Raw genomic sequence first — 56,941 nt, 5'->3', positions numbered from 1 at the left:
AAGCTGAACTGGCTTGACGCCGAGACGGTAACGGCCATGGAGCGTGATGAGACAGAGGCGTGGATCATGGAGCGCAGCGACAGGCGCGTGCAGCTGGAGGATGACCCGTTGTTCGGCGCTTACGAGGGAAGCAACCTGCTCATGGTGCAAGTGGAGGCGCTGCAGAGCTTCATGCTAGGCAAGACGATCGGCGGTCAGGAAATAACACCTGTGCTGAACGACCTGCTTAAGAATAGCGCTGATTTCAGTTCCTTCTATCATCAGACTGCCCAAGGTCGCACGTCGGACGCGGATTTCGCTGCGAACTGCTCGCTCCAGCCCGTTATGAGCGGCTCCGTCTTCATTCAATACGCCTCCAACGACTTTCATTGCCTGCCGGGCATGCTGAAGGATAACGGTTATTCCGCCGCCGTCTTCCACCCTTACCAGGGAGGCTTCTGGAATCGAAATGTCATGTACAACAGAATGAATTACGATCAATTCTACAGCTTGAAGCATTTCCGGATGGATGAGCCTGTAGGATGGGCGCTGGGAGACAAATCGTTCTATCGTCAATCCATGGACGTTATCGAAGATATGCCTCAGCCGTTCTACGGCTTCCTGATCACGCTGACCAGCCACCATCCTTATCGGATGCCTGCCGCGGAGAAGCGTCTGGATGTGGAGGAACTGGAAGGGACGATCATGGGAGATTACCTTCACTCCATCCATTATGCGGATGCTGCGCTTGGCGGGTTGATCCAGCGGCTGAAGGCGGATGGATTATGGGATCGTACCATTCTCGCGATATACGGGGATCATGACAATTCCATTACAGACTGGAAGCTGTATGACCGATTCATGAACGATACGGAAAGCGAGCTGGAGCAGGAGCAGATGCTGAAGCGCATTCCGCTGATCATACGGCTTCCAGGTGATGCGGAAGCCGGTACGTATACGGCCGTAGGCGGACAGCTGGATATTGCGCCCACACTGCTGCATCTGCTCGGTATATCCTCGAGAGACACAGGCATGATCGGCATGCCGCTGCTGACGAAGCAGCCGCCAGGAGAGCGCTTCGTGGCGCAGCGCTACGGTTCGTGGACGGACGGCAAGCGCTACTATCTGCCTTCGGCAGACGGATTGGCGGCAGGAAGCAGATGCTATGCCGTCCATAGCGGCGACCTGCTGGAGCCGCAGGCTTGCGAGCCCGGAACTGCGGTTGCGGAGCAGCAATTGATGATGTCGGACAGGATCGTCATGAACAATTTGATTGCCAAGCTGTTCGCAGACACCGTTCTCGAAGCGAAGGGACAATGAATAGCAATCAAGCGCAACAAGGACCGCCGCCATATAGAAAGACGCTTACGCAACCTCATAGCAAGCAGGTTCGCAAGCGTCTTTCTTGTCATGAGCATTCTTCCCCGGCTTCAGCAACCACACCGCAGCTTATTGTTCCGAAGGATGGTTAATCCGTTAATTCTCCGCATGTCCGCCATGCAGCACAAGCGCAGCCATGGCAGCCGCTCCCGGCACCAGACAATCCTCGTTCAGATTGAACTTCGGATGATGCAAGCCGTACGCTTGCTCCGCTCCCTCCTGCGGTCCGGAGCCCAGCCAGAAGAAGCAACCCGGAATCTTCTCTACGAATCTTGCGAAGTCTTCTCCGGCGAGCGTAGGAGCTGCCGCTGTCCGCTTGTCTGCGCCAAGCAGCCAGTCCAGCGTATCCTCCGCATAGCGGTTGCAGCCGGAATCGTTCACCAGCACAGGATTCTGCTCGATGAAGCGCAGCTCCGCGAGGCAGCGATGCGCCTCCGCTACGCTTTCCACGATGCGCGTGAGCCGCTCCTTCATCGTCGCCCGCACTTCCGGGTCGAACGTACGGACCGTTCCTGTCAGTTCCGCCAGCGGCGGTATGACATTATTGGCTTCCCCGGCATGTATGCTGCCGAAGGTGACGATGACGGGCGAGAACGGCGACAGCTCTCTGCTGGATATCGTCTGCAGGCTGCCAATGATCGCGGCGGATGCGACGATGGGGTCTGCTCCTTGCTCCGGCATGGCCCCGTGCGCTCCCTTCCCGTGCACCGTCAGCTCGATCCGGTCTACCGATCCCATCAGCGGGCCGGCAGCCGTAGCCACCTTCCCGGCGGGCAAGGTCGGCAGATTGTGCAAGCCGTAGATTTGATCTACGCCGTTCAGCACCCCTTCCTCCAGCATCGCCTGCGCGCCTGTGACAATTTCCTCGGCCGGCTGGAACAATAGACGCACTCTTCCCGCTATATGTTCCTTATGCTGAACCAGCAGCTTGGCCGCTCCCAGCAATATCGCGGTATGCGCGTCATGCCCGCAGGCGTGCATCTTCCCGGGCTGCCTCGAAGAGAACGCAAGCCCCGTCTCTTCATGGATCGGAAGCGCATCCATATCCGCGCGCAGCGCAATTGCGCTGCCCGGACGACCGCCCTCGATATCGGCCACGACGCCATGCCCGCCAATGCCCGTTCTCGTCTCCAGACCCAGCTGCCGCAAGCAGGACGCCACATACTCCGCCGTCTCCCCTTCTTCCAGACTGAGCTCGGGATGGGCATGCAGATGTCTTCTATGCTCAGTCAGCTCCGCTTCCAGCGCATTGGCGGAATGCCATAGCAGCTCCTTCAAGGAGACGCTATTCTCCTTTACGATCAAGGCGCTTCCCCCTCCCTTTTCCATATAAGCTTTCCATCAACCGTTTACCTGTCGGCGTCATCGCCAACCCGCCTTTCGCAGTCTCCCTGTGTCCCTCCGGCATAGCCGTTCCAATATCCAGCATGACCTGGACGACCTCGTCGGAAGGAATCGGACTCTTCACGCCGGCCAGCGCCATATCGGCTGCGGCAAGCGCATTGACGGCACCGAGACCGTTGCGGATGATGCATGGAATTTCTACCAGACCGGCTACCGGATCGCAGATGAGTCCAAGCGTATTCTTCAGGGCGAGACCCGCGGCATGCACGGATTGCTCCGGCGTTCCGCCGCGCAGCTCCACCATGGCGCCTGCAGCCATCGCAATGGCGGAGCCCACTTCCGCCTGACATCCGCCCTCCGCGCCGGAGATGAATGAATTGTTGGCGATGACATAACCGATTGCACCTGCGCAGAACAAGCCCTCCACCATCTTCTCGTCGCTCCAGCCGAATCGCTCCTGAGCGCTGACGAATACGCCCGGAATGATGCCGCACGAGCCTGCAGTCGGTGTCGCTACGATGCGGCCCATTGAAGCGTTCACTTCCGATACCGCAAGCGCATAAGCCATCGCCCTTGCGGCAGGTTCTCCCGAAGAAGCCTCATGCGCTTTGAAGTGCTCCGACACACGCTTGGCATCCCCGCCCGTCAAGCCGCTGCGGGAACGTACATCCTCGTTGACCCCTTTGCGCACCGCCTCCTTCATGACGCCGTAGTACTCCGCCATCTGCATGAATTCAACATCCGCGCCGCGGCCGGATTCTTCCGACTGCCACGCCAGCATCACTTCGGATATCCGCTGGCCGGACGATTCGCATCGCTCGATCAGCTCCTGAAGAGTTGAAAATCCCATCACACGTTCCTCCCTCTGCTCAATCCACCACATGCACTAGCCTTACACTTCTTACACTTGCCATGCTTAGCAATTCCTGCAGCGTTTCACCGCTAGGCGGTTCATCCGTCTCGATGACGGAAAGCGCATCCCCGTTCCTCCCTTTGCGGTCTACGGACATGCGGCTTATATTAAGACCGTCCTTCTCCAGTGTCCTGGATATCGAAGCGACCATTCCCTTCACATCGGCATGCTGAATGACGATGGTCGGGAAGGAAGCGCTGAAGTTGACGGAGAATCCGTTCACTTCCGTTACCCTGATCGTTCCCCCGCCGATGGAACAGCCCGTTGCCGTTACGACTTCCCCCGCTTCCGTGGACAGCGCAAAGCGCACCGTATTGGGGTGCGCATTGGGTGCCTGCCCTGTGCGGATCGCAACGCCGATACCGGCATCCTCCGCATAGTCCAGAGCATCGGGCAATCTTTCATCATCGGTACGATAACCCAGCAGTCCTCCTACCAGCGCCGCATCCGTGCCATGTCCCTGACCGGTCGCCGCGAAGGAGCCGTATAGCGTAACAACGGCTTCCTTCGGCTGTTGCTCCAGCAACGCTCTGGCTACACGTCCCAGCCGAACAGCTCCCGCCGTATGCGAGCTCGAAGGCCCCACCATAACGGGGCCTATAATCGAGAAGACATCCTTGAATCTCATGGCTTCAACCATTCCTCCACATGCTGCGCAACGAACGCATCGTCGATAAGATGCGGGTAGCTTCGGCATACCCGTTCGATTTCCTCCGCTTGGCCTGGGGACAGCTTCTCCTCAGGATTGAGGCACCATGTCCCTTCCAGCAGTCCTTGGCGGCGAAGCGCCTCGTGAATGCCGGGTATACAGCCATGGAAGTTGTGAGCCGGATCGAACAGTACCGCATTGCTGTCCGTCACCTCGGCTGCGAGCGTCATCCACTCCGCAGCCAACTGCGGTTCGGTGCGCGCTTTCTTAATATCTTCCAGCAGCTCGACCGCCTTGCTCGTCCAAGCTGCCCAGTGGCCCAGCAAGCCTCCGACGATCCGCTTCTCCACTTTCTCGCCGTTCACATCGAAGCGGAAAGTCGTCAGCAGATCGCTTACAATATTGTCGTCGTTGCCCGTATACAGAGCGATCTCGTCGCAGCGTGACGATTCCATCACCGCCCGGATCACCTCCAGCGTCTGATAACGATTGAACGGAGCCATCTTGATCGCGATGACGCCGTCTATGTCCGCGAACTTTCTCCAGAAATCGAAACTCATAATACGTCCGCCGACCGAAGGCTGCAGGTAAAAGCCGAATACGGGAATAATCTCGGCCACGCGGCGCGTTCGCTCCAATAGCTCCTCATCGCTATAATGGGAAAGTCCGCCCATGCTTAGCAGACCCGCTTCATATCCCAGATCCGCTGCAAGCCGCGCTTCGCGCAGCGCTTGCTCCGTCTCGCCGCATATGCCGGCCACCTTCATGAAGGGACGATCCAGCGCAGCGCGCTCCACTTCCTCGGCGGCCATGCGCAGTACCGTTTCCAGCAGATTATGCTCGGGATCTCTAATCTCGAATTGCGTGGAATGGACCGCAACAGCGATACCGCCCGCGCCTGACGCCATATAATAACGGGTGAGCGCTCTCTGGCGCCGCTCATCCAGCTTGCGCTCCGCCGTAAGCGCCAGCGGATGCGCAGGAATGGCCAGACCGTCATGCAGCGCTTCGTACAGTTGTTCCGACAGCTCTATTCTTCCCTTTGCGGCAGTCATTAATATTTCCCCTCCCGCTCCTGGAAGTGTGTCGGCTTATTCCACGTTTCACCATCAGCCATTACCCACTCGGCGATCCAGTCGATCATCTGGATCAGCGTCACTTTCGGATAGCCGAACGTTGCATTCGCCTTCGAAGCATTGCTGAGAAGGGCTGTCGGCGCTTCCTCGCCGGTAAAGACGACCTCCATGCCGAAGCGCTTCGCGAATTGCTCCGCGGCCCAGCGCAGCGATACGGTCTCCGGACCGGTTACATTCATAATATTGGCAGGACTTTCGCACCTCGTCAATGCCCTGAGAGCGATTTCATTGGCATCGCCTTGCCAGATCACATTGACATGCCCCATCGCGACATCGACAGGAATGCCTGCCTTCACCGTTCTGGCAATTTCCAGCAGCACGCCGTAGCGAAGATCTACCGCATAGTTCAATCGATATATGAACATTGGAATTTCATATTTGTGGGAGAAGTGCTCGAATACCCGCTCGCGTCCGAGACAAGATTGCCCGTACTCGCCGTTGGCGTTGGGAGGCGTGCTCTCCGTCGCTCCACCTTGCGAGATCGGTGTCAGCGGATACACATTGCCTGTGGAGAAGACGACGATGCGGGAATTGCGGAACTTCTCCGCGACGCGGCCAGGCAGATAGCTGTTCATCGCCCATGTGAAATGCTCGTTGCCTGTCGTTCCAAACTTGTTGCCCGCCATATAGATGACGTTCTTTACCTCCGGCAATGCTTGCAGTTCAGCATCGTTGCTCAGGTCGGCGGCGATAATTTCTAGACCGGCCTCCTCCAGCTCCGTCTTCAGAGCTGCATTGGAGAAGCGGGATACGCCGTATACACGTTTATTCAGTCCCGCCGCCTTAATGGCATTCATCGTCAACCTCGCCATGCTCGGCCCCATTTTGCCGCCTACTCCGAGCAGCATTATATCGCCATCTACCTCACTAAGCTCCTTGATCAACGCTTCTGAAGGCGTCGCCAATATCTCTTCCAGCTCTTGTACCGTTTTCATTTCCCCTCATCCTCTCTGCTATTCTATGTTCTCAGGCTTCTTCTTGCTCTATTGGCCACAACATCATTGCGGAAATTGAACGACGATGCCCAGCATATCCTGGGGCGTCTTGCTGTAGCGTTCATAGAGCTCAGGCAGCCGCTGAAATTCCACTTGCTCCGTAATAAGCGAAGCGACATCAATTCTCTTCTCGGCAACCATCCGGAGGAAGTCTTCGATATTGCGCCCTTCCGTCCAGCGGACATACCCGATGGGATAGTCGAACCCGAGCTGCTCGTAGTCTGGCTCATAGCGTCCCGGTCCTCCGGCTCTCGAGATCGTCACGTTAGCCTCCTTCGAGAAGAACAGATTGCGATCGAACGAACAGCCCGTCGCGCCAACGACCACGATATTGCCGCGATCCCGCAGCCATGGCAGCGCCATATCGATCAGGCTCTCATTCATATTGCTGGCGCATATAAGCGCGGCATCCGCACCTTTGCCGCCCGTTGTGACGGCTTGCAGCGCTTCCTTCATTTCTTCCCCGCTCTGGCAAGCATATCGCAGACCCATATGAAGCAGCCGTTCCCTGCGGGACTCCATGAGCTCGTAGCCGATGACCCGATAGTTGGACGCATGAGCAATTGCCGCAATCATCTGCCCCAATATGCCCGCTCCAACGACAATGACGGATTCCCCGAATGTAAGCTGCGCCTGTCGTACCGCATGAATAGCAATTGTGCCGATGCCGCAGAAAGCCGCCTCCTCCATCGTCACCTCATCCGGCATCTTCACGGTCAGATGCTTCGGAGAAAGCATGATCTCCCGATGCGCAGGCGTACCGTAGCACGCTACGCGGTCACCCGGCTTCACATGCGTAACTCCTTCGCCTACCTCGACGACTATGCCTGCCGCGCTATATCCTAGAGCCCCCTTGCGGCCACTCTTGATTAGCATTAATTCCGTTCCTATACTTACCGATGAGTATTGCACCTTCACTAATACGTAATGAGGCTTCACCTCCGGCTGCGGCAATTCAACGATATGCGCCTTGCCCTCATTGCTTTCTACTGCTTTCATCGTATCCTCCTCCCACCATTTGGAGCACATCTGATTGATATTTTTTGTAATTAATATTTAATATACATCAACTGATGTACGTTTCTTCTTTCATTAAATCATGCTTCCTCCACATCGTCAACCATTATTTAGAAGGCCGTGACGCAAGCTAAGCCCAGGACTTGAACAGCGAATCAAAAAATACAAGTTCAGGCACCAAGCAAAAATCGGGCCCGAGGCCCGATCAATAAGTTGAGTTTCAATTTTTTCGGTTGCGTCAATTGCTCACGGTCAGGCACTACCCGGCGCTGGCTGAAGGCTGAAGACAGCTGGCTTAAGCGATCGTATGCAGCTGCGCTTCCGTGACTTCCCCCCGCATCGGCTCGCCATTCAGCAAGCGCTGCAAGTCACCAATCGTGAACGCGCCGAGACGGTACAGGCCATTGTTGACAGAGCCTGCAATGTGCGGCAGCAGTACAACGTTCGGCAATGCACGGAACGGGTGATCGACCGCCGGCGGCTCCGGATCAGTCACATCCAGGCAAGCGAACAGCCTGCCTCTGCGCAAGTGTTGTACGAGCGCAGCTTCATCAATAATCGCTCCTCTTGCCGTATTGATCAGAATGCAATCATCCTTCATCAGCCCGAATGCATCGTCATTGAACATTCTGTACGTCTCCGGCAATGCCGGCGCATGAATGGATATGACATTGGATTGGGTGAGCAATTGTTGAAAGCTTACCTTTGTCGCCCCCATAGCGGCAGCCTGCTCTTCCGTCACCAGTGGATCGTACAGCAATAGCTCCACTTCAAAATTACGCATCAGCTTCACGTAATGCCTGCCCGCGTTCCCTGCTCCAACTACGCCTACCTTAATGCCGTAAAGCTCCGTCACGCGATCCGTTCCACCCCAGCCGCCTTCACGCATATATTGCGAAAGCCGCCACATATCCTTCAAAGATGCGATCGTCAGGCCAAGCGCCGTCTCCGCCACACCGATGCCTAATGCTTCCGCACCGCTCGACACTCTTATTCCCTTTCCCCACACCTCGGGAGTCACAATTCCTTTCACTGTGCCTGCCGCGTGCAATACTGCCTTCAAGTTCGGGGCATGTGCCAACAAATCTTCCGTCAATTCCCGGCTCCCCCACGATGTGATGGCAATATCGGCGTCAGTCAATTGCTCCGCCAGTTGACTCGTTGTTAGAGCCTGATCGTAGTTATGCAATCTCACATTGCCCAACTGCCTCAATTGCTCCAAATGCCGGTCATGAAAAATCCGATTCAATGTCACGTTTCCCGCCAAAAAAGAAATATTCAGCATTTTCCCATCTCCTCTACTTTTGGTTTCGTCATCCGCCATCATATTGCAGGCAACAACTAGTATACTTTGGTCTGAAATGAACGATGTATTACACACTTACCATCATACCCCTCCTTCTTCTTTCGTTCATTTCCCATAACCACTTTTAAAATGTAGTATACTTTGGTATAATTATAAGTAGCTAAAACCATGCAGTCAATTCATATTTTTGATAAATTTTCTATCTCAGGCAGGAGGACTTCCATGAAAGCAAGTCGATCGGCTTCCCGCAGCAAGTCTGAATTCATGATCACTACGCTGCGCAATGAAATAACGGCAGGGAAATACGAGGTTGGAAAGTATCTTCCTTCGGAGTTGGAGCTGTGCAGCTTGTTCGGCATTAGTAAAATGACCGTCCGCAAAGGACTGGAGGTGCTGGTCGAAGAGGGTTATATCGAGAAGGTGCCGCGAATCGGAGCCAAGGTAGTCTCGACAATCCATGCCTGCGTAATTACGCTGCGCTTCGGTTATTACCCCTCACTGGAGCAGGAAACGAAGCTGTTGCAATTGATAGAACTGTTCCACGACCGGTATCCGAACTTGCGTATTCAGCCTATCCCGCTGCAATATCCGACACATGACCAATATTTCTCGAGCTACTTCCAGGAACTGAAGCTGGATCTGATGAGCATTAATGCGCAGGATTACGAGGACATACACGATTTGTCTTTACTTGAGCCCATGCCCAGGAACGAGGGTGTCTACCGGTTATTGAACATGCCGTTCATGATAGATGAGGAAGCGGTCGCGGTGCAGCCCTTTGTTTTCACGCCGGTTATTCTGTGCTATAACAGAGAGCACTTCAAGGAGAAAAATGTGCCTGAGCCTGATGCGTGCTGGTCGTGGGGGGATGTGCAGGAGGCAAGCCGGAAGCTGGCGGTGCCGGGCGACAGATACGGACTTGTCTTCCATACGTTGTCCGACAACCGATGGCCTCTGTTCCTGCTGCAGAACGGCGTTGTATTCGAGCCGCAATCGGACGGGCGTTATCACCTGGCCAATGACCGTAAGCTGAAGGATGCGCTTGCCACATGCAAGGAACTGATGAGCGACGAGAGTCTGTTCCCTCTTCATCTGTCCCGCAGCGACAACGATATTAAAGATCTGTTCCGCCGGCAAAAAGTGTCCATGATGATCGCCACCTACTCCACATTAAACGGCTTGCAGCCGCGCCAGGACGAAGAGCGGCAGCTCCGGTACGATATCGCGCCAGTTCCCTTCTTGCGGGAAGCGAAGTCGCTGCTAATCGTCATTGGACTTGCAGTGAGCAAGCATTCCGAACATAAGGCGGCCGCACGCCGATTCGTGGAATTCATGCAATCCGAAGAAGCGCAGCTCTTCCTTCGAAAGCATACGCTTAGCGTCCCCGCGCTCAAGACGGCTGCGGAATGGAGCGGGAAGGAAACTATGAATCGTCCGCCGCGCTTTCATCTGTTCCGGGAGACGATGAATACGTTCCGATATTACACAGATTTAAATCTGTCGCATCGGCAGTTGTCTCTCATGAGGGACGAGCTGAAGCTCTATTGGGCCAACCTGGAGACGCTGGACAACGTACTGCGAAAAATCCAGGATAAGCTTGCTCAAAGCAATGACTTGCGAGCAAATTAACCGGCTTGCAGCATTCACGCGATTCACGGCAAGAAGCCTCTACCCCGCTGTTCAAGCGGTTGTAGAGGCTTCTTGTTCATGTGAGACACTCTTGTGTCATCGAAGATTTAAAGTCGCATTATGCTGAAAACCGGTCAGATTGTCCTGAAGCGTATCTTCGTCCATCATGCCGCTCCAATATTCCTTCAGCCACTTGGTCAATTGGCGCAGCTGCCGCATGTTCATGCCCAGCTCCGAATGGTAAGCGAAGGAGGGAATCATCTCGCGATACATGGCATACCGCGAAGGCAGCTTCACTGACGCTTGGCCGCTCCGCTCGCTGCAGTCTCTGCGGGCCGGTATGCCGACCGTCCGGTCCCGTATGATGCCTTGCGCTTCCGCCGAGCTCAAGTATTCCACGAATTGGCGCGCCGCTTCTCTGGCACGTGAGTGCTTCACAAGCGCCGTCCCGATGGAGATCAGCAGCGTCTTCTGCGGATCGCCCCGATGCAGAGCCGGTAACGGGCATATATCGTAATCCAGACCTTGGCGCGACAGCTCTTTCAAATTATAGTACGTGCACATAATCATAGAGACACGACCGTCCGCGAACAGACCGATCGTCTCATCATTGCCCTTCGCCATGTAGGGAGGGAATATGTCCCGGCTGGCGATCAGTTCATTCAGCTTGTTCAGCCCTTCCCTTAAGCGGTGACGGAGACTGGCAGCGGCCTCTCCTTCCTTGGCATAGCGGGCAAGGCTCTGCAGCAGGAATACAGGATAACGATTCTCCGACGTAGGCAGAAAGTAGATGCCATGCCGTCCCGGCGACAGCGACAGCTTCGCAGCGGCTGCCATCAAGTCATCCCATGTCCAGTAGCTGTCCGGCTCATGCAGCCCCGCTTCAGCGAAATGCCGCTTGTTGTAGCAGAGCACAACAGGCGAGAAGGACAACGGCCGGGCATACAATGTCCCCTGATAGCGAAAGGCGTCTTCCGCGATCGGATGCGCGCTCTCATCGTGCTGCTGTACTTCAAGCGCATCGCCGATTCCCGCTTCGGCCCATTCCTGGAACTGCGGGCTGTTCAGCGCTACTGCATCAAGCAAGCCGTTGCCGATCATCTCTTGCGCCGAATCCAGATAATTGTGCTGGTTCAATGTGATTCGCCGGATATGAATGCCGGGATATCGCGAGCTGAAGTCCGCAATCAAGTCGTCGATGACAAAATCGGACGGGAAGCTGTTGGAGCAACCGAAATGCACAGTAATCGCGCCTTCGCCCTTGGACGTCACTTTGCTGCCGACCCGGTCGATCTTCACAATCAACCCTTCCTCGACTAGCTGATCCAGCCCTTTGCGAATCGACTTGTTGCTTAATTGGAACTGCTTGGCAAGCATGCTTTCGGATGGCAGGTAACTGCCCTCCTGCCTGATGCCATTCCTGATTTCCGTCCGGATAACATCGACAAAGTGGGCAAGCCGCTCATGAAACGATCGTTTATCTGATTTATTTGTCATGTACCATTTCACCTATTTCGGATTTCATCAACATCAGTAACATTGTTATGCATGCGCATGGGCTTTGTCAATGTTCTGCTCTTATTTCCCGTATTGCTCCAGCCAATCCAGCACTTCATCGAACGTATCCACCGCTACAACGTTCAGATCCGGAGCGGCATTGCGAGCCGCCTCTGCTCCGGCGGATGGGACAAAGAACACGTCGGCACCCGTTCGGCTTACAGCGTACGCCTTCTGAGGAATACCGCCGACCATGCCAATGGAACCATCGTATTCAATCGTCCCGGTTCCCGCCACGCGCAAGCCTTGCGAGACAGAATCGCCGGTGAGCTGCTCGTAGATCGCCAGCGTCAGCATGGCGCCATGCGACGGGCCTCCAAGATGTGCGATGTAGCTCTCGTAGGTCATCTCGCGCGGCTTATCCAGCCTGACATCCGGCTCAATGGATATGCCCATCACAGCGCGCTTGCCTCCATCGTCCACCGCCTCCACGGTCGGCACCTCGATCGCCTCCTCCCGCGTCCCGCTCCTGACTACGTCTATGTACACGATCTGTCCAGGCTTCACAGCTTCCAGCATGTAAGCCGCCAACTCTTCCATGCGCTGGACAGGCTTCCCATCCAGCCCGACAATGACATCTCCCGCACGCAGCCGCCCCTCTGCGGGACTTCCCTTCGTAACCGCTACGATTCGTACTCCTTCAGGTACAACGCCCTTCCCGATCCCGGCCTTCTCCATCGCTATCGCGGCGGCGACGTCATTGGCGCTGCGCTTCATCGCCACCACTTCGGCGAACGTCTCCGTCAGCGGCGGCTCATTGTCCGGGATTCGTTCGAATCGATAGAGCGGGAACAACTTCGCATAGAGCCAGTCCGCTGCAACGGCAGGACGTTCGAACACCAGCACTCCGTCTACGACCGAACCCTCTTCACCGCCCTCCACATGCGCATACCGCTGCATGTTCACCGTCATGCCGGGGTAAGTAACCCGGTAGCCCGTCGGCCACAGCAGGACTGCCAACAGCATTGCGAACGCCAGCAGTACGGCGATGCTTCTGCGCGGCACGCGATGCCTGCCTCCTTCTCTCGTCTCGCTTACGATCATTTCCGTCAGCTGCAGTATACATAAGATGACAAGCAGAACGATCTGTTCCAGAAACCTTCCCGGAGCAATGACGATGTAACAAGCCGTGCCGAAGGCAAGTACGGCAAGCAGCATTCGCAGCGCATTCAGCCACCGGGGCGATTCCTTGGCCCGAGTGCGCACGTAAGCGCCGATTCCCCACATGAGCGGAATGAAAGCGATCGTCAGCAGAAGCCAATCGATCATCTCGATCCACTGCATCCCGCCCGCTGTCTCCAGCGGCGCCGGCAGCCAGATTAATTGCGCCGCAGCAATAACGGCTATGGCGCCGGCCATTCCCGCATAATAGTACCCCGTTCCTGCCGATATCCCTCTGTCTCTGTATCCGTTATGCCTCACTGCCTGTCTCCTCCTTATACGAAAAAAGCAATGAAACGAGTCCGCTTCCGGCCTGAACCCGCTTCACTGCTATATGGACAATCGTCCCGGTCCATGCGATTATCTGCTCTGCAAATACTCTTGCTGCTCCGCCCCAATTCCTCTGTCTCTCGCTTCGCCGCCTTCGATCTCGATGATCCGCTGCAGCCAAGCGGAAGGCGCGTACCCCGACTCTCTGGCCCGATGCAGCAGCTCCGCGTAATGTAAGCATTGCTCATATCCGCTCAGCTTGCGTATGACGGCAATGTACTCGACAACCAGCTCGCGAGCTTCATGCGGCGTATACCTATAATGGCTGACCAGCGCTTCGGCGATGCCCCGTTCATACAGACTGAGTCTCACCCGTGTCTTTGGCATCCTCATATAACCACCTTCCTCCTGAATACACATGATAACCGACAAGTCTCAGGTGAGATTCCCATCGTTCCGAAGCGAATACGACCTGATTGCCCAAGCTTAACGCGTCCATTCTCCGTCCCGTGCGCGACTTCGTGATTTCATCGTAAAACCATGCATCGTCTTTATTTAATTGTACTGCTTTATGTACAATTTTGCCAGTGTCATTGTCCGCCATCGGACCGATAATAATCTCCGGATGCGTCTCGCAAGGGTCCGTGCCCTTCACCGTCATCCGGCGATGGCCATATATGAAGGAAGCCCATGCAAGGGAATCCGACAGGAACAGCAGCGGCTCCGTCTGAGGCGGAATGCTTACCAGCTCTACGACCAGTACGCACGGCTTGCCGCCATCCAAGCTTTCCTTGGCTGTCTTGTGCGCCCAATGACGCGCCTGGGCGATCGAGATCGTCGTGTAGAAGCCCTCTCCGAAGTCCTTGCCCGGCCGCCAATAGCGGGAAGCAAGCAGCTTCTTGGAGAAGGAGTCCACCGTGCGGCTGGTCGTGCCGTGATAGAGCAGTTGAGGTGTCGTTATATCCATGCCATACTCCTTTCTACCCTTCAAATGAAAAAAACCCAACAGAATCATGCTGTCGGGTTCATGGTGCGGTTATGCTGTATGAATGATCGAAATGATTACTTCTTCAAATGGACCAATGCCTTGTCGATCGCTTCATCTTCCGTTGCGCCCTTCACGTAACGGCCGTTAATGAATACAAACGCGTATTTCGCGCACGGACCGCAATAGGACTTGCACCCTACCTTGATCTCCGTTCCCGGCGCACGCTTCTCCAGCTTCTGAACAGCCGTCTTCATACGCATATGCTTGCACTTGTCGCACACTCTTATATCATTCTTCGCCATTGCTCATCATCCCGTTCCGTCTTCGCTATCCGCGAGCATTAATGATCTCCGTGATTGCCCTTGGACGGATTCGTTACGGCGAATCCCTCTTCCGGCATATAAAAATAATCGATTCGCACGCCATCCAAAAACGCGTTGTCCTTCTCCAGAATGACGTCGATATCCTTATCCGTCGTCACAACGATATCGTTGTCGTTCGGGTCGTCGATGGCCATGCCGTAATGCGCATGGTCGCCATGGGCATGCGTGACGTACACTCTCAGCTTCTTGCCTTCATGCTCAGGCTTATCCAGCTCCAGCCGCAGCATCTTTGCCGCATTGCGGGTAATTTTACATTTCATGGATTCCAGCTCCTTCTACGCCTTGCAGCTCTGTTCCAGCCATTTACGATATATTATACTTCTTCTCCATCCTGCGGGCAAACCATTCCGCAATAATCATCGTAACGGCGATATCATCGACGGGCAGCATCGGCAGTGCATCCGGCATTACCCAATAGACAAGCACGGGCACTCCGAAAAGCAGCTTGTCCGCCAGCGATACGTCCTTTGATCTCAACACCCGGAAAATAAGTGCGAAGGTCGACCGCCAATGCCTTAGCGACAACAGTTTCCGCATCCTCCCACCTGCCTTTGCCCTGACGTATGTCCTCCCTATCAGTATAGCACAGCTTTCGTGTACGCATACCGTCCGCTTGGGCAAAGACAGGCAGCAAGTCTTCACAGCCGAAGCGCCTCCGCCAGCAGCGGCTGCAGCTCCGTGTAAATAGAGTCGAATTGATTCATCGGCAATGGATTCTTGCCCCATCCGGCCTCAACGGTAAAGCCGGGCTTGCGAAAGCGCTGGATGAACCAGTCCTTGTAGCCGGCATCGCTGCCGCTCAGCCTGACCGGCTTATACCCGCTCACTGCGCCAAGCCGATCCGCCAGCCCCTCTGCATGAGGGGGCTCCATGTCGCGATAGTTCCAATAGATCTCTCTGCCCTGCGTATGAAGCGCCACCACCGCATCGAACCGAAGCCGCTCCGTCAGCTCCGCCAGCGCTTCGGCTTCCGGCTCGCTTAGCGGGCACGGTCCCGGATAATCGCTGGACGCAGGTCCCTGCACGCCGCGGCGCTTGCATTCCTCCAGCCAGAATGCCGGGAATTGGTCATTCAAGTCCACTCCGCGTATATTCGCCTTCCACCCGCTGAAGTCTTCCGAACCGCCATTCCACTCCTTCAGCCGGCAGTATAGCGGATACTCCGGATTAAGCCTTCCTTGGGCCAGCTCCACGCCGTCCGGATTAACCATGGGCACAGCCCACAGCGTCGCGGATGCAAGCAACGCTCGGGCAGGATGGCCGCCTATCGCTTCTCCATATGCGTAGGCTTCGCACAATTCCTCCAGAAATCGCATCAGCAGCGCCGAAGTGATCCATTCATTGGCATGGAACGAAGCGTTCATATGAATGCGCCTGGGCCCATAACCGAGACGAAGGGCAGCCAACGGTTGTCCCAGCACGCTCCGCCCAATCGGATAGAGCGAGAGAAACGGATAGGCGGCGGTCAGCTCGCCGCATCGCTGCATCATCCTGCTGTAGCTGTATGCGTCTGTTGTCATATCCGTACGCCTCCCCATCGCCGCATTGTTGGCTTTCATCCCTAGCCTATGCCGTCCCAGGCTCATCCTAGTCGCAAAATTGGAGAAAAGTCATCCTTCAAAATGACGACGCCACAAAAAACAGGCCCGCCAGTAAAACTGACAGTCCCGTTCACCAATAGCCTCTCTCGGCTTGCTTCCCGGCTCAATTGAAGTGAGCTTCTTGCCGCTTCCGGAGGGGTCAGCAAATCGTCGGCACCTGCCACACAACAGGCGTCAAATCAATCTGTTCCCCCAACCATTGCTGGGCGATCACCTTGAACATGCCGGGCTCTCCACTGCAAAAAAACTGATGAACCGGCAGCTGGTCGCTTCTCGCCAGCTTCCGCTTATCCTGCAGTATCGTGCTGACTTCCCGGGCCGTCTCCTCCGCTGAGCTGATTAACGCCACCTCGCTGCCCATCACCTCGGAGATGGCGTCCATCAAATATGGATAATGCGTACAGCCTAGAATAAGGCAGTCGATCGGATAGCGCTTCATATGCCCGATGACGTCTCTAACCGTGTCATATGTTTCTCCCGAGCGGAAGTTGCCGCGCTCCACAAGCGGCACGAATTGGGGGCAAGCCTGGCTGATGACCTGGACATGAGGCGACAGCTCGCGCAAAGCGATGTCGTAAGCCTCGCTTCTAATCGTCCCTTCCGTTCCGATGACGCCTACGCAGCCTGTCGTCGTCCGGCCAATCGCCGCTCTTGCTCCGGGATTGATGACGCCGACCACCGGTATATCCACTCTGGACCGGATATCCGACATCGCTACTGCCGTTGCCGTATTGCAAGCGATAACGATCATTTTGGGTTGATATTGGATTAAGTAACTCACAATTTCTCTTGTAAATCGCATCACTTCCCGGGGAGTTCTCGGGCCGTACGGCGTCCGAGCCGTGTCGCCAAAGTATATGATCTTCTCCCGCGGCAGCTGACGCATAACTTCCTTCACTACCGTTAACCCGCCTACGCCGGAATCCAGAACTGCAATCGGTTGCTGCACAAACACACCGCTTTCTTCTTCATGATGATAGGTCGCCGTGACAAGATAGCATATGTATGCTTCTTCCAAAACGTACCTTCATCTTATCGCATGAATGGACAGACCACAACGAAGAGCCTTGGCGCTTGAAGCGAATGCTCCCTCACCCGGCTCTTCGTCCTGCTAGGACAAGTCCATATTGGGGTCCTTGCGGCGCAATGCCGCCTCTTCCTGACCGAAGTCCACATCTTCCGTCTCCGATTGGACATCCGAAGCGATGAACGATTGCTCCTCGTCGGCCGTCTCCGCCAGCCCGGATACCGTCACGACAGCTTCTTCGCTCGCCAAGCCGTCATCTTCTTGTGTGCGGCTCCTTCTTATACTGCTGACTACCGACTCGGCTGCCTGCTTCGTACGGTCAGCCAAGCCCGCCGCGCCGCTGCCGATATCCCTTGCGAAGCGGCTTGTCGCATCGCCAACTCTGTTCGCCACCTGAACCGTCGAATCACCAACCTTCTGCGCTTGCTGCGCAATATCCTCACGCAGCTCCTTGCCGGACTTCGGCGCCAGCAACAATGCTGCAATCGAACCGATTACCCCTCCGGCAAGCGCCCCCAGAAAAAATCCGCCTTTATTCCCTTTTCTTGTTAACATGTACATGCAGCTCCTTTCCTCATTAGAGTACCCTTCGCCCGGCTTCCTTCATTCAGCCTTTTCCGCTGTATGAGCGCCCGTTGTCAACCCCGTCAGACTTGCGCCCCCACTGCCACAGGTGCCACGCCGTCAGCCCCAGCTCCGCCCATTGCACTGCTTCGTCCAGTTGGCGCTTGCCCGCCAGCTGCTCCGCATGCCGCACTGCCGAGTCCGATAACGTGGATGTGACGCGTTCCAATGCAGAAGTCGATTGATGAATGGTATGACCTGCTCCCTTTACCGCCTTGAACAACCCTTCAGCCGACTGCACACCTTCCTTCAGCGTCTTGATCGTCTCTTCCGCCGGCACCAGCAGCGAGCTTGCTTGCGCCGTCAACTGCTGCAGATCCTTCTGCAGCGCTTCCGCCGAAGCCTGCATGCGCTCCAGCCGCTTCAGCCCGATCCGAATCGCATACAATAAGCCCGCGACAAGCGCAACGAACGCTATGGCAGCAGCCGCAATACTCCATTCCATCAGCATCAACACTCCTCCCTCCTCGCGCACATCACTACAGTTGCTAGACGAATGCCTACTTGCGTATGACAGTATAAGCAATTTGGGCTTGACTTGACACTGCCAACAATAAAAAAACTCCTATTCGAAAATAGGAGTTCATGGTCATTATTTATCAACTTATTTAAAGTATGATGTCGTTAGAGGGATAACGAAGCCGCCGCCCGATTCTTTGCCTACATTAACGGTGACAGTCTCAACGCCTGCAATATCGACTTCAATCGTTTGCATGCCGTCTTCAGGTGTAACGACTCCCACTTCTTTCAGCAATGCGTTCGTGTCGACATCTCTAATCTCAATATAATTCACATCTTTCTCCAGAGCGGCGAATTGCAAGTAAAGCTTTTGATATTTGCCGTCAGGAGTAAATGCCGTATACCTATAAGATTTATCCGGCGAGCTGTACAATACTTCTTTATAATCTGTATCGGCATAATTCGTGTGTGCCGGATCTTTCGAATACAATACTTCGTCGAACAGCTCTTGATTAACGGCTACGCCTTCCAGAAGCTCTCCCAGAATAACCTCATACGCTTCCTCATCATAATGAACCGCAACGTCCAATAAGTTGGAGACGGCGCGTATCGGAAGATAAGTGCTTCCTTTATAAGTAATAGGTAATACTGCATTGCCATTGACATCGTTCATCTGAGCGATTTCCCCGTTTACTCTCACCTTTAATGCCGTGTTCAGATTCGCCTTGATCTCTTGCAGATGCGAGCTGGCGAACACCCCGATACTCATGCCCCCCATTAGCAGAGACGCTCCTGTCAATACAACTAAAAACTTCTTTTTCATCATTTCTCTCCTCTCATATAGCTATTTTTCCCATTTCTTATTCTACCATCATATGTATTTTGTCTCAATCCCCTATTATTGCAGCTTGTAAAAAAACAAAAAAAGCTTACGGCAGCCTTCTCAGGCATCTGTAAGCTTCTTCTTGACTTGCGTATGCGGCTGGCCGTCTATGACGTAGCTGCACTTCCCGCCGCCCTTGGCCAGGCACTCTGTCCGCTCCACCGGCACCTGCAGCAGAGAGCGGAACAATTCCAGCTCGCAGCTGCAAGCTTGCTGATATACGCCGGCCACCTGGGCGATGGGGCAATTGTATTCGTGCATCGTATAGGAACGGTCGCTATGACGTTCCAGTTCCACCATATATCCTCCGGCATTCTGAATCGCCGCCAGCTCTTCCACGCGCTTCGCCAGCGCCTTGCCTTCCATTCTGGGAGCATACCGGTTCAGCAGCTTCTTCCCTCTGCCTTCGAACATGGCATCAATAAATTGCTCATCCTCCAGCTCGGACAGGAGATCCAGCGTGAGCAGATGATAGTTCTTGGGGAACAGCTCATCGCCGCTGGCCGTCAGCGCATAGGCATGGAGCGGCCTGCCCATCGCTTGACGGACAGACTCGATCTCCACGTAGCCTTCCTTCTCCAGCCCGTACATATGTCTGCGAATGCCCATCTCCGTCAGCCCGATTTCATTGGCCAGAGCGCTCGCGCTCATCTTTCCATGTCTCTTCAAGGCGTTCAGTATGCGTCTCCGCGTCGTCGGTTCTTCCCCTCTCATCGCTTTCACCCCGCTCCATCTCCGTCTCCCTTACAATTCGCGTGCCAGATAGGCCTCAACGGCGTCCTTGAACGCCGGCAGACGCTCCGCCATGACCGCCGTCAGCGGATGCAGTACCCCTCGGTTCCAGGAATAGTACTCCTGAACGAGCGGCTTGCGCAGCTTGACGAGCTCCGTTAACGTCCCGGTCATATCCGATGGAAATACGCCCTCGGCTCCCGTTATCGTTATAATGTCTTCATAGCTGCTGGCGTCTCTCATCAGGAATCCGTCGATCAGGTAGCTGCCGACGTCCGTTACAATTTCGATCGCTTGATGAAGCGCCCTCTCCTGGGCCAAGCCCTGCAGAGCGTCTCCGTTCCACTCAGCGGCAATCCGCTCCAGCGCCGCCGCCAGCTCCGGAATCGTAGCCAGCCTTACTTTGATCTGTTCTTCATTCACATAATACATGGTTGTTCCCGCCCGCTTTCCTGCCCGTTATTCAGTCCTGTTCCTTTCGCTTGCCCTTCTTCTTCAGCCATACCACCATAATGATACTGCTCAAGATGACGACAAGCAGGTAAGTAAGCATCTCATATACGTCTCTCACCTGTCATCCCTCAGCTTTCGTAGTCTACACTGACAGCTGACTCGCGCACCAGCGCCATATGCTTGATCACTTCCTGATGCAATGGATGCACCTGATACGCCTCCAGATCCGCCATGGAATCGAACTTGGTCACCAGCGCGATATGGAAGGATCGTTCGGAGTGAAGCACGTCTACGCCCACTTCAATATATTTCAACTGCTCGATTTTACCTTCCATATTTCTGAGCACCTCAGCGGTATGCGCCACATTCTCCCGGCTTCCATCTTTCAATTTGAAGAAAACGATATGGGTAATCATTACAAGGCCTCCTGTTTCGTTGCGGATCATGAATCATGCCGCTTATGCAGCATGAGATTTGTCCTTTTGTCACATAATAACCTAAGTGGTCGCATTACGGCAATCTTTTCGGCAAAGGAGATCTCCATCTTATGCGCTATAAAGTGACAATTATCGCAACATTAATCGGTTTGGCCATCTGCGCATTCAACTATACGGGGTATGACCCCCACAATATGGTGTTCTTCATGCTAAGCGTTCCCGCTTGGTTCGTGGATATGTTCATCGATGTGCACGCGGTGAGCGTATTGCTGATGTACGTCCTTACCATCCTGTCCTGGGCGCTGTTAGGTTATGCAGCGGATTGGCTGATCGCACGGGATCGCAGGAGAAGAGGGAATCCCGCCCGATAGCCATGTTCGACCGCAATAAAGGAGTCCCGTTAGGCCCGAGACTCCTTCCGCGTATTTATGAAGCTGCTCCCGACATATATTCCTTCAACACCAGCTCCGATTCCGCCTTGACGAATCCCCAAAGCATGAAAAACCGGTGGTGGTAGCCGCGGCATACGTATTGGGCATGCAAGCCGTCCTTCTCCCGCTTCTCTTCATATATCTTGATCCCCTGCTGCCTGAACGTCCTCCGCATATCCGCCATATCCAGCAGCACGCGGTCGCCGATGCCTCTGAGCAGTGTCTCGTAGAAGCGCGGAAGCTTCATGCCCGACGCTCCGATCACGCGAATGTCGTGATCCAATATACGCATAACGATGCCGAGCAGCAAATATCGCTTCACAAGCTTCAATTCGGATTCTGTCTCATTAGGCGGAACCGTCGCCACACGTCCTCCGCCTTCTTCCCTGTTAGCGGCCATTGCCACCCCTCCATCATGTTCCAGCTAACGGTACGTTTCTTGCACATCACCCCAACAAGAACGTATGTTCGTTATTTATTATATCCCATAGCGCCGAACATATGCAAGCCAATTTCAACGCTGTCTGTCCTTCAGCACTTCGATAATTTTGCGAATCCGCTCAGGCAGCGGCAAGCCGATTCGTCCGTAATTCTCCGTCACGGAGATCAACTCGTTGGCAATATAGAAGAAGATGGCCGCCCCCATAACTGCGTCGCCCGTCTCCATCAGCAAATCTATACGGTGCGCCAGCAGAATGACCAGCAGCGTCAACCCTTTGCGCGCCAGTCCCCATGAGCCGAAGGCGCTGCTGAGCCCCTTGCCTTCCTTAATGGAGGCCGCGACCCCCGTCACATAATCCACTCCCATCGCGACAAGAAGGAATGTGAGCGATTCCGTCCAGCTGCCGAACGCAAACGTAACAATGGAGCCGAGCACGCCAATCAACGAGCAAATCCATACCTGCATACTGCTTGTCATACCTGTCACCTCACTCCATCCCCGCAGGAATAAATATTGTACAGGATAATATATGCCGGAGCGGTCAAGGTTGTCCCTTGGTTGTGGAAAATTGCGGCTGGACTAATATGACATGAGGTGACGTATTTGAGGTCTATAATGGGCGGTAGATTAACGAAAGGAGCAACAAATCATGAAACGAAGAATAATTTTAGATTTAGCGGTCACTTTAGATGGTTTTATTGAAGGGAAAAATGGTGAAGTTGATTGGTGCATTATGGACTCTGAGATGGGGTTTAATCATTTTTTAAATCAAATTGATACCATTTTATATGGAAGAAAAAGCTATGATTTATGGGGACAATTTACTCCGGAAATTGAACATACGGATTCTGAAAAAGAATTTTGGGAATTGGTTCATAGTAAAGAGAAATATGTGTTTTCCAGGACGCAAAAGGGGACTGATAATAAAGCAATATTCATAAATGATAGTATTCTTGAAGAAGTAAATAAATTAAAGAATAAGCCTGGTAAAGACATATGGCTATATGGCGGAGCAAGTCTTATTACAACTTTTATCAATTTAGGACTTGTTGATGAATATAGATTATCTGTTCACCCTGTTGTTTTGGGAGAAGGGAAACCGCTGTTTGTGGATATAAAACAGAGCTTGCATTTAAAAATGGTGAATACAAGAATGTTCTCCTCAGGCGTTGTACAACTAACATACTTTTCTCCACAGAGAAGGGCTGTCCCTTAAGTAGTTTCCTACAGGAACAGCCCTATTGATACAATGGAAAATCTCCGGTCCCGTCCTAGGGCGATAAGTTGGTCTGGTTCCTTCCGTTCTCCTTGGATCGGTACAACGCCTTGTCCGCCCGATCAATGACGGCGTCCGCCGTCTTGTCCTCCAGTCGGCAGGTAGCTACGCCAAGCGACAAGCTGACAGGACGGCCGGAAGGACTGGTCGCCCCAGACACCTTCTTCCTCAGCCGCTCCGCGACGGCGACCGCCTCCTGCTCCTTCGCGTAACGGACGAGTATGCCGAACTCCTCGCCGCCGTAGCGGAAGCAGAGATCGCCTTCCCTTGTGACGGAACGAAGCTGCGAGGCCAGCTGCTGCAGCACTTGATCGCCGACAAGATGGCCGAACGTATCGTTAATTCCCTTGAAGTGGTCTACATCCATCAATATGAGGGAGAAGGGGATATGATTATCCAGCCATTGCCGGATCATCGCATCGAATGTTTTGCGGTTGGCAAGGCCGGTAAGCCCGTCACGCTGCACCTCATCGCTCCACAGCTTCAGCTGGCGGTTCAGGCTGGACTGCAGCTGCCACAGCTCGGCGATACGGGAATCAGCAGGCGGCAGCTCGCCGGAATGCGGCACTCCCCCGGTATGACCTTGCGTGAAGCGCGCCATCTTGTGCAGCGGTCTGGATATCGCAAGCGAAGCGAGCAAGGCCGTCAGCCAGATGAGGAAGAAGACGGGCAGCATATAATACAGCATATGGCGCAGCAGCTTCTCCGCAGGCGCCTTCAATACGGAAGCCGGCGTCTGCGATACGATCACGAGACCGCTTAGCGGCTCGTAAGCATATCCAGCCAAATACAGCTCCCCATCGCCATTCTTCACCTTCTGGGAGCCGCTGCCTCCCCTTATTCCCTGCTGCACGACTTCATTGTAGGAGACGAACTCCCTTAACCGGTCCTTGTCGGGATGAATCGCCAGCCTGCCGAAGCGGTCGGCAACATAAAGGTATGAGCCGTTGTCGTAGAAGTGCTCCGTAAGCAGACGACAGAGCGCGTTGTTCTCATCCAGAAGAATCGCTCCGGCCGCATAACCCGCATAGCTTCCGTCACGCTTCATGATTGGAGCTGTCAGCACCAGCAAGTAATGGTCACGAAGCGCAGTGAAAGGGGTGGTCACGAATGGCGCCCGTCTGATCTGCATGGTAGCCGCAATGTTGTGAGGAGCTTGCTTGCCTATCGTGTATCTGAAGTTACTGGGACTTGCGCCGACGACTTGCGAGCTCTCATCCACAATAAATACAGCATTAAAGTAATGGCGATTAAGACTCAGCCACTCATGCAATCGCGACTCTGAGGGCATTCCGCTATCGGAGATCCATTCCGAAAGGGTCTGCACCGTTTCCAGCATAACTTGCAATATATCGTTCAGATTGGATGCCTGCTTGCGGGCATATTGCTCGTTCCCTTGCAGGTAACGATCGACAAGGGCAGCCTGATTGCTTTGCCAAGCGAAGTAACTGCCCGATACCGCAGTAAGCAGCACGGCGCCCGTTACGAGCAGCAGCAGAAATGTGCGAAGCTTCAGCTTTCCAGCGAATGAATGTGATATATTCATCAGTCCACCTTCTCTAGTTGCAATCAACCCGTTGACATCCATTTCGAGGCACATTATATCACAATCATGCAGAAGCTGCCTATCCGCCTTGCACAGACCGTTCCAACAACTTCAAAGGGGAAATTTGACTGATAGGCTCTATAGCAACCATTACAGCATGCAAAGCAAACTCCCTTGCTTTCGCGGCTTGCCGAACAAGCCTGGAAGTCGGGCGGCTTTCACTTGCCAACAATTTGCTCAAGTGGTCGACCATAAAGCAAAAAGCGCAAGTTCAGGGGTGAATACAACCCAAGAACCTGCGCTTTTATCATAACTGCCATCCTGTCACACTTGCCAGAAGCTGTTCCTTCGCAGAAAACTACGTATGGGACAGTCCCTCAGCATTCAAAACCTATGTGGAGCCGCCGTTCAGGTAGTTGAAGAACGGAACGTCAACCCAGAATTGATAAGGTGTCACGTTCACTTCCGGATCGATCGCCTTGAAGCCTTCCACGACCTTCTCGGAATTCTCGTTCAGAGAGAACGGATGAACTTCGTAATGACTGTCCGGGCTGGTGATCAGATTGTTCGTAATCAGCTTGTAGCTGTCCAACTCCGTGTCGGAGAAGTAGAGCGGCTGCCACCAGGAGCCCGCGATCAGACCTTGCTCGTCCGCTTCATCCTTTTTGGCGTAGGCCATAATGACCGTCTCGAACTTCTCTTTGTCCTGAGCGTTACGGAATTCGAACTCCAGATCGTATTCTTTGGAATAAACGATATAATTGCCATTTTCGATCAGGACGGCATTCTCGCCAGGGTCGCCCCAATCCGGATGGAACACGAATGCGGATGTCTTCGGCTCGAACTGAAGCTTCGCGTCAAGGCCTTCGCTGCGCAGCAGGCCGATCAGCTGGATAGCATGCGTCAGATCGGAATGGCCATATGTAAGCGACAGGGAATCGATGAAGTTCGCCTCGAAGCGGGAATCCTTCAGGTTGTAGCCAGTAATCAGCTCCTGCTCAAGCGCTGTGTTCACCAGCTTCTGCAGCTTCGGCTCGTCGATAATGTCGGAGCTTGCATACGCATGGTTCAGCTTGGAGATGATGTCTGCATCGCTCAGGTAGCCCAAGTATTGCTTGTACTGCCCTTTCGTCTCCAGCACCTTGCCAAGCAGCGTGTTCGCCAGCTCTTCGCTTGCCGCAGCTCCAGGCTGGAACGATTCATGGTAAGCAGCCGGAATCAGACCGGTATCGACAGCGGCTGCCAGCTCTTGGGCAACGTGGCCCTTGGCGAATCCGCTTGCCAGAGGAAGCGACTTCAGAGCGGCTTCCACCTTCGCTTGAGGATACGTATAAGCCAGCTCCTCCAGATCGGCGGCGCGGACGGCGATGGACACCGCGACGGCGTTCGTCAGAGGCTGGTCGCCTTTAATGGAAGGCCCCTTCAGAATCCCCTGCTCGTACAGGGCGGCTGCAGCCGCATACAACGGCTCGTCGGCTGCCAGATCGGTGAACGCGGCTTCGTCTCCGGTTGCCTCGGCACCCAGCAATTCAGCTACCGCTTCGATGAAATCTCCCTTGGTCGCTTGCTCCGGCAAGCTAACCTCGTACTTCTCCTTCAGAAACAGCTCGTATTCTGCGGCAGCCGGTTCCGCTTGCTGGGATGCCGGGGCCGCATAGAGCGTGGATTGTGCGAACAGAAGCGCGACAGCGGCAAGAAGCGCCACTACCCACTTGCTGTTCACGGACTTGATCGTAGACATGCAATGACCTCCTTGAGAGAATGGATGACTTTAATTCCAACTAAATTACTGCGTTTTATCGGAATAAAGTATAATTCACAGCAGTATAGCAGTCTCTCAAGCGATATGTCAATGATAATTATGGAAGCTTTCCCAGCAAGCAACTATTCATGTTCACGAAGCGCTTCTTCGTCGGCAATACTTTGGATATCCTCCGAATGAATGGAAATGAAAACATAGCCGTCCCGCTCCGCTTTCTTCAGCGCCTTCTCCTTCATATAACGCGGACTGCCCTCGCCGGCATCCTCGTCGTATACAAGCAGAATGCCGTCGGTTCGGCGCAGCAGAAGCTCATCTCGCGCCGACAGCTGCCAGACGCCCTCATAGGGGCGGTTGCTGACAGGCGCATAATAATCGACGCCCGCCAGCACTTTGCGGAAATAGTCCTGCTTGTCCTCCTTCCAGTTCTGCTCCGGTTCCTTATAAGCGGACAAGATAGACAGCTTCAGGTGGGGATACCTGCGCTTCAGCGCGATGACCGCTTCACACGCCCACAGGTCAACGCCGTATTGCCCAGGTGTAATGACCCACTCCAATCCGTCTTCGATTAACGGAATGAGCTTGTTGATGATCGCCTTCTGAATATAACGGATGCCCTTGTGCTTCTGGCTGAATATGTTCAGCTCATGGGCCCGATAGCCCGTTACAAGCAAGTTCTTCATACGCAACACACGCCTTTATATTAGCGATTTAGCGATTGTCCACTTTCTCGGGATACATATCGTGGTTCATGAGTCTGTGCTCCGCCATCTTCTCGTATTTGGTGCCGGGACGGCCCCAGTTGCAGTAAGGATCGATCGAAATGCCGCCGCGCGGCGTGAATTTGCCCCATACTTCGATATATCGTGGATTCATCAGCTCAATCAGATCGTTCATAATAATGTTCATGCAGTCCTCATGGAAGTCGCCATGATTGCGGAAGCTGAACAAGTACAGCTTGAGCGACTTGCTTTCCACCATATGGATGTCCGGAATATAAGAAATATAAATCGTGGCGAAATCCGGCTGCCCCGTTATCGGACATAGACTGGTGAATTCCGGACAATTGAATTTCACGAAGTAATCGCGTCCCGGATGCTTGTTCTCGAACGACTCCAGCACCTCGGGCGCGTAATTGAACGGATATTGCGTTCCCTGATTGCCCAGCAGCGTAATGCCGCCGAGCTCTTCTTTGCTTCTGCCTTCCATTACATAACTTCCTTTCGCCGTTATTGTAGCTTATACACCCTTCTTGTTGCCCCATACCCAAGTATGCAGCTGCGGCAGCACATGCACCTTGCGAAGCCTGTTGTCCCCCATCGCCGCGTCAATGAGCCATTCGTATCTCTGAACCAGATAAGGCAGCATCGCCGCCGGCTCTTCTTCCGTCAGGTTGTCATTGCCCGCCTGCAAGTAGAACGGCACGCCGGGATAGCGCTCGTGCACCTCCCTCGCGTAGAACAAGTCTTCCTCATCGAAGACGACGACCTTCAGGCAGAACCGGCTGCCAGCCGCGGACAAGCGGGCGACGATATGATCGAGGACGTCCCAGTCCGTTCCCATGCCGGAGCTCGGCGGCTTCGGTGACAGCGTCATATCGTCGATCGCGGCGAGCCACGGCTGCCAGCGGCTGCCCTGCGTCTCCAGCGCGACCGTCACGCCTTCGGCGTGCAGCAGCTCCACGAGCCCTCCCAGCCCCTTCAGCAAGGCGGGATTGCCGCCGGATATCGTCACATGATCGAAGGAGTCGCCGCCAATCCGGCGCAGCTCCTCCAAGATCTCCGCCGCCGTAAGCATCCGGATCTCATCTCTGGCACTGCCGTCCCACGTGAATGCGGAATCGCACCAGGAGCAGCTGTAATCGCAGCCGGCTGTGCGGATGAACATCGTCTTGCGGCCGACGACCATCCCTTCTCCTTGCACCGTCGGACCGAACACCTCCAGGACGGGGAAGCGGTCGGCTGCGCTCATGATTGTCCGCCTTCCCGCTTGGGGCGATACAGGCAATAGCTGGTCGGTGTCTCCCGCAGGAACACCTGCAGGCACTTCGGCCGATTGGCCGTGCCGTCCAAATACTGCTGCACAAGCTCGCAGATGGTTCGCGCCACCACTTCCGTAGTGGGGAACCGGTCCGGCTGTCCGTCATCGAAGCTGTCATCCTCGTTCAGCAGGGTATGATCGAACCGGTTGTGGATCAACTCCTTGATGATAGCGAAGTTCACCAGGAACCCGCTGTCGTCCAGCTCATCGCCGGCGACCGTCACATTGGCATAATACGTATGCCCGTGCACTCGCCGGCATTTGCCCGCTTGCTCAGAGGGCACGTAGTGGGCGGCGGCGAACTGAAAGTCCTTGTTCAGCTCATAGCTGTAGGAATGGGCGACGGCCGGATATATTTGCTGCAGCATCATTGCCCCTCCCCGGATTGAATTGACGTGCGTTCCGCCAAGTACTCCCGAAGGCCATTGCTCCGCAGGCGGCAAGCCGGGCATTCCCCGCAGCCGTCCGCCTTCACGCCGTTATAGCAGGTCAGCGTCCGCTCCCGGACGAAGTCGAACGCGCCAAGCTCATCGGCGAGCTTCCACGTCTCCGCCTTATTCAGCCACATAAGCGGCGTATCGATGACGAACGAATAATCCATTGACAAGTTCAGGGTGACGTTCAGCGACTTGATGAACACATCGCGACAGTCCGGGTAACCGCTAAAGTCCGTTTCGCATACGCCGGTCACGATATGCCGGGCGCCGATCCCTTTGGCCAGCACGGCCGCAAAGCTGAGGAACAGCAAATTCCGGCCGTCCACGAAGGTGGAAGGAAGCTCCCCCTCCTTCTCCTTGATCGCTATATCATCGCGTGTCAGCGCATTGGGCGCCAGTTGGTTCAGCAGGGACATATCCAGCACATGATGACGGATGCCCAAGTCGCGCGCGATGTCCGCTGCGCATTCCAGCTCCAGCTTATGCCGCTGGCCGTAGTTGAACGTAACCGCCTCGACCTCGACGAACCGCTCCATCGCCCAGAACAGGCAGGTCGTGCTGTCTTGACCGCCGCTGAACACGACGACCGCTTTTTCCTTTTTCATATTGTTTCCTCCTCTCGCAGATGAGAAGACGAAGCTCCGCGCTTTGAAGTTTACTCCGAAAATAGGGAACGGCGCGCGCAGCCCGCATGGGGCCGCGACGCGCCGAACGCAAAAAAACCAGCGATATGCCGCCATGCAAAAAAAGGGCAATCGCTTTGTTTTAGTTTTTTATAGAGGGAGTTCGCGAACCTCTCCCGGCCGCTTCCACCATCTGCCACGCAGATTGGGCCGGAATTTCATCTTCAATTGTTCCTCCGTACTATAGCACAGCCTGCCGCATTTGAAAACTGGAAATTGGCGTGCGGGTTCGCAGCTGAGTGTCCGCTACGGCTGAAGCGACGGCTCCGAGCGAAGTCCCTCTAATGTAGCCAGAATGTGAGCGACCAGTTCCGGAATATCCTCCATCTGCTCCTCGTTAATGCGGCGCGAGAACGAGAGCTCCGCCGTATTCCGAAGCAACGCCGCAGGATCGGCGCCATACACGCTGCTGACCGTCTGCACCGGCTTGTTCTCCGGCTGCCAGATGCTGCACAAGCAAGCTTCAATGGCTGCGCAAGAGCGCTCCGCTTCCGCTTCGGCGATGTCCATATGGAACAGCACATGCAGCCCGCAAGCCGGAACGGCTCCCTCTTGCTCCAGTATTTCGGCTGCCAGCTCCTTAAGAGGCGCGGCAAGCTTAAGCTCGGCAGTCGGCCATTCCGTCCCGGTCAGCCGAAAGCTTACGGAGAATTCGCGGTCCATGACCGCCATATCCCATATATCCTTGCGTCCGGTAATGAGAATGCGTCCATCCAGATTGTCCAGATCGTACAGCTCGTTCTCGAACGCCACCTTCAAATTGTCAAATACTGTCGGGTGAAACATAACCGCACCTCGCTATCGATTTTCGGCTGCATACGCGTCCGGCCATAGAAACCCGATTCCCGATGCTGCCTGCCGTTTATTGTATCACAGCTCGGATACCGCCTCTATAGTGCGCCGCGGCTGAATAGGTTTGCTTTGCATTCTAGTTTTTTCGTATACTAGAGAGTGAGAAAAAGAAAGTGTGATTACGGCAATTTTCCTATCATAATCGAGGTGACGAGAACAAGGTGGAAGACTTGAAGAAAGCCTACGCAATATTGGGACTGGATGAGGGCTCATCCAAGGAAGAAGTGGAGAAGCGATACACAACTTTGTTGAAGAGGGAGCGGTCGCGCACCAAAGAACAAAGAAATGAAAGCGTCACCGGGAAATACCAGCAGCAAGAAACCGACTTCAAGACCATCACGGAAGCCTATCGTCTCATTCTGGCCTATGAGGACCGGAAGGTGACGGACGCGTTCAACGAGAAGGAGTACGGCAAGTACAAGCGCTTCTCGGGACAAGCCCAGAAGATGGACCACTTCTGGCGTTACTACAGATTCCACACCATCGGCGCCATTATCCTTATTGCGCTTATCATTTACGGCATTAACAGCTACATCGACAAGCGGGAGCACGAGAAGTTTCTCGCCAGCCTGCCGCCGGTCGATCTGACGATAAGCATGATGGGCACGTTCATGGAGCCCGATACGAAGGAGCAGACCGGACCGGAGCGGGACGAGTATTACAACGACAGACTCGGCCAGTCGCTGCTGAAGAGCTTCCCGGAATGGAAGCGGATCGAGCATTCGCTCGTATTCGTGCCGCAGGATGAAGCCAGTCAGTACGCTCATCTGCAGAAGGCGATCGTGACGCTCATGTCGGAGCATCCCGACATTTACATTGTCGACAAGTTCATGTTCAATTGGATCGGCGGCCAGAACGTATTCCTGAACTTGGGGGATACTCCGCAGCTTGCAGAGCAATTGACGGACGATACCGCGATGAAGCTCCAGGCGGAAGGTGACGCGGCAGCGCAGATTTACGGTGTAGACTTGAAGGAGTCGCAGCTGGCGGACGATCTGAACATGCTGTATGCAGACCTCATTGTCGCCGTTCGGGCCAATGCGAACAACCCCGAGAAGGCACTGGAATTCATCGAGACTTATCTGAAGACGATTCCTTAGAGGTGGACGGAGCCCTCTCTCGATTGTTGCTGAATAGATGGATTTGATGTCCTAATTCCTTAGGGAAACTTAGATTTCATTCCACCTAAATGGAAATCATCCAGTTGATATTGATAAATGAACGGCAATTATGAGGAATGGATGAAAATAAATGCAGGAAATCCATTTAGCAACGAAGAGCTGATTACAAAGTCGGCATCTAACGACAATAAATCCAGCTAGTGAAGCAGTGAACTCTTTTCCGGCTCGTATGCTCCTTTACGACGCTCCGGTGTAGGTTGCACTGAGGAGCGCGCTTGTATGTGATTTCGCCACTCTAGTGTTGGCTGCATACACTGCAGGCGCGCTCGCCCGGGTTTTCGCCACTCTAGTGTTGGCTGCATACACTACAGGCGCGCTCGCTCGGGATTTCGCCACTCTAGTGTTGGCTGCATACACTGTAGGCGCGCTCGCCCGGGTTTTCGCCACTCTAGTGTTGGCTGCATACACTGTAGGCTCGCTCACTCGGGTTTTCACCACTCTAGTGTTGGCTGCATACACTGTAGGCTCGCTCACTCGGGTTTTCACCACTCTAGTGTTGGCTGCATACACTGTAGGCGCGCTCGCTCGAGATTTCGCCACTCTAGTGTTGGCTGCATACACTACAGGCGCGCTCGCCCGGGTTTTCGCCACTCTAGTGTTGGCTGCATACACTACAGGCGCGCTCGCCCGGGTTTTCGCCACTCTAGTGTTGGCTGCATACACTACAGGCGCGCTCGCCCGGGTTTTCGCCAATTTCGTGTAGGATTCCAACACTAGTCCGACTCGCATGAGTCAATCCACTAGACTCAGGTATTCAACTCGAATGGTATAAACTCTATATCATCAAAAAAGGACCTCAGCATCCGCAAGCACTGCATGCGGATGCTGAGGTCCTTTCCTTTTTATTCAAGCAATCGTATTCCGGATGGCGCTATTCGACGAGCAGAGCATAGACGATGCCCGGCCCATGCACGCCAATCGTCAAGTCGTTCTCGATATCCGAGGAACGGCTCGGGCCGGAGATGAAGTGAATGCCGGCCGGCAGACCGGCGCGCCCTCTCTCATCGAACCCTGTCAGCACTTCGCCAAGTCTGGTCTTCAGCCGCAGGGCGGGGATGATGATGAACAGCACGGTCGGAAGAAGGCTTACCGAACGCCCCTTCTCCTTGGCGGACTCCACGACGACGGAGCCGGTATACGCCACCGCATGGTCGGCCATCACGATGCCAAAGTCGGCTCCCGCCGCACGCGCCTTCCAATTGTCCTCTGCGTCGCTGTTCCATACCGCAACGTCTGCTTCCGGAAGCTCCTGCTCCAGAGAGAGCGCAGTCAGCTCCGCTTCGTCCTGGCGGACAATGTACTTGGCGCTCATCTCCCGCGCTTTGCCCGCGATGAACGCCGACGCCTCCTCCATGCCCTGTACGCGCTCCACATGACCGCCGACGGACAGGAAGTTGCTCGTGAACTGTTCGATCTTCTCCTCCGCCGTCCACTCCTTCTGCCGCCAGAAGTCCGGCGCACCGCGATAAGGATGCTGAGGCCTCTCCTTCAGCTGAGGATGCCCCAGCCTGCCGGCTATGCGGCTCATGAACCGCTGCTGCTTCTCCCGGGACTGCGCTTCAAGCTGCTTCAGCCACTCCGCATGCGTCTCAGTCATGGCCGTTCCCTCCTTGCCCGGACTTCCCCTGCTGCGCTCGCGCAGCCATTCGCTCGCGAATGGCAGGGTCCATCTCTCTAAGCGAGCTCTTCAGCTCCCCTTCCAGCGTATCCCACCGATCGCGGAACGACTGACTGGGCAAGCTTGGCGTTATCCGGTATTTGTTCCAGCCCTTCAGCGGTCCCAGCTTCGTCCTGATATAGCCGTCGCGAACGACAAGCTTCTGTCCCAGCTTGCCCAGACGCATAATGCCGCCAAGCCGCTTGGCGCTGCCCATGACGGTGGCGAATCCGCCCATGCCGAGCGACTCCAGCTTGTTGCCGTGCCCGCCCTCCACCTTGCGGCGGCGCAAGTACACGAGCATATCGTGCAGCGGGATTTTGACCGGGCAAGCTTCATAGCACGCTCCGCACAGGCTGGAGGCGTTGGCGATATCGTCCCATTCTGCCACGTTCTGCTTCAGCGACGGTGTGAGTACCGCACCGATCGGCCCGCTGTAAGTACTGCCGTAAGCATGTCCGCCGATATGACGGTAGACGGGACATGCGTTCAGGCATGCGCCGCACCGGATGCAGTTCAGCAGCTCCTGGAATTCCGGATCGCCAAGCTGCAGGGAACGGCCGTTGTCCACGATAATGATGTGCATCTCTTCAGGGCCGTCGCCGTCACTCTCGCGGCGAGGGCCGGTAATGCCGGACATGTACATCGTCAGCTTCTGGCCCGTCGCCGAGCGAGGCAGCAGTGTCGCCATCACTTCGAGATCCTCCCATGACGGGATAATGCGCTCCATGCCCATTAGCGTAACTTGCGTCTTCGGCACCGTGCTGACCATTCGCGCATTGCCTTCATTCTCGAACAGCACCATGGAGCCGGTCTCGGCGATCGCGAAGTTGCAGCCGGTCATGCCGATGTCCGCCTCCAGGAACTTCTCGCGCAACCGCTTCCGCACGAATCCTGCAAGCGCGGTCGTGTCCGGCGGCAGCGTATAACCCGCCTCCTTCGACAGCAGCTCCGCAATCTGATAGCGGTTCTTATGAATGGCCGGGATGACGATATGCGAAGGCATCTCGCCGGCCAACTGGATAATGTATTCCCCGAGATCGGTCTCCACCGCTTCGACGCCGATCGATTCCAGTGCATGGTTCAGATGAAGCTCCTCCGTCACCATGGACTTCGACTTGACTACCGACCGCGCCTTGGCATGCTCCGCGATGTCCAGCGTCAGCTTGACGGCTTCTTCCGCCGTCTCCGCGAAGTGAACGTGCACGCCGTTCGCCCGCGCATTGTCTACGAATAAGTTCAAGTAATAATCCAAGTGGGCGATCGTGTGCAGACGGATCTGCCGTCCGCGCTCGCGCCATTCCTCCCAGTTGCCGTGCTCCTCCGAAGCGCGCTTCTTGCCGCCGCGCAGCCGTTCGGTCGTGAAGCGGACCGCCTTGCGCAGAAATTCGTCGTTCAGCGCCACCTCGGCTCTCGCCTTCACGCTTGCGCCCGTCGCTTTCCCTCCGCTCATGCTCCCTTCACTCCTTCGTACAGCAGCTCCGCAAGATGCATCACCCGCACCGGCTTGCCGCGATAATGCAGATTGCCCGCAATATTCATGAGGCAGGCCATATCCAGGCCGACGAGCACCTCAGCCTCCGTCTCCAGCACATGATCGGCCTTCTCCGTCACCATAGCACCGGATATATCCGCCATCTTGACGGCGAAGGTGCCACCGAAGCCGCAGCAGTCCTCTGCGAACGGAAGGGGCACAAGCGTAAGTCCCCGAACCTTCTCCATCAGCTGCAAGGGTTCGTCCTTGACGCCCAATATGCGGGTGCCATGGCAGGATGGATGATAGGTCACAGTATGAGGAAATTGTGCGCCTACATCCGTGACGCCGAGCACTTGAACGAGAAACTGCGTGAACTCGTAAGCTTTGCCCTTCAGCTTGCGCGCTCGCTCCAGCATAGCGGGCTCGTGCTCGAACAGCTTGTCGTAATGGTGAATCATGCCTGTGCAAGAGCCAGACGGCGAGATGACGAAGTCGCTATCCTCGAAGGCATCCAGAATCGTCTTGGCGGATTCCCGCGCTTCCTTCCAGTAGCCGCTGTTGTAAGCCGGCTGCCCGCAGCATGTCTGCAGACGGGGAAAGTGAAGCGTAACGCCGTATTCCGCCAGCAGCCTTGCCATCGCTTCCCCTACCCGGGGAAAGATGGCATCGCTCAAACAAGTAATAAATAAAGACACTTTCATATGTTGCACCCCCTTGTGCACGTTCCTCCAACCGGTATCCTATACGACCGTAACCGAAATCCCCCGCTCCAACAGCTCGCCGCGCACGTCCGAAGCCAGGCCGCTGTCGGTTACGATGCGGTGAATGTCGCCAAGCCCGGCAACATGCGTGAACGCCTGAACGCCGAACTTGCTGGAGTCCGCAAGCAGCACGATTTCGTCTGCCATCCCTACCATCTGGCCTTTAATGCGCGCTTGCAGCTCATTGGATTCGCTTATTCCCCGCTCCAGATGCACCCCTTTGCACGACAGAAAAGCCTTATCGACATGGTAGGCGTCAAGCGAGCGCTCCGCCAGCGGACCGACATAAGACAAGCTGCGCGATGCCAATATGCCGCCCGTAGAGATAACCTCGATCCGCTCCTTGCCCGCCAGCTCCAGCGCCACCTTGATGGAATTGGTCAGCACAGTAAGCGGAATATCCGGCATTCGCGCCGCCATATACCATGCGGTCGTGCTGGCGTCGAGCAAGATGCGTTCCTTCGGCGAGATCAGCTCCACCGCTTCCTCTGCGATCCGCCGCTTCTCGTCCGCATGGGCAACTTCCCTTTCGAAGTAAGGGGTCTCCGGCTGCTGGTCGCGGACGCTGACGGCTCCGCCGTGCGTGCGGCGCAGCCGTCCCGCCTGCTCCAGCCGGTCCAGATCGCGGCGAATCGTCTCCTCCGTCACCTGACACAGCTCGCTTAGCTCCGTTACGCGGATGCTGCCTCTCTCATTGACAAGCTCCACTATTTTGTCATAACGTTCTGCTACCAGCATACCCTTACCTCTTTCCCGCAAGTAATCACTCGTCTATCATAACATCCCGTTGTCCGCTTTCATATGCAATCGCGACACTTTACAGTCGAACAGTTGGATTGATCCGCCCGCGCGACAGCCGTCACGCCAGCTTCGTCGTCATGACGAATGTCTCATAGGCATTACGCCAGGCCGCCGCATCCTGCGGCTCATAGAGCTCGATCGGGAAGGATTCCCGGACAAGCTTCCTCGCTTCCCAGATGTCGGTAAGCTTGCCGCTTGCTATCCATTGTACCAGCATATTGCCGATCGCGCTTCCCTCGACGGGTCCCGCCCATACCGGCTTGCCGATCGCATTCGCCGTCCACTGGCACAACAGCGTATTCTGAATACCTCCGCCGACCATGTGCAGCCCTTCGAAGACGGCGCCAGCCAGCTCCTCCGTCTGCTCCAGCGCATACCTGTATTTGAACGCCAGATTTTCCAGAATGCCGCGCACATACGCCCCCGGATTATCCGGAACCTGCTGGCCCGTTCTGGCGCAATAGGCGTCGATCGCTTCCGGCATATGGCCGGGCTGCAGGAACAGATCGTCATCGCAGTCCATGAAGAAGGCGAACGGCTTCGCTTCGTCGGCCAGCTTCACCAGCTCCGGGAACGTATAGGAGGCGCCTTCGCGTTCCCACGCGCGTCTGCACTCCTGCAGCAGCCATAAGCCCATAATGTTCTTCAGCAAGCGGTAAGTGCCGTATACGCCGCCTTCGTTCGTGAAGTTCAACTGCTGGGCCCGCTCCGTCAGGACGGGGTTCCCCACTTCGGTTCCGATCAGCGACCAGGTGCCGCAGCTCAGGTAAGCGAAGGACGGCGCGAGCGCGGGAACGGCGGCAACCGCCGATCCCGTATCATGCTCCGCCACGGCATAGACGGGAACGGCGGGAACGCCAAGCTCCGTGCAGATCGACTCTCGCAGCTCGCCGACCCCTGTGCCGGGCGCCACAACCGTCCCCATGATGGAACGGTCTACGCCGATGCCTTCAAGCAGCGTCCCGTCCCAGTCGTTCGAGACGGGATTGAACATCTGCGTCGTCGTCGCCAGCGAGAACTCATTGTGCATCTTGCCCGTCAGGAAGTAGCGAAGCAGCGCCGGAATCATCAGGAAGTGCTTCGCTTCCTTCAGCAGGGGGGAATTCGCCCGCTTCATCGCGGCCAGATGATACAGCGTATTGATCGACATGAATTGAATGCCGGTCCGGCGGAATATCTCGTCATACGTCAGCTCTTCCACCACTTCCTCGTAGACGCCGTTCGTATGGGCATCGCGGTAATGATAAGGATTGCCCAGCAATTCGCCGTTGTCTCCGATCAATCCGAAATCGACGCCCCAGGAGTCAATTCCGATGCTGCTGATCGCGATGCCGCGATGCTTCGCCTTAAGCAAGCTCTGCTTCAACTCCTGCAGCAGACGCAGCATATCCCAATGCAGGCGATTGCCGATCGCTACGGGATCGTTCGAGAACCGGTGCAGCTCCTCCAGCTGGATTCTGCCGTTCTCGATGCGGCCGAGCATCGCTCTGCCGCTGCTTGCGCCGAGATCGAAAGCCAGCACATAGGTCACCAGCTAGCACCGCCTTTGCCCCTTGCCAGAATATCGCTGCCGTAGCTGCTCTCCAGATAAGCTTTCATAGGATCAGTCGGCAAGCCTTGCTCCTCGCGGATGACATGCAGCAGCGGCGTGACGTCGAACTCGAATGCGCTGCGAACGGCATGCTCCGCACCAAGTACGTCGCCGCGGGCGGACGCTTCCTCCACTTCCGCCTGATTGACGAGCAGCGCCTTCGCGTATTGGGTCTGCACGTTCAGGACGGAACGAAGCATCGCCGGTATTTTCAACTCGATATTGTGGGACTGGTCGATCATGTAAGCGATGTTGCTGACGCAATGGCGAATTCCGCTATCCGCTTCACCCGCGGCGTTCAGAATCTGATAGAAGATAAGGAACAGCTCATAGGGATTCACAGTTCCGACAATGAGATCGTCATCGGCATATTTGCGGCTGTTGAAGTGGAAGCCGCCCAGCCGCTTCTCGTCAATCAGATAAGCGACGATATGCTCGATGTTGGCACCCGGCAGATGATGGCCCGTATCGACGAGCACCTCGGCCTGCGGCCCCAGCTTGAGCGCCATGTTGTAGGCCATGCCCCAGTCCGCCAGATCTGTATGATAGAAGGCCGGCTCGAAGCACTTGTACTCGATCAGCATCCGCATCTCCGGCGTCATCGCCTTGTACATCTCCGTCAGCGCGTCCTGCATCCAGCCCTTGCGCTTGCGGATATTGCCCTGCCCCGGATAGTTGGTGCCGTCGGCGAACCACAGGCTCAAGTCGCGCGACCCCGTCTCCTTGGCGATGTCGACGCATTCCAGCAGATGGTCCGTTGCCTTGCGGCGTACGGTGGCATCCGCGTTCGTCACGCTGCCCAGCATATACTCGTCCTCCTGGAACAGGTTCGGATTGACCGCGCCGATCGACAGCCCCAGACTCTCCGCATGGCTTCTCAGCTTGCCGTAATCCTCCACTTTGTCCCAAGGAATATGAATGGCGACGGAAGGCGCCAGCCCCGTCAGTTTATGCACCTGCGCGGCATCCTGGAATTTCTCGAACGGATCGCGCGGCACCCCTTCCTTCTTGAACACTTTAAATCTTGTGCCGGAATCGCCGTATCCCCATGACGGCGTCTCGATGCGCAGCTGCTTCAGCTGCGCCTTCACTTCATTCACATCGATGCCTCTTGCTCCCTGCTGTTCCTCGAACAGCGCATATGCGCGATCAGATATAGACATAGCAAGCACCCTCTCCTATATATAATGCTATCCCTTCAACGGATAGGCTATCGTTGACATTAATGCGTTCTCCGGCTGAGTAGCATCCAGCCGGCTGTATTGAACAATGACGGGTATGTCGCTGCGAACTTCAATCGCGTAGGGAACGCCGACCGGAATCGGCGCTCCATCCTTCTGCAGCGAGCTGGTGCGGATATGCTTCGTGCGCCTGCCGGGCACCACTACGACAATATCCTCCATCGGCTCGCGATCCTCGAAAAATATCGTGCATCTGATTAGCGCTTCCTCCGATGAGCAGTTCAGCACGCAGATCGACTCATGACTGATCAGCTCGCCCGAGCTGGTCGGAGGAATATAACCGTCGGGAATGACCCAATGCTTCTCTCCTCTTGCCTGGAACATATGCCGTCCTCCCCGCTTAACGCGTGAACGCCGCAGGCACGCCGCCGTCGATCGTCAGCATGCAGCCCGTTGTTTTCTCCGCCTTGGAAGAAGCGAAGAAGGCAACGCCTTCGGCAATATCGCGCGGATAGATATTGACAAGCAACGTCGTGCGCTTGCGGTAATATTCCTCCAGCTGATCCGGCTCGATGCCGTAAGCGGCAGCGCGCTCGTTGCGCCAGTTGCCGTTCCAGATCGCGGAGCCCTGCAGAATCGCATCCGGCAGAATCGTATTGACGCGAATGCCGTATTCGCCGCCCTCGGCAGCGATGCAGCGAGCCAGATGGGCTTCCAACGCCTTCGCCGCACTGTATGCGGTAGCGTTCTTGCCTGCATAGATGGAGTTCTTGGAGCCGATGAACACCATGCTGCCGCCGGCGCTCTGCGTCTTCATCATCTTGAACGCCTCGCGGGCAACGAGGAAGTAGCCCGTTCCCAGCACATTCATGTTCAAATTCCATTCCTTGAGGGAAGTCTCGTCGAATGGGCTGGAAGTCGCCAGACCGGCGTTGTTGACAATAATATCAACGCCGCCGTAGGCAAGCGCCGCTTCTGCGTAGGCAGCCTGTACCTGCTCCTCGCTTGTCACGTCCATCTTCACAGCTACAGCGCGATTGTCGCCGTACTTCTCGTTAATCTCGACCGCTACCTTCTGCGCGCCCTCCAGGTTCAGATCCGCCAGCACAACATGAGCGCCTTCGGATACTAAGCGGCGCGCCGTCTCGCTGCCGATGCCGCCGGCGCCGCCAGTAATGAACGCCACCTTGCGGGAAAATTCCGCTTCTGCGGGAGCCAGCGTCAGCTTGTACAGCTCAAGCGGCCAGTATTCCACATTGTAGGATTCGTTCTCGCTCAAAGAAACAAAGCTGCCCAGCGCAGTCGCGCCGCGCATTACCGCAATCGCGCGATGGTAAAGCGCTCCGCTCACCTGAGACATCGCCCAGCTCTTGCCTGTATTGATCATGCCCACTCCAGGGATCAGAATGACGCGCGGAGCAGCTTCGAACATTTTATCGCCATCATGCTTGTTCCGTTCGAAATATTGCTTATATTGCTCCTTGTAATCCGCGATGCTTGCAGCCAGCTTCTCCTTCAAGCCTTCGACGTCATCCGCATTCGGCGTCCAATCCACGAACAACGGCACGACCTTCGTATGAACGAGATGATCCGGGCACGCCGCGCCGACCTGGGACAGCACTGCGGAATCCTTGCCGCCGACGAATGCCATCACATCGTCCCCGTCGTCGTAGGAGAGAATCATCAGCTTCTCGTTGCTGACCGCACCGCGCACAGTCGGCATAACCTCCGCAGCGATCGCTCTGCGGACCTCTGCCGGAAGCGCCTCATGCTTCACACCGCCGAACAGCTTCGCTTCGTCCACACGCGCCTCGATGTAAGCTTCCGCTTCATTAATAATCTTGATCGTCTGGGCGTAGCACGCTTCCGAAGTGTCGCCCCAAGTGACCAGACCGTGCTTCTCCATCAGCACGAGCTCCGCGTTCGGGTTCGCGAGCACGCCTTCGGCAATCATCTTGGACAAGGTGAAGCCGGGACGCACGTAAGGCACCCATACGAAGCGGTTGCCGAAGATCTCCTCTGCGAGCTGGCGTCCGTTGTCCGCGCAGCACAAGCTGATAATAGCGTCAGGATGCGTATGGTCCACATGCTTGAACGGCAGGAACGCATGCAGCAGCGTCTCGATGGAAGCGCGGGGATGCTTGGCGTCGATCATGCAATTGGCCAGGTAAGCGACCATATCCTCGTCCGTCATCTCCGACCGCTCGAACAGCGGGCGGATGTCTTCCATGCGCAAGCCCGTAAAGTTGCCCGCTTTCATCGTAGCCAGATCGGAACCGCTGCCTTTTACATACATGACTTCGACTTCACGTCCGCGGAAATCCTTCACAATCGTTTTGCTGGACGTATTGCCGCCTCCGAAGTTGCATACGCGGCGATCCTCGCCGATAATGTTGGAGCGGTAGACGAGCTCGTCCAATCCACCCTGCAATTGTGCCGCTTTTGATGCATTCCATAATGACTGTACCATATGAAACCTCCGATTAAGTTTATTTGTTTTTGTTTATATTTGAATCCAGTATATCATCTTTGTTTATGTTTGAATATACCCAAAACAAAAATAAACGAAGATTCCATTCCAAAAAAAGGACTCTTCCGCATAAATAAATTTGAACAATGAAAATGAACAATGTATTCTAAAATAGTTACGTTAGTTCCATTGGAGGAGGTAAAGGATGATGAACGCAATTCAGAACTGTACCGTTCTAAGCAACGGAGTGAAAATGCCTTGGCTCGGACTGGGCGTATGGAAGATGAAAGATGACGGAGAGACGGAAGCGGCGGTATCGGCCGCCCTGCAGGCGGGGTATCGCGCAATTGATACAGCTGCCGTATACGGCAACGAGCAAGGCGTAGGAGCGGCGGTTAACGGAAGCGGCATCGCCCGCGATCAAATCTTCGTCACAACGAAAGTATGGAATACCGATCAGGGATACGACACTTCCTTGCGTGCCTTCGACGAAAGCATGAAGCGGCTCGACATGGACTACGTGGATCTACTGCTTATTCACTGGCCTGTGAAAGGGAAGTATAAGGAGACGTGGCGCGCATTGGAGCAAATCTACCGCGACGGCCGCGCCCGCGCCATCGGGGTCAGCAACTTCCACATTCACCATCTTCAGGACTTGATGGCTTCCAGCGATCTCGTTCCGATGGTCAATCAGGTGGAATACCATCCACTGCTGACGCAAGAAGAGCTGATGGCCTTCTGTGCAACCAATAAAATTCAACCTACGGCATGGAGCCCGCTTATGCAAGGCAATCTGGACGTGCCTCTGCTGGCGGAGATCGGCGCCAAACATAGCAAGTCTGCAGCGCAAGTGGTGCTGCGCTGGGATCTGCAGAACGGCGTCGTCACGATTCCGAAGTCCACCAACCCTTCGCGCCTGAAGGAAAACAGCGAAGTGTTCGACTTCCAGCTGTCGGCTGAGGAGATGGCCCAAATCTCGGCGCTGAACCGCAATCAACGCTTCGGCGCCGACCCGGACAATTTCAATTTCTAATCGCGGATAGACGGAATATTGTCCATAATGCCTTTCATCGTGAAGGAGATGCACGGAACTGTGGGGGAGCTTACGGGCTCCTCTTCTTCGTATACATTATGCAATTCATATCTCTCTCCTTGCAGCACATATTGCTCCAGCATGCCGACCTTCGGCTCCACCACCCAATATTCCGGGATACCGTAACGCGCATAAGTCCGAAGCTTGTCCAGCTTGTCCCTTCTCAATGTGGAAGGGGACAGTATCTCGACGACGAGATCCGGGGTCCCTTCAATGCCGCGCATCCGAATAATGTCCATGCGGCTTCTGTGAATCATAAGCAGATCCGGCTGACGCACTTCATACGTTGATAGAATGAGATCAATTGGGGAATAGAATACGATATAGTTCATATGACAAGATTCGAATATCGTTCGCTGCATCTCGAAGCTGACCAGTTGATGCATAGAAGTCGGCCCCGGGCTCATCAGCTCCAGCCGACCGTCCGCAAGCTCGTAGCGCAGACCATCATCAATCGCAGCATAGTCGTCATAGGTCAACCGCTGCTCGCGCACCTCGGCGGCATCGCCCGCCCGAGACTTCTTTCCAGACTCCGCGTTATGACTCTGATTCTTTTCCTTTGTCATCGCACCATCACACCCCTTTAAGGAATTGAAAAAGCACCCCGGCAAAGAAACACCGCCGGTGTCGTCTTTGCGAGGTGCTTCCCTTCGCATGTTTACATATATTGTCGAATATTCCCTATCATTTGTCAACTATTTGGATGAAGTGTGTACTATATTATACTTTAGCTGCCCAAATCTCGATCTCGATTTTCAGTTCCGGCAGTCCAAGCGCCGTCAAATAACCGACCGTCATGGCAGGGTATTCCTGTCCGAACAGACGCCCCCATGCCGCATATAGATGATCCCAATCAATCGGTTCGACAGCCCAGATGTTCACCTTGATAATATTGTCGGCCGATAATCCTTCTGAATCCAGCACAGCTTTTATGTTGCTGAAAGTGTTGTCAATTTGCTCGTTCATATGATCCGGAATGCGACCGTTCCGATCTGTCCCGATCTGGCCGGAGGTGACATACAGCTCGGCGTTTCTCGGAATTTTCGTAATGTGCGTATAATGGCCTACCGGGGCAGGCATGCCTTCCGGATTTTTTCTGGTGATTTTTTCGTTATGCATGTGCAATACCTCGCTATTTTTAGAATTTCTGCCATTCTTCCCGCACTCATCTCCATAATTGGACACACTTCACCCGCGGAATGAGATTTTAGTGAAAAACAGCAGTGGAGTATCCATATCCGGCAGATAAAAAGAATAGCGATTTTTTCTTCATGATGTGAATACTCCTTTCTATAGAAATAGTAGAGGTTTAATAGGATCATATCCAAATGATACTTCTATATTGTAATCGAATGATGATATAGAAATCAAATGCATGCAGTCATAAACGCTTCAATCTCCTACGCCAGAAAGTGTGGCGGTATTCTAGCTTATCCCGCTAGTACTGCTGGATCAGCGCTTAAAGTTATTTCACCAACACGGGGTCTCCGATCACACTATACACACCGTCTACCAGAATTCTAACCTCTTCTACATCAGCAATATCCACTTCGATATCATAATAATTTTCATGCTGTACTTTCGGCACGTCATAAATAACTTCGTTTCTTTCATTAAACACTTTGATTCTAGGATTCGGACTGCGATAATTACCTGCATCGTTCTTGTCGTCATCTACCCAAATCGTCGCTTTCAATGTATGAAACTCATAATCATTCGTTACATATACCTGCAAATTGCTCTGAAAATCCCGATCATTGGAGAATCCATATTTAAACTCTATGTCCGGCCCCCGATTCAGCAGATGAGGCGTAGCGCTCGCCAACCTGTACTTATCTTTCGGACGCGCGTATTCCGTCGACATTTGAACAATCCGCTCTTCCTCTTGCTCAACGCTTTCTTCTGAATCACCCAGGTAGATCGTTTGCGTGCGGCCATCCCAAGAAACTTCCAAACCGGTAGCTTCCGCTACAGATCTGAGTGGCAAATACGTTCTGCCATTGTAGGTGATAGGCAATAATTCTGTTTCAGTTTCCGGATCAGTGGCGATAAACCGCTCACCATACAGCATAATGTTAAGACCTGAATTCAGATTTGCTTTAATCTCGCGCAATGTGCCGGATCCCCATGCGTGTCCTGCCGCGCTAAGCAAAAGTACAGCAACGAATCCAGAAACCAGCCATTTCTTCTTAAAATAGGTTTTCATTTTATTATTCCCTCCAAGTTATGAAATGTAAATAGCATCTTGACGGATGCCCTTACTACTCATGGCTGCTCATCTATAATAGTTCCGCCCCTCCGATTCTCCGGGATCTCACAATGTATCCAATCGCCCTCCTTTTTTCAGATCATATGATGGCAGAACTTGACACAATCGTACCCCCTTTCCACGCAAAAGAATATTATACAAAAGTCTACTTTTACAATCACTCCCTGCTATTTATGTTAAAATTATCATACTAGCATGGTTAATTGAGGTGATATTTGAATGAGCTATTCAAGTCATGATAATCTTCTGTTCAAGCAAGTATTGACGGATACGGACAATCGTTTTTTTGTCGGCAGAGAAAAAGAAGTACGTATTTTTAAAAATTGTCTAGCTGGCGCTTCTCGTGCCAAGAAAATTTTAAACATTCACGCTACAGCCGGAATGGGAAAAAGTTATCTTGTAGACCATTATCAAAGAATCTCGATCCAATACGGTGCACGATTCATTCTTATCAATAGCCGTGATTTCGCCCATTCGCCAGAGCACATGCTTCATCGCATATATGAATTATTAGACGGTGAGCCGCAAGAGCACTTTGACAGCAACGTTTGCATTCATCATATTAACCAGTTGGCTATGGAGCAGCTAATCATATTAGCTTTCGATACATACGAAGAAATGAAAGATTTGGATCGCTGGTTGCAAGAACAATTGATCGGCAACCTCGATCATCGTATACTCATCGTTATTTCAGGCCGTTACCCATTACAAAACCATTGGTTTGCTTCTCCGGGATGGAGAGAATTAATTGAGGATTTACCGTTGCAGGAATTTTCACATTCCCATACAATAGAGTATTTAGCCAAATATAATATAAAAGATATGACTCAGATTAATGCCATCTACAATCTGACACATGGTCATCCGCTGACTCTTTCCTTATCAGCTTCAATGATCAATCATAATCCGAACATTCGGGAAGAAACGTTTCATCCGTCAGATCTTTTTCACTCACTGACCGATCAGTGGTTAAAGGAAGTAAAAAGCGCGGAGTTACGCTACATTATAGAGAGCATCTCCTTGCTGAGGAGATTTGATCAGGACATTCTATCCTATTTATTGAAGGAAGGGGTTTCCGACGACTTATTTGAACAGATAACGAGTTATTCATTTATTCGTTTGGGGAGAAGGGGATGGATGATGCATGATTTGATGCGGAATGCCATCTCATTAAATCTTCGAAATCGTTCTCCTAAGCGCTATAAGGCAATAAACCAAGCCATAGCCGCATTTTATTTCAGACAAATTGAAGAAAATGATCTTCGCAATGATCACTCGTGGCTGCTTTCAGAGTTTTTTTATCATCTTGAGGATTATACGATACGAGCGATTTTCTATGACACTGCTTCAAACCATCATTTCCAAATTGAACATGTAAGCGGACCTGCAGCGGAAGAAGCCAGACAGTATCTGAAAAATCTTAAGCATACTTCACTTTATGAATATGCAACCTTCAGTGCTCAGCATGCTGAGGAAAGCGAAGCCGTTCAATTGATTGCTTCAACAGAATATAAACAGGCTGAAGCCGAACTGCTTACACGGCCATCATTTCTTGATTCTGATCATAATGAATATATTCTTCTAAAGCAGAGTGGTAAAATACTGGGGCTTGCCCTTGTCATACCGATTCATGAAAATAGTTTGGATTTTTTGGCAAGCGAACCGGTTACAAGAGCCTTCTTCCATAGTCTCACTGCTGAAGAAAGAGCGAAATACTGCACACCCGTTCATGAACCAAGCGGTTGGTATATAAGAATGATGGATGCGATTGACCCAAAAGATGCCGTTGCCCGCTCCGCTATACTTCAAGAACTGTTACAGATACTATTTAAAGGAAAAGTGATTGTTGCCTCTAACCCATTGCCTTTCTACCAGCAGTTATTAGAACGTTTAGGATTCCACCAAGTAGAAGGTGCCACTCACAAAGACTATGGCCCTACTCTCTCGGCACCTACGCAAATGCTGGATATAAAGTCGATGGGATTAGAAAATTATTTACAGCTACTTGCCTCAAATGTAGGCATACCGTTGCAAAAAGGCAGCCGTTCCCGATTTTCTGATCTCACTGAACGTGAAAATGAGATTGCCAATCTTATTGTTGAAGGAACGCCGAATAAGACTATTGCCGAGAAGCTTTTCGTTAGCGAGGTCACGATTAAGAAACATTTAAGCAGTATCTATAGAAAAAAACAAATTAAAAACAGAGCCCAGCTGGTGAAATTATTAATGGACGAGGCAAACAGGTGACATCACCTATCTAATCCATAATATAGACAACACCTATGGATTCGAGCATAGGGAGAAGTGTGCGCATTGGAATACTTTACAGCAAAGGTCCTATTTATAGCATTATTCATATTAATTATCCATAGCATTGAAACCCTTGCTTATGCAGTGAGGTTATCTGGAGCAAGAGTAAAACTGATTGCATCCGCGTTATCATTATTCAATATGATGGTCATCGTTTCAAGAATGGCAAATATGATGCAGCAGCCATTTACAGGCAGCTTAGTCGATTCTGCACCTCAAGAAAATGCGCTATTATTTGTGGAACAGCAATTCAGGGTCTTAATTGGCGCATCTACTTTAGGTACCATTATAGGCATCCTTTTTATGCCTACGTTTACAGCATTATTTTCCAGAGCAATTATAGATTTGGCAGCGGAACGCGGCTCTGTTACTTCCCTTATCAAAAAAAGATTTTCAATTGGATACATAAAAAGAGGTATGAAGCATATTCAATTTCCTAGAATCTCTTATTTGAAAGATATAAAGCTTAAGGAAATACCGGTACAGTTATTCTTTTTCAATATGATTGTGACATCGGTATACACAATTGGCGTATTATCGGCACTTTACGCATCATTGCTGGCTCCTGACAGAGCCGGGTCCACCATCTTGGCATCCGGATTAATAAACGGTATAGCGACTATTTTGCTGGCTTTATTTATTGATCCCAAAATTTCCGTACTCGCAGATGACGTTGTCAACGGCAGAGGTCGCTATATAAATTTAAAAGGCATTTCCGTTTTGATGATAACCTCAAGACTTTTGGGCACTATAGTCGCCCAATTGCTGTTCATTCCCGGGGCGCAATATATTGCCTGGATGACCAAATTTCTGGTTCTTTTTCAATAAGCTGCATTAAGCCTCATTACCCAAGCAGCCGTTTGCGGTATTCTCTTGGCGAAAGGCCCGAGTGACGCTTGAACATGCGCCAGAAGTGGCCCACATGCTGAAAGCCTACACAGTCCGCAATGTCAATGACCTTCAGATTGGTTTCCCTAAGCAAGCTCTCCGCATCCCTGATCCGCAGCAAAGTGACGTATTCCGTCAGCGTATAACCCGTCTTTTCCTTAAATAATCGGCTCAAATGATATTTGCTTATGTAGAATTGTTCCGAGATTCGTTCCAAAGTCAGCTCTGGAGTACGATAATGCTGACCGATAAAGTTGAGCACTTCCGCCACTTTCCTATCCTGTGGATGCCGGGGACGTTCCGGCTCCAGCTCCTCTCCCTTGAGGCGATGAACAAATATTAAAATCTCGACAAGCAGCGCTTTAACAAGAATCCCGGATTCCACTGTTTCTTTCCTTGATTCCATAACGACCCGATTCATCGCGGATGCCAAATATTCCCTCTCATTCTTTACTAACCGCAGCTGCTTGCCTTTCTCATGAAAGACGCTTCCCACAAGATATTCCAGTTCTTTCCACCATTCGCCCAAGAAGCTCTCGTTGAATTCGATCAGAATTCGCTCATGTCTGCCTTGACTCGCGTCGCTTGTTTTGTGAACGGCGTAGCGGTCAATTAAGATCAGATCCCCCGGCATGACCAGATACCTTTCGTTTTCAATGAAATAATACCTTTCTCCGCTTAGCAAATAATAGATTTCATACCGGTCATGGAAGTGCTCATGCGCCATGGAATAAGGTTCTATCCGATACTCGTATGAGGCGAAAAACTGTTTTGAACCCATTACTTGTTCCCTCCTCCACAACCCATTCACTCCAGTATAGCAAAATACGCAATCTTTTTTGAAATATCAGCAAATAAAGCAATGAATATTCAGTCATTTTGCTATATGATGATGGCCATAAGGGAATTAGTGCGAAGGGGGAATAAGGAATGAGGTTTTTCTCAGCGAATCAATATGTTGACCGGCACTATATGGGTGAACGGGAATTTCATTATCGCAAGGCATTGGAAGATGGCAATTGGAGCGACTGGCAGCAGCGGTTCCGGCAACGGCTGCGTGAGATAACAGGATTGGAGCAGCTGGCGAAGGAAACAGAAGAATTGCCCCTGGAAGCGGAAATCGTGCAGACGGTTCAAATGGACGGCTACACGCGGGAGAAAGGATACCTTCAGACGGAGCCCGGTCTGTCCATCCCCTTCTACCTGCTGCTGCCAAGCGGCGGGGAAGGGCCGTACCCGCTCGTCCTTACGCCGCACGGCCATTCCAGACGCGGCAAGGAGATCTACGTCGGCAATTATGAGACTGAGCAGGAAAGAAGCGAAGGCGTGGGTGGCGACCGCGACATTGCGCTGCAAGCTGTGAAGGAAGGCTTCGCGGCAATTGCAATGGACGTGCGCGGCTTCTGGGAGATGGGGCGCGAGGAGGAATACGCACAAGGCAAAGGCAGCTCTTGCGATCCGCTGCAGAAGCGCGCCCTCATGTTCGGCCGCACGCTGATCGGCGAGCGCGTTCACGATATGGGGCGGGTCATCGACTATGCCTCCACCCGCCCGGAGATTGACAGCAGCCGCATTGTCATTACCGGCAATTCCGGAGGAGGAACCGTATCGCTATTCACGGCGGCACTGGATGAGCGAATCGACATATGCATACCCGGCTCTTACTTCTGTACCTACCGCGCCTCGCTGTTGGCGATGCATCATTGCGACTGCAACTTTATTCCCGGTCTGCTGCAGCAAGGCGAGATGTACGATATTGTAGGATTGGTTGCGCCGCGTCCATTCCTCGCCGTTAACGGGGAGAAGGACGAGATCTACCCTTCGTTCGGAGCCAGGGAAGCCTACGAGCATGTAGAGCGGATATACGCCGCCATGGGAGCTGCCGATCGCTGTGCGATCCACTTCGGGGATGGCGGGCATCGATATTACAAGGAGCCGGTATGGCCGTTCGTGAAGCAGCAACTGGAGCGCTTGAAATAATTGGAGAACCGGACAACGATAACGCCCTCGGCAGATTAATTTCTGCCGGGGGCGTTGCCATGTGCTTGAAGATGACTCTCTTGACGACACTTCCCATATAGGCGTATGCTGAGAGCAAATCTGGCATCACTTGCATGAGTGATTTCTCTGGAGAGGTGATATCGATGAACGCAGCAAGCCGCCCATGTCTGGAAGTACGCGACGTCACGCGCAGCTTCGGCAATAAAGAAGTCATCCACACCACTTCCTTGCGCATCGAGCAAAGGGAAATATTCGGCTTATTGGGACCGTCGGGTTCTGGCAAGACGACGCTGGTCAAAATGATGGCGGGCATTGATGCGCCGACCAGCGGAGAAATCAGGATGTTGCATACGCAGCTGCCCCAATTGGCCATGATGAATAAAATCGGCTACATGGCGCAATCCGATGCGCTATATATGGAATTGACAGCGAAAGAGAACTTGGAATTTTTCGGCGCTCTATTCGCTCTTCGGGGCAAGAAGCTGAAGGAACGAATCGATTATGTAATGAGCCTGGTAGGATTGGGAGATCACCTGAATCAACCGGTGTCCGATTATTCCGGCGGAATGAAGCGGCGGCTCTCTCTGGGAATTGCGCTGCTGCATGATCCCGAAGTGCTTATTCTGGATGAGCCGACTGTCGGCATCGATCCCTTGCTGAGGCAATCCATATGGCGCGAGCTTGACTCCTTAAGCACAGCCGGCAGAACGATTATCGTGACTACCCATGTGATGGATGAAGCTGAGCGCTGTCACCGGCTCGGTCTTATCCGGGAAGGCCGGCTAATTGCGGCCGGCTCACCCGATGACCTCAAATCCCTGACCGGAAAAACCTCGATTGAAGAAGCGTTTCTCTATTTCGGAGGTGTCGACGCATGAGAAGAATACAAGCGCTCTCCCTACGGATTATCCGACAGTTCCTGCGAGACAAGCGAACGCTCGCTTTGCTCATCATGGCCCCGCTTCTGCTTCTGTCGCTCATGTATCTGGTGTTTAACGGCGATACGCCGGTCCCCAAGCTGGGAATCGTCAAGCTGCCATCCGCAATCGAACAAAGCTTAAGCAAGCAGGAGGCCGACATGACCCGCTACGACTCGGAGACCGATGCGGATACCGCGCTCGCAGCAGGTGAGATCGATGCGTACTTGCATATCCATGACAATGTGCCGACGATCAGGCTGGAAGGAAGCGATCCTGTGCGCAATCGGGCAGTCATCATGCTGGTTAGCGGAGCGCTGCAGCAGATTGCTGCGGGAGAGCACGGGATGGACGGCGGCTTCACACCTGTTTTCGAATATTTGCATGGGAGCTCGGACATGTCATCCTTTGACAGTATGGGCCCCGTTCTGATCGGATTGTTCGCTTTCTTCTTCGTGTTCCTCATTGCAGGCGTATCCTTCTTGAAGGAACGTACAAGCGGCACTCTGGAACGGTTGCTGGCCACCCCGCTCCGGCGCTGGGAGATCGTGGCCGGCTACATAGCCGGCTTCGGACTGTTCACTGGCGCACAAGCTGTGCTTGTGGCCATATACTCTATAGAAGGCCTGGGGCTTATGATGGAAGGCTCGATCTGGCTTGTATTATTGATTACTCTGCTTTTATCGATTACTGCACTCAGCTTGGGAACGTTCCTCTCCGCGTTTGCCAATACGGAGTTTCAAATGATTCAGTTTATTCCGATCGTCATCGTGCCGCAAGTATTTTTCTCCGGCTTGTTCGATTTGGAGGCCATGTCTCCGTGGCTGCGCTGGGTCGCCTATCTCATGCCGCTGAAATACGGCGCAGACGCCCTGCGCAGTGTAATGATTCGAGGCGAGGGTTGGCAGGCGATTGCAGGAGACATCGCCGTTCTGGCAGCTCTGTCCCTCTTCTTCATGGCTGCCAACGTCCTCGCATTGCGTAAGCACAGGAAAATATAATGCCGGTTCATGCACAGAATAGCTTCCCTCTCCGTTCTCAAACGGACGGGGAGGCTTTCTTGCTCTCGAGCCAATCCTCGATTATCACTTTCCGTCCCGTTCTCGCACTCTCCAGCGAAGCGAATACCATTGCCATGCTGTACAGGTTGTCCCCGCTGTGCGTCTCCGGCTTGCGCCCGTCGCGAAGAGCGTTGAACATCTCCTCCAGACAGCCGTGATGACCCGCAAGCTCCAACTGCGACACCTCGCCTTCTATCCGCGTCATCTCGCCAAGCGAGCCGTCAGCTTCCGCCGGTTGGCGCGCTTCCGCATAAGGAACGCCATAGCCGTCCCAGATTGCCGTTCCCTTCTCGCCCGTAATGCGCCATGAAGACTCCCAGGACGTATTCTCTCCTTCGGCGCACCAGGAGCCTCGATAGTTGAACACGGAGCCGTCGGACATTTCGAATATGCAGACCGCCATCGCATGGCCGGCATACCAGGAGCCTGCCGGATTAAATTCGTGACAATAGACGGAGACAGGGTTGGCGCCGCTAATGAGCCGGGCCTGATCGAACGTATGGATCGCCATATCCAGCAGCAGCGGACTGTCCATGACGTCGCGGAAGCCTCCGAACCGGGGGCCCAGGAAGAAGTCGGCTCCGATAAAGCCCACTTTCCCAATCGTTCCTGACGAAATGAGCTGTCTCAAGGAACGGATATGAGGATTGAAGCGCCTGTTCTGCATAATGGCGTGCTGGACACCTGCATGCTCCGCCATAGCGACAAGCTGCTGGCACTGCTCCATCGTCTCCGCCAGCGGCTTCTCCGCGAATACGTGACTGCCGTGCCGGAAGGCGGCGGAAGCCACGCCGTAATGGCTTGACGGAATCGTCACATCACACACAATATGCGGCTGCACCGCTTCAATCGCATGCTCCGCATTCGTATAGAACGGACACGACAAGCTGTGCTTCTCCGCCATCGCCCTCGCCGCTTCCTCTCGAATATCGACTAAAGCGACGATTTCCGTATCCGCTCTTCCGCTGACGTACTCTACCCACGCATGCGCCATTCCGCCGCAGCCCGCAATTAACACTTTCCATGGTTCGTTCATGGTATCTCTCCCTGCATTAACGATGATTTCATTTCTCCGGCAATCATAACACGTCGCTGTACACGTGTACATTACAATCATCTCATATCGGCACCCTCAGCGGCAATGACGAAAAGGATTCTTTATAAGGAACGTCGAAGTGAATAAAACAGAAGCACATACGGAAGGGGGCATATGGTGAATGAAGCTTAGAGCCCATATAGCGGGCTTAACCGAACATGCGGAATGGATAGAGGAGTTGGAGGATTATCGTACATTATTGAGTCTAGATCCCCGTTTCCCTTTTCCCCATGACGCATTCCTGCGTTATATCAAGCAGCTTGGCTTGAAGGAGAAGCAAGCGCTGTCCCTTGTACTGGACTTTCACTTCGCCAAGCGGGACACGAGAAAGTGGCCGGAGATGCTGTTCTGGAAAACGCTTAGAACGACTCTCCTGCATAGCCAGCGAGACCTGACAACACAACGCCGCTTCTTCCTTGCTCTGCTGAAACTCTGTCCCGAGTTAATAGAAGCCTTGCAACTGGAATGGGACGAGCTGATTGCGATACGGCGAGAGCATATACAACGCTATGGATACTGGTCGTATTATTGGGCGCTGCACTTCCATCACAGCCGAGCCGAGCATCAAGAGAGATGGCGGCAGGAATTGGAGAAACTGCGGAACGACTGCGACAATAGCCGTTGTGCGTTGGCTGCGGAGGATACGCGTTCATCAGTCTCCGAGACGGCAATGGTCGAGCAGGAGGGCACGAGCATGCCGCTCAACGGAGAGGCTCGAAGCAGGAAGCTGGAGCGGCTGGAGCGGAAATGCGGGAATGAAGTCGCGCTGCGCATACGGCTGGAGCGGGAGCTGGCGCAGCAGGAGAAGAAGCTGCGACAGAGCGAGCATGAGCTGGGCAGGACGTTGGCTCTATTGCGGCAGCGGGATTCGGAGCTGGAGCATGTCGAAGCCGAGCGCAAGGCGAGGGAGCAGCTGCAGCGGCACAAGGAGCAGCAGTTGCGGCAAGAACGCCATGACTGGCTGCAGGAGCGTCAATCGTTGCTGGAAGCGATACGCGAAGCGGATAGTCGCTATAAAGCGCTGGAGAGACAGCTGGAGGCAAAGGCCTGTGAGCTGAGCTTGAAGGCGAAGGAGCAAGCCCGCCATAAGCAGGCTATCGACGAGTACAGGCGGCAGCTGCACGATCAGCCGACCCTATTGGAACAGCTTGTTCGGACGCTGTACGGAGATATCGATCGCATGAACGGCAAGCTGCTTCACCCTTCGACTTCAGAAGCTGCGTCGTCCGAGGAAGCCATTAAGCTGCGACGGCGCATGCGCCAAGCGCTGGACTTGGCAGACGCGCTGGCTGACTATCAGATCGATCCCGACGACCGGACGCCGGAGCAGACCGCCGATACGGATGCGTCAGGCGTTCAGGCGAGCGGCGAAGCAATCGACTCGGACGACTCCGATCCTGGCATAGAGCAATCCGCCCCCCTGCAATTGTACAGTCAATCGCAGCCGGTTATGGTGGAAGCGGAGTCGCTGCAGGGTACCTTCTTCCGGCGAGATCATGGCGGCTTCATCCAGCTGGAGACGGGGAACTGCTTCAATATTACGGAATCGATGGTGCATCAGCTCACTCTGCAGCATGAAGCCGAAGTGCTGTGCACGCCAAGCGATCGCAGCGGCCAGCGGCAGCGTTACGAGCTGCAGCTGCAGTTCCAAGGCGACGACAGCCGCTCCCCCATACGGCAACTCGACGGCTATGTACAATCTGATGAGCGGGACGGCTGGTACTGCGTCGATATGAACGATGACCGCAACCGCTTCCCCATCCATCGCAGGGATGTAGAGATCAAGCGTCCGCTTCACGGAGATCCCTGCTCCTTCAACGTGGCGGAGGACGGGCGCTGGGCAAGATTGTCGAGACTATACCGACTGGAGTCGCAATCGGCGGAAGTTGCCGTCGGCAAGGACAGGCAGGACAGGCAGGACAAGCACACGCCACTGCAAGCGGGACGCGGCGGCAAGACGGCCGCCAGAGCGCAGGCCGGGGCCACGGCGGAGAGGAAAGCGAAGACGCCGTTCCTGGAAGGCTGCACGATCGCCATTATCGGCGGCATGCGCAAGTGGTTCGAGCATGTCGTGCTGGAGACCGGAGCCGCCCTCGTCCACGACACGGGGGAACGCCCTGAGCGGATAGCCGCGGAGCTGAGCCGCTCTCAAGCATTGTTCATGCTGCTCGCCTTCACTTCGCATCGCGCTACATGGGACGGCGTCGAAGCGGCCAAGTCCAACGGCATCCCTCACTTCACCATTCAAGGGTCCAAGTCCAACTTAAGACTGCAGCTTTGGGAGAACCGAGAGATGATACGCAGCGCCAACCGTTAAAGCTATCGGTTCGACAGAGCAGGAGCTTCCGGGGACAAAGGCATGATCATAATCATCTTTGTCCCCATCTCCCATTCGCTCTCGATCGTCAACCCGTAACGCTCTCCGAATACCATCTGAATACGGCGGTGCACGTTCAACAGGCCGATCCCGCCTTTCCTTCCCGCTTCATTCTCCGATTGCTCGGCCAAGCGGTTCCGCTCCAGCTTCTCCTTCAGCTGCTGAAGCTTCTCCGGCTTCATGCCGCAGCCGTTGTCTTCCACGCTAATCCAGAATGCGTCTTCCGTCTCTCCGGCATCGATGCGGATACTGTGATAATCCTCTATTCCGTCTGGGAACGCATGCTGGAATATATTCTCCACCAGCGGTTGAAGGGTCAATCTGACCATCTTGTAAAGCAAAAATCGGCTGTCCAGCACTTCCACAATTTCAAACGGTCGGTCAATGCGGAATTGCAGCACATTCATGTAATGGACCACATGCATCAGTTCATTGGCTACCGTGATTTCCTCCAGATCCGTTTGGACGGAGTAGCGCAGCATGAATGCCAGCGACTTCACGATTTCCGATATTTCCTCCGAATTCTGGATTGACGCGTAGCAATTGATCGTCTCAAGCGTATTGTACAGGAAGTGCGGGTTAATCTGAAGCTGAAGCGATTGCAGTTGCGCCTGCTGACGCTCCATCTGAATGACCTGATTTTTCATATCAGCCTGATACACTTCTTCCACGAGCTCCGACAGCCTGTTGACCATCAGGTTATAGCGGATCATCAGCTCCACGATTTCGTCCCGGTGGTCCGGCAACGGAATCATCTCCCACTTGCCCCGCTCCGTCTGCTTCATCCCGTTCATAAGCGTCGACACGGGTCCCGTTATCGATCTGGCGAACCGGTAAGCCAGTATGAATGCGAACAGGAAGGTGAACGCGCCAACGACGAGCATCACTGTCCGTATATCCTCTACCGGCTTCCTCAGTTCCTTCACCGGCATGGATGCGATGAGATGCCAGTCCGAATAATCGGAGCGCTCTGCCATGTACATGCGCTTCTGACCTTGCGATTCCGCATCGAACAGAGACGGCCCCGCATTCGCCAACTGGCTGGTTATCGCATCCGGGGCGGGCTGACCTACCTGACCGGCGTCGGGGTGGTAGATGAAGTAGCCATTCTTGTCCACAATATAGAAGTGGCCTTCCTCCCCCAGATCGACACCTTCCCATAGAGCGGACAGCTCCTCGGCCCGGAATTCGATGCCCAGTATGCCTTGCGAATCGAGAGATGACAGTCCCCGGATTTGACGGACCAGTGTCAGGAGCTTATGCTGCTGATCCTCCAATATGCTGGAATTCAGAATGCTTAAGCTTCCACTCTCATCCGTCAGGCTGCGAATTCTCAGCAATTGCTCCCTTGACTCCCGTTGATCGAAAAACGCCTCCTCAGGCACCTTGTTGTAGTAATAAACGGCATTGTTATGATTGCT

58 protein-coding genes and 1 riboswitch (2 of these 59 cut by a window edge) are annotated in these 56,941 nt (G+C 54.0%); of the genes, 12 read left to right on the top strand and 46 right to left on the bottom strand.

Going from position 1 to position 56,941, the window contains the following annotated elements:
* Positions 1-1,299, top strand: partial view of an LTA synthase family protein gene (locus M6D81_RS02585; RefSeq protein ID WP_262675237.1) — the 3' portion only. Its footprint begins 786 nt before the window's first position; 1,299 of the gene's 2,085 nt are visible here — the last part of the coding sequence; its start codon lies beyond the left edge, outside the window; it ends in the stop codon at positions 1,297-1,299.
* A 156-nt stretch (positions 1,300-1,455) separates the two neighbouring features.
* Here M6D81_RS02585 and M6D81_RS02580 read toward each other — a convergent pair whose 3' ends face one another.
* From M6D81_RS02580 to M6D81_RS02550, 7 genes are all read right to left on the bottom strand, one after another.
* On the bottom strand, positions 1,456-2,664 hold the full coding sequence (locus M6D81_RS02580) for a M20 metallopeptidase family protein (protein ID WP_262675236.1): 1,209 nt from the start codon (positions 2,662-2,664) through the stop codon (positions 1,456-1,458).
* Positions 2,645-3,553 (bottom strand): L-serine ammonia-lyase, iron-sulfur-dependent, subunit alpha, encoded by a 909-nt coding sequence (gene sdaAA / locus M6D81_RS02575; RefSeq protein ID WP_262675235.1) that lies wholly within the window; start codon positions 3,551-3,553, stop codon positions 2,645-2,647. Before sdaAA ends, M6D81_RS02580 begins: the two co-directional genes overlap by 20 nt.
* A 19-nt stretch (positions 3,554-3,572) precedes the next feature.
* Positions 3,573-4,244: an L-serine ammonia-lyase, iron-sulfur-dependent subunit beta gene (sdaAB, locus tag M6D81_RS02570; RefSeq protein ID WP_262675234.1), complete on the bottom strand. Its 672-nt coding sequence runs from the start codon at positions 4,242-4,244 to the stop codon at positions 3,573-3,575.
* Complete coding sequence (locus M6D81_RS02565; protein WP_262675233.1) at positions 4,241-5,320, bottom strand: dihydrodipicolinate synthase family protein; 1,080 nt, start codon at positions 5,318-5,320, stop codon at positions 4,241-4,243. Before M6D81_RS02565 ends, sdaAB begins: the two co-directional genes overlap by 4 nt.
* On the bottom strand, positions 5,320-6,336 hold the full coding sequence (locus tag M6D81_RS02560; RefSeq protein WP_262675232.1) for an NAD-dependent epimerase/dehydratase family protein: 1,017 nt from the start codon (positions 6,334-6,336) through the stop codon (positions 5,320-5,322). The genes M6D81_RS02565 and M6D81_RS02560 overlap by 1 nt, the downstream gene beginning before the upstream one ends.
* A 63-nt stretch (positions 6,337-6,399) precedes the next feature.
* Positions 6,400-7,395 (bottom strand): zinc-dependent alcohol dehydrogenase, encoded by a 996-nt coding sequence (locus tag M6D81_RS02555; protein WP_262675231.1) that lies wholly within the window; start codon positions 7,393-7,395, stop codon positions 6,400-6,402.
* Positions 7,396-7,708: 313 nt separating this feature from the next.
* Entirely contained in the window at positions 7,709-8,698 is a 990-nt protein-coding gene (locus M6D81_RS02550; RefSeq protein ID WP_262675230.1) for a hydroxyacid dehydrogenase, read from the bottom strand.
* A 243-nt stretch (positions 8,699-8,941) separates the two neighbouring features.
* Between M6D81_RS02550 and M6D81_RS02545 the strand changes: the two genes are divergently transcribed.
* A complete protein-coding gene (locus M6D81_RS02545; protein WP_262675229.1) occupies positions 8,942-10,348 on the top strand; it encodes an extracellular solute-binding protein in 1,407 nt (468 codons plus the stop codon).
* 96 nt (positions 10,349-10,444) lie between these two features.
* Here M6D81_RS02545 and M6D81_RS02540 read toward each other — a convergent pair whose 3' ends face one another.
* From M6D81_RS02540 to M6D81_RS02470, 15 genes are all read right to left on the bottom strand, one after another.
* Positions 10,445-11,845 carry an extracellular solute-binding protein gene (locus M6D81_RS02540; RefSeq protein ID WP_262675228.1) on the bottom strand — a complete coding sequence of 467 codons (1,401 nt, stop codon included), beginning with the start codon at positions 11,843-11,845 and terminating at the stop codon, positions 10,445-10,447.
* 81 nt (positions 11,846-11,926) lie between these two features.
* On the bottom strand, positions 11,927-13,327 hold the full coding sequence (locus tag M6D81_RS02535; protein WP_262675227.1) for a PDZ domain-containing protein: 1,401 nt from the start codon (positions 13,325-13,327) through the stop codon (positions 11,927-11,929).
* 99 nt (positions 13,328-13,426) lie between these two features.
* On the bottom strand, positions 13,427-13,723 hold the full coding sequence (locus M6D81_RS02530) for a hypothetical protein (protein WP_262675226.1): 297 nt from the start codon (positions 13,721-13,723) through the stop codon (positions 13,427-13,429).
* Positions 13,689-14,303, bottom strand: coding sequence for a DUF3990 domain-containing protein (locus M6D81_RS02525; protein ID WP_262675225.1), 615 nt, complete (start codon positions 14,301-14,303; stop codon positions 13,689-13,691). Before M6D81_RS02525 ends, M6D81_RS02530 begins: the two co-directional genes overlap by 35 nt.
* A 95-nt stretch (positions 14,304-14,398) precedes the next feature.
* Complete coding sequence (locus tag M6D81_RS02520; protein WP_262675224.1) at positions 14,399-14,626, bottom strand: YuzB family protein; 228 nt, start codon at positions 14,624-14,626, stop codon at positions 14,399-14,401.
* 38 nt (positions 14,627-14,664) lie between these two features.
* Positions 14,665-14,967, bottom strand: coding sequence for an iron-sulfur cluster assembly accessory protein (locus M6D81_RS02515; RefSeq protein WP_262675223.1), 303 nt, complete (start codon positions 14,965-14,967; stop codon positions 14,665-14,667).
* A gap of 43 nt (positions 14,968-15,010) precedes the next feature.
* Positions 15,011-15,244 (bottom strand): hypothetical protein, encoded by a 234-nt coding sequence (locus M6D81_RS02510; protein ID WP_262675222.1) that lies wholly within the window; start codon positions 15,242-15,244, stop codon positions 15,011-15,013.
* 101 nt (positions 15,245-15,345) lie between these two features.
* A complete protein-coding gene (locus M6D81_RS02505; RefSeq protein ID WP_262675221.1) occupies positions 15,346-16,227 on the bottom strand; it encodes a M14 family metallopeptidase in 882 nt (293 codons plus the stop codon).
* Positions 16,228-16,447: 220 nt separating this feature from the next.
* Complete coding sequence (gene racE / locus M6D81_RS02500; RefSeq protein WP_317259089.1) at positions 16,448-17,257, bottom strand: glutamate racemase; 810 nt, start codon at positions 17,255-17,257, stop codon at positions 16,448-16,450.
* Positions 17,258-17,419: 162 nt separating this feature from the next.
* Positions 17,420-17,890 (bottom strand): YtxH domain-containing protein, encoded by a 471-nt coding sequence (locus M6D81_RS02495; protein WP_262675220.1) that lies wholly within the window; start codon positions 17,888-17,890, stop codon positions 17,420-17,422.
* A gap of 52 nt (positions 17,891-17,942) precedes the next feature.
* Complete coding sequence (locus M6D81_RS02490; protein ID WP_262675219.1) at positions 17,943-18,410, bottom strand: DUF948 domain-containing protein; 468 nt, start codon at positions 18,408-18,410, stop codon at positions 17,943-17,945.
* Between the two features lie 153 nt (positions 18,411-18,563).
* Positions 18,564-19,244, bottom strand: coding sequence for a copper amine oxidase N-terminal domain-containing protein (locus M6D81_RS02485; RefSeq protein ID WP_262675218.1), 681 nt, complete (start codon positions 19,242-19,244; stop codon positions 18,564-18,566).
* Positions 19,245-19,361: 117 nt separating this feature from the next.
* On the bottom strand, positions 19,362-20,015 hold the full coding sequence (locus M6D81_RS02480) for a helix-turn-helix transcriptional regulator (protein WP_262675374.1): 654 nt from the start codon (positions 20,013-20,015) through the stop codon (positions 19,362-19,364).
* A 30-nt stretch (positions 20,016-20,045) separates the two neighbouring features.
* A complete protein-coding gene (locus tag M6D81_RS02475) occupies positions 20,046-20,465 on the bottom strand; it encodes a DUF86 domain-containing protein (RefSeq protein WP_262675217.1) in 420 nt (139 codons plus the stop codon).
* A 149-nt stretch (positions 20,466-20,614) separates the two neighbouring features.
* Positions 20,615-20,902 (bottom strand): Dabb family protein, encoded by a 288-nt coding sequence (locus tag M6D81_RS02470; RefSeq protein ID WP_262675216.1) that lies wholly within the window; start codon positions 20,900-20,902, stop codon positions 20,615-20,617.
* A 131-nt stretch (positions 20,903-21,033) separates the two neighbouring features.
* Between M6D81_RS02470 and M6D81_RS02465 the strand changes: the two genes are divergently transcribed.
* Positions 21,034-21,294 (top strand): hypothetical protein, encoded by a 261-nt coding sequence (locus M6D81_RS02465; RefSeq protein WP_262675215.1) that lies wholly within the window; start codon positions 21,034-21,036, stop codon positions 21,292-21,294.
* Between the two features lie 55 nt (positions 21,295-21,349).
* Here M6D81_RS02465 and M6D81_RS02460 read toward each other — a convergent pair whose 3' ends face one another.
* On the bottom strand, positions 21,350-21,754 hold the full coding sequence (locus M6D81_RS02460; RefSeq protein ID WP_262675214.1) for a YhjD family protein: 405 nt from the start codon (positions 21,752-21,754) through the stop codon (positions 21,350-21,352).
* A 114-nt stretch (positions 21,755-21,868) separates the two neighbouring features.
* Positions 21,869-22,273, bottom strand: coding sequence for a phage holin family protein (locus M6D81_RS02455; RefSeq protein ID WP_262675373.1), 405 nt, complete (start codon positions 22,271-22,273; stop codon positions 21,869-21,871).
* A 172-nt stretch (positions 22,274-22,445) separates the two neighbouring features.
* Between M6D81_RS02455 and M6D81_RS02450 the strand changes: the two genes are divergently transcribed.
* Positions 22,446-23,012 (top strand): dihydrofolate reductase family protein, encoded by a 567-nt coding sequence (locus tag M6D81_RS02450; RefSeq protein WP_262675213.1) that lies wholly within the window; start codon positions 22,446-22,448, stop codon positions 23,010-23,012.
* Positions 23,013-23,067: 55 nt separating this feature from the next.
* On the opposite strand, the gene M6D81_RS02445 is transcribed toward M6D81_RS02450, so the two are convergent.
* The 8 genes from M6D81_RS02445 to M6D81_RS02410 form a co-directional block, all read right to left on the bottom strand.
* Positions 23,068-24,618 (bottom strand): sensor domain-containing diguanylate cyclase, encoded by a 1,551-nt coding sequence (locus M6D81_RS02445; protein ID WP_262675212.1) that lies wholly within the window; start codon positions 24,616-24,618, stop codon positions 23,068-23,070.
* Between the two features lie 391 nt (positions 24,619-25,009).
* Positions 25,010-26,359 carry a hypothetical protein gene (locus tag M6D81_RS02440; protein WP_262675211.1) on the bottom strand — a complete coding sequence of 450 codons (1,350 nt, stop codon included), beginning with the start codon at positions 26,357-26,359 and terminating at the stop codon, positions 25,010-25,012.
* A gap of 143 nt (positions 26,360-26,502) precedes the next feature.
* Entirely contained in the window at positions 26,503-27,060 is a 558-nt protein-coding gene (locus M6D81_RS02435) for an SLOG family protein (RefSeq protein WP_262675210.1), read from the bottom strand.
* 28 nt (positions 27,061-27,088) lie between these two features.
* Positions 27,089-27,586, bottom strand: a complete 498-nt coding sequence (gene queF / locus M6D81_RS02430; protein ID WP_262675209.1) for a preQ(1) synthase — start codon at positions 27,584-27,586, stop codon at positions 27,089-27,091.
* Between the two features lie 30 nt (positions 27,587-27,616).
* On the bottom strand, positions 27,617-28,348 hold the full coding sequence (gene queE, locus M6D81_RS02425; RefSeq protein ID WP_262675208.1) for a 7-carboxy-7-deazaguanine synthase QueE: 732 nt from the start codon (positions 28,346-28,348) through the stop codon (positions 27,617-27,619).
* Entirely contained in the window at positions 28,345-28,785 is a 441-nt protein-coding gene (queD, locus tag M6D81_RS02420; RefSeq protein ID WP_262675372.1) for a 6-carboxytetrahydropterin synthase QueD, read from the bottom strand. Before queD ends, queE begins: the two co-directional genes overlap by 4 nt.
* Positions 28,785-29,459 carry a 7-cyano-7-deazaguanine synthase QueC gene (queC, locus tag M6D81_RS02415; RefSeq protein WP_262675207.1) on the bottom strand — a complete coding sequence of 225 codons (675 nt, stop codon included), beginning with the start codon at positions 29,457-29,459 and terminating at the stop codon, positions 28,785-28,787. Before queC ends, queD begins: the two co-directional genes overlap by 1 nt.
* A gap of 154 nt (positions 29,460-29,613) precedes the next feature.
* Positions 29,614-29,657: riboswitch (PreQ1 riboswitch) on the bottom strand.
* A 126-nt stretch (positions 29,658-29,783) separates the two neighbouring features.
* Positions 29,784-30,323 (bottom strand): hypothetical protein, encoded by a 540-nt coding sequence (locus M6D81_RS02410; RefSeq protein ID WP_262675206.1) that lies wholly within the window; start codon positions 30,321-30,323, stop codon positions 29,784-29,786.
* A 236-nt stretch (positions 30,324-30,559) separates the two neighbouring features.
* Here M6D81_RS02410 and M6D81_RS02405 point away from each other — a divergent pair, with 236 nt between their 5' ends.
* Complete coding sequence (locus M6D81_RS02405; RefSeq protein ID WP_262675205.1) at positions 30,560-31,489, top strand: hypothetical protein; 930 nt, start codon at positions 30,560-30,562, stop codon at positions 31,487-31,489.
* Between the two features lie 952 nt (positions 31,490-32,441).
* On the opposite strand, the gene M6D81_RS02400 is transcribed toward M6D81_RS02405, so the two are convergent.
* The 8 genes from M6D81_RS02400 to M6D81_RS02365 form a co-directional block, all read right to left on the bottom strand.
* On the bottom strand, positions 32,442-33,167 hold the full coding sequence (locus M6D81_RS02400; RefSeq protein ID WP_262675204.1) for a LutC/YkgG family protein: 726 nt from the start codon (positions 33,165-33,167) through the stop codon (positions 32,442-32,444).
* Positions 33,160-34,680 (bottom strand): LutB/LldF family L-lactate oxidation iron-sulfur protein, encoded by a 1,521-nt coding sequence (locus tag M6D81_RS02395; protein WP_262675203.1) that lies wholly within the window; start codon positions 34,678-34,680, stop codon positions 33,160-33,162. Before M6D81_RS02395 ends, M6D81_RS02400 begins: the two co-directional genes overlap by 8 nt.
* Complete coding sequence (locus M6D81_RS02390) at positions 34,677-35,405, bottom strand: (Fe-S)-binding protein (protein ID WP_262675202.1); 729 nt, start codon at positions 35,403-35,405, stop codon at positions 34,677-34,679. The genes M6D81_RS02395 and M6D81_RS02390 overlap by 4 nt, the downstream gene beginning before the upstream one ends.
* A 39-nt stretch (positions 35,406-35,444) precedes the next feature.
* Positions 35,445-36,203 carry a DeoR/GlpR family DNA-binding transcription regulator gene (locus M6D81_RS02385; protein ID WP_262675201.1) on the bottom strand — a complete coding sequence of 253 codons (759 nt, stop codon included), beginning with the start codon at positions 36,201-36,203 and terminating at the stop codon, positions 35,445-35,447.
* A gap of 121 nt (positions 36,204-36,324) precedes the next feature.
* Positions 36,325-37,797 carry a rhamnulokinase gene (locus tag M6D81_RS02380; RefSeq protein WP_262675200.1) on the bottom strand — a complete coding sequence of 491 codons (1,473 nt, stop codon included), beginning with the start codon at positions 37,795-37,797 and terminating at the stop codon, positions 36,325-36,327.
* A complete protein-coding gene (rhaI, locus tag M6D81_RS02375; protein WP_262675371.1) occupies positions 37,794-39,014 on the bottom strand; it encodes an L-rhamnose isomerase in 1,221 nt (406 codons plus the stop codon). Before rhaI ends, M6D81_RS02380 begins: the two co-directional genes overlap by 4 nt.
* A gap of 33 nt (positions 39,015-39,047) precedes the next feature.
* Entirely contained in the window at positions 39,048-39,422 is a 375-nt protein-coding gene (locus M6D81_RS02370) for a sensory rhodopsin transducer (RefSeq protein ID WP_262675199.1), read from the bottom strand.
* 16 nt (positions 39,423-39,438) lie between these two features.
* Positions 39,439-41,508 (bottom strand): bifunctional aldolase/short-chain dehydrogenase, encoded by a 2,070-nt coding sequence (locus M6D81_RS02365; RefSeq protein ID WP_262675198.1) that lies wholly within the window; start codon positions 41,506-41,508, stop codon positions 39,439-39,441.
* A 205-nt stretch (positions 41,509-41,713) separates the two neighbouring features.
* Here M6D81_RS02365 and M6D81_RS02360 point away from each other — a divergent pair, with 205 nt between their 5' ends.
* Positions 41,714-42,541 carry an aldo/keto reductase gene (locus M6D81_RS02360; RefSeq protein ID WP_262675197.1) on the top strand — a complete coding sequence of 276 codons (828 nt, stop codon included), beginning with the start codon at positions 41,714-41,716 and terminating at the stop codon, positions 42,539-42,541.
* Here the strand turns inward: M6D81_RS02360 and M6D81_RS02355 are convergent.
* The 3 genes from M6D81_RS02355 to M6D81_RS02345 all read right to left on the bottom strand — a co-directional run bounded on the left by M6D81_RS02355 (position 42,538) and on the right by M6D81_RS02345 (position 44,807).
* On the bottom strand, positions 42,538-43,167 hold the full coding sequence (locus M6D81_RS02355; protein WP_262675196.1) for a Uma2 family endonuclease: 630 nt from the start codon (positions 43,165-43,167) through the stop codon (positions 42,538-42,540). The two genes, M6D81_RS02360 and M6D81_RS02355, sit on opposite strands and share 4 nt — an antisense overlap.
* Before the next feature lie 154 nt (positions 43,168-43,321).
* Entirely contained in the window at positions 43,322-43,720 is a 399-nt protein-coding gene (locus tag M6D81_RS02350) for a RidA family protein (protein ID WP_262675195.1), read from the bottom strand.
* 346 nt (positions 43,721-44,066) lie between these two features.
* Complete coding sequence (locus tag M6D81_RS02345) at positions 44,067-44,807, bottom strand: copper amine oxidase N-terminal domain-containing protein (protein WP_262675194.1); 741 nt, start codon at positions 44,805-44,807, stop codon at positions 44,067-44,069.
* 282 nt (positions 44,808-45,089) lie between these two features.
* Between M6D81_RS02345 and M6D81_RS02340 the strand changes: the two genes are divergently transcribed.
* Complete coding sequence (locus tag M6D81_RS02340) at positions 45,090-47,117, top strand: LuxR family transcriptional regulator (RefSeq protein WP_262675193.1); 2,028 nt, start codon at positions 45,090-45,092, stop codon at positions 47,115-47,117.
* Positions 47,118-47,183: 66 nt separating this feature from the next.
* A complete protein-coding gene (locus M6D81_RS02335; RefSeq protein WP_262675192.1) occupies positions 47,184-48,008 on the top strand; it encodes a lipid II flippase Amj family protein in 825 nt (274 codons plus the stop codon).
* Between the two features lie 16 nt (positions 48,009-48,024).
* On the opposite strand, the gene M6D81_RS02330 is transcribed toward M6D81_RS02335, so the two are convergent.
* Positions 48,025-48,849 carry an AraC family transcriptional regulator gene (locus tag M6D81_RS02330; protein ID WP_262675191.1) on the bottom strand — a complete coding sequence of 275 codons (825 nt, stop codon included), beginning with the start codon at positions 48,847-48,849 and terminating at the stop codon, positions 48,025-48,027.
* 149 nt (positions 48,850-48,998) lie between these two features.
* Between M6D81_RS02330 and M6D81_RS02325 the strand changes: the two genes are divergently transcribed.
* From M6D81_RS02325 to M6D81_RS02315, 3 genes are all read left to right on the top strand, one after another.
* Complete coding sequence (locus M6D81_RS02325) at positions 48,999-50,048, top strand: alpha/beta hydrolase family protein (protein WP_262675190.1); 1,050 nt, start codon at positions 48,999-49,001, stop codon at positions 50,046-50,048.
* Positions 50,049-50,212: 164 nt separating this feature from the next.
* Positions 50,213-50,947, top strand: a complete 735-nt coding sequence (locus M6D81_RS02320) for an ABC transporter ATP-binding protein (protein WP_262675189.1) — start codon at positions 50,213-50,215, stop codon at positions 50,945-50,947.
* Positions 50,944-51,987, top strand: coding sequence for an ABC transporter permease (locus M6D81_RS02315; protein ID WP_262675188.1), 1,044 nt, complete (start codon positions 50,944-50,946; stop codon positions 51,985-51,987). The genes M6D81_RS02320 and M6D81_RS02315 overlap by 4 nt, the downstream gene beginning before the upstream one ends.
* A 37-nt stretch (positions 51,988-52,024) precedes the next feature.
* On the opposite strand, the gene M6D81_RS02310 is transcribed toward M6D81_RS02315, so the two are convergent.
* Positions 52,025-53,083: a Gfo/Idh/MocA family protein gene (locus M6D81_RS02310; RefSeq protein ID WP_262675187.1), complete on the bottom strand. Its 1,059-nt coding sequence runs from the start codon at positions 53,081-53,083 to the stop codon at positions 52,025-52,027.
* Positions 53,084-53,264: 181 nt separating this feature from the next.
* On the opposite strand from M6D81_RS02310, the gene M6D81_RS02305 reads away from it, so the two are divergent.
* Positions 53,265-55,460 carry a hypothetical protein gene (locus M6D81_RS02305; RefSeq protein ID WP_262675186.1) on the top strand — a complete coding sequence of 732 codons (2,196 nt, stop codon included), beginning with the start codon at positions 53,265-53,267 and terminating at the stop codon, positions 55,458-55,460.
* Positions 55,461-55,462: 2 nt separating this feature from the next.
* Here the strand turns inward: M6D81_RS02305 and M6D81_RS02300 are convergent, their stop codons facing one another.
* Positions 55,463-56,941, bottom strand: the 3' portion of a protein-coding gene (locus M6D81_RS02300; RefSeq protein ID WP_262675185.1) for a cache domain-containing sensor histidine kinase. Its footprint extends 357 nt past the window's final position; the window shows 1,479 of its 1,836 coding nt (coding positions 358-1,836); its start codon lies beyond the right edge, outside the window; its stop codon occupies positions 55,463-55,465.

Origin of the sequence: Paenibacillus sp. J5C2022, from assembly GCF_025567625.1 — a bacterium.
Taxonomy (GTDB): domain Bacteria; phylum Bacillota; class Bacilli; order Paenibacillales; family Paenibacillaceae; genus Pristimantibacillus.
Note: the sequence above shows the minus strand (reverse complement) of the source record. Positions and strands in the feature narration are given on the sequence as shown.

Excerpts from the sequence above, each read along its gene's own strand:
- sdaAA (WP_262675235.1), bottom strand. The coding sequence starts at position 3,553 with ATGGGATTTTCAACTCTTCAGGAGCTGATCGAGCGATGCGAATCGTCC.
- sdaAB (WP_262675234.1), bottom strand. The coding sequence starts at position 4,244 with ATGAGATTCAAGGATGTCTTCTCGATTATAGGCCCCGTTATGGTGGGG.
- M6D81_RS02565 (WP_262675233.1), bottom strand. The coding sequence starts at position 5,320 with ATGACTGCCGCAAAGGGAAGAATAGAGCTGTCGGAACAACTGTACGAA.
- M6D81_RS02560 (WP_262675232.1), bottom strand. The coding sequence starts at position 6,336 with ATGAAAACGGTACAAGAGCTGGAAGAGATATTGGCGACGCCTTCAGAA.
- M6D81_RS02555 (WP_262675231.1), bottom strand. The coding sequence starts at position 7,395 with ATGAAAGCAGTAGAAAGCAATGAGGGCAAGGCGCATATCGTTGAATTG.
- M6D81_RS02550 (WP_262675230.1), bottom strand. The coding sequence starts at position 8,698 with ATGCTGAATATTTCTTTTTTGGCGGGAAACGTGACATTGAATCGGATT.
- M6D81_RS02545 (WP_262675229.1), top strand. The coding sequence starts at position 8,942 with ATGAAAGCAAGTCGATCGGCTTCCCGCAGCAAGTCTGAATTCATGATC.
- M6D81_RS02540 (WP_262675228.1), bottom strand. The coding sequence starts at position 11,845 with ATGACAAATAAATCAGATAAACGATCGTTTCATGAGCGGCTTGCCCAC.
- M6D81_RS02530 (WP_262675226.1), bottom strand. The coding sequence starts at position 13,723 with ATGCCAAAGACACGGGTGAGACTCAGTCTGTATGAACGGGGCATCGCC.
- M6D81_RS02525 (WP_262675225.1), bottom strand. The coding sequence starts at position 14,303 with ATGGATATAACGACACCTCAACTGCTCTATCACGGCACGACCAGCCGC.
- M6D81_RS02520 (WP_262675224.1), bottom strand. The coding sequence starts at position 14,626 with ATGGCGAAGAATGATATAAGAGTGTGCGACAAGTGCAAGCATATGCGT.
- M6D81_RS02515 (WP_262675223.1), bottom strand. The coding sequence starts at position 14,967 with ATGAAATGTAAAATTACCCGCAATGCGGCAAAGATGCTGCGGCTGGAG.
- M6D81_RS02510 (WP_262675222.1), bottom strand. The coding sequence starts at position 15,244 with ATGCGGAAACTGTTGTCGCTAAGGCATTGGCGGTCGACCTTCGCACTT.
- M6D81_RS02505 (WP_262675221.1), bottom strand. The coding sequence starts at position 16,227 with ATGACAACAGACGCATACAGCTACAGCAGGATGATGCAGCGATGCGGC.
- M6D81_RS02495 (WP_262675220.1), bottom strand. The coding sequence starts at position 17,890 with ATGTTAACAAGAAAAGGGAATAAAGGCGGATTTTTTCTGGGGGCGCTT.
- M6D81_RS02490 (WP_262675219.1), bottom strand. The coding sequence starts at position 18,410 with ATGCTGATGGAATGGAGTATTGCGGCTGCTGCCATAGCGTTCGTTGCG.
- M6D81_RS02485 (WP_262675218.1), bottom strand. The coding sequence starts at position 19,244 with ATGATGAAAAAGAAGTTTTTAGTTGTATTGACAGGAGCGTCTCTGCTA.
- M6D81_RS02480 (WP_262675374.1), bottom strand. The coding sequence starts at position 20,015 with ATGAGAGGGGAAGAACCGACGACGCGGAGACGCATACTGAACGCCTTG.
- M6D81_RS02475 (WP_262675217.1), bottom strand. The coding sequence starts at position 20,465 with ATGTATTATGTGAATGAAGAACAGATCAAAGTAAGGCTGGCTACGATT.
- M6D81_RS02470 (WP_262675216.1), bottom strand. The coding sequence starts at position 20,902 with ATGATTACCCATATCGTTTTCTTCAAATTGAAAGATGGAAGCCGGGAG.
- M6D81_RS02465 (WP_262675215.1), top strand. The coding sequence starts at position 21,034 with ATGCGCTATAAAGTGACAATTATCGCAACATTAATCGGTTTGGCCATC.
- M6D81_RS02460 (WP_262675214.1), bottom strand. The coding sequence starts at position 21,754 with ATGGCCGCTAACAGGGAAGAAGGCGGAGGACGTGTGGCGACGGTTCCG.
- M6D81_RS02455 (WP_262675373.1), bottom strand. The coding sequence starts at position 22,273 with ATGACAAGCAGTATGCAGGTATGGATTTGCTCGTTGATTGGCGTGCTC.
- M6D81_RS02450 (WP_262675213.1), top strand. The coding sequence starts at position 22,446 with ATGAAACGAAGAATAATTTTAGATTTAGCGGTCACTTTAGATGGTTTT.
- M6D81_RS02445 (WP_262675212.1), bottom strand. The coding sequence starts at position 24,618 with ATGAATATATCACATTCATTCGCTGGAAAGCTGAAGCTTCGCACATTT.
- M6D81_RS02440 (WP_262675211.1), bottom strand. The coding sequence starts at position 26,359 with ATGTCTACGATCAAGTCCGTGAACAGCAAGTGGGTAGTGGCGCTTCTT.
- M6D81_RS02435 (WP_262675210.1), bottom strand. The coding sequence starts at position 27,060 with ATGAAGAACTTGCTTGTAACGGGCTATCGGGCCCATGAGCTGAACATA.
- queF (WP_262675209.1), bottom strand. The coding sequence starts at position 27,586 with ATGGAAGGCAGAAGCAAAGAAGAGCTCGGCGGCATTACGCTGCTGGGC.
- queE (WP_262675208.1), bottom strand. The coding sequence starts at position 28,348 with ATGAGCGCAGCCGACCGCTTCCCCGTCCTGGAGGTGTTCGGTCCGACG.
- queD (WP_262675372.1), bottom strand. The coding sequence starts at position 28,785 with ATGCTGCAGCAAATATATCCGGCCGTCGCCCATTCCTACAGCTATGAG.
- queC (WP_262675207.1), bottom strand. The coding sequence starts at position 29,459 with ATGAAAAAGGAAAAAGCGGTCGTCGTGTTCAGCGGCGGTCAAGACAGC.
- M6D81_RS02410 (WP_262675206.1), bottom strand. The coding sequence starts at position 30,323 with ATGTTTCACCCGACAGTATTTGACAATTTGAAGGTGGCGTTCGAGAAC.
- M6D81_RS02400 (WP_262675204.1), bottom strand. The coding sequence starts at position 33,167 with ATGACTGAGACGCATGCGGAGTGGCTGAAGCAGCTTGAAGCGCAGTCC.
- M6D81_RS02395 (WP_262675203.1), bottom strand. The coding sequence starts at position 34,680 with ATGAGCGGAGGGAAAGCGACGGGCGCAAGCGTGAAGGCGAGAGCCGAG.
- M6D81_RS02390 (WP_262675202.1), bottom strand. The coding sequence starts at position 35,405 with ATGAAAGTGTCTTTATTTATTACTTGTTTGAGCGATGCCATCTTTCCC.
- M6D81_RS02385 (WP_262675201.1), bottom strand. The coding sequence starts at position 36,203 with ATGCTGGTAGCAGAACGTTATGACAAAATAGTGGAGCTTGTCAATGAG.
- M6D81_RS02370 (WP_262675199.1), bottom strand. The coding sequence starts at position 39,422 with ATGTTCCAGGCAAGAGGAGAGAAGCATTGGGTCATTCCCGACGGTTAT.
- M6D81_RS02365 (WP_262675198.1), bottom strand. The coding sequence starts at position 41,508 with ATGGTACAGTCATTATGGAATGCATCAAAAGCGGCACAATTGCAGGGT.
- M6D81_RS02360 (WP_262675197.1), top strand. The coding sequence starts at position 41,714 with ATGATGAACGCAATTCAGAACTGTACCGTTCTAAGCAACGGAGTGAAA.
- M6D81_RS02355 (WP_262675196.1), bottom strand. The coding sequence starts at position 43,167 with ATGACAAAGGAAAAGAATCAGAGTCATAACGCGGAGTCTGGAAAGAAG.
- M6D81_RS02350 (WP_262675195.1), bottom strand. The coding sequence starts at position 43,720 with ATGCATAACGAAAAAATCACCAGAAAAAATCCGGAAGGCATGCCTGCC.
- M6D81_RS02345 (WP_262675194.1), bottom strand. The coding sequence starts at position 44,807 with ATGAAAACCTATTTTAAGAAGAAATGGCTGGTTTCTGGATTCGTTGCT.
- M6D81_RS02340 (WP_262675193.1), top strand. The coding sequence starts at position 45,090 with ATGAGCTATTCAAGTCATGATAATCTTCTGTTCAAGCAAGTATTGACG.
- M6D81_RS02330 (WP_262675191.1), bottom strand. The coding sequence starts at position 48,849 with ATGGGTTCAAAACAGTTTTTCGCCTCATACGAGTATCGGATAGAACCT.
- M6D81_RS02325 (WP_262675190.1), top strand. The coding sequence starts at position 48,999 with ATGAGGTTTTTCTCAGCGAATCAATATGTTGACCGGCACTATATGGGT.
- M6D81_RS02320 (WP_262675189.1), top strand. The coding sequence starts at position 50,213 with ATGAACGCAGCAAGCCGCCCATGTCTGGAAGTACGCGACGTCACGCGC.
- M6D81_RS02315 (WP_262675188.1), top strand. The coding sequence starts at position 50,944 with ATGAGAAGAATACAAGCGCTCTCCCTACGGATTATCCGACAGTTCCTG.
- M6D81_RS02310 (WP_262675187.1), bottom strand. The coding sequence starts at position 53,083 with ATGAACGAACCATGGAAAGTGTTAATTGCGGGCTGCGGCGGAATGGCG.
- M6D81_RS02305 (WP_262675186.1), top strand. The coding sequence starts at position 53,265 with ATGAAGCTTAGAGCCCATATAGCGGGCTTAACCGAACATGCGGAATGG.